33 protein-coding genes and 2 pseudogenes are annotated in these 44,867 nt (G+C 58.5%); 24 read left to right on the top strand and 11 right to left on the bottom strand.

Annotation, left to right across the window (positions count from 1 at the left end; genetic code table 11):
* Window positions 1-292 precede the first annotated feature (292 nt).
* The 3 genes from IVA87_RS16025 (at window position 293) to IVA87_RS16015 (ending at window position 2,011) form a co-directional block, all read left to right on the top strand.
* The gene (locus IVA87_RS16025; protein WP_247334179.1) at window positions 293-760 is read left to right on the top strand and encodes a hypothetical protein; all 468 of its coding nucleotides are present in this window, start codon (window positions 293-295) and stop codon (window positions 758-760) included.
* 86 nt (window positions 761-846) lie between these two features.
* Complete coding sequence (locus IVA87_RS16020) at window positions 847-1,257, top strand: hypothetical protein (RefSeq protein ID WP_247334178.1); 411 nt, start codon at window positions 847-849, stop codon at window positions 1,255-1,257.
* A 280-nt stretch (window positions 1,258-1,537) separates the two neighbouring features.
* The gene (locus IVA87_RS16015) at window positions 1,538-2,011 is read left to right on the top strand and encodes a hypothetical protein (protein WP_247334177.1); all 474 of its coding nucleotides are present in this window, start codon (window positions 1,538-1,540) and stop codon (window positions 2,009-2,011) included.
* Window positions 2,012-2,067: 56 nt separating this feature from the next.
* Here the strand turns inward: IVA87_RS16015 and IVA87_RS16010 are convergent, their stop codons facing one another.
* Together IVA87_RS16010 and IVA87_RS16005 are read right to left on the bottom strand one after the other, a co-directional pair.
* The gene (locus tag IVA87_RS16010; protein ID WP_247334176.1) at window positions 2,068-2,835 is read right to left on the bottom strand and encodes a serine protease; all 768 of its coding nucleotides are present in this window, start codon (window positions 2,833-2,835) and stop codon (window positions 2,068-2,070) included.
* 388 nt (window positions 2,836-3,223) lie between these two features.
* Window positions 3,224-4,006: an enoyl-CoA hydratase-related protein gene (locus IVA87_RS16005; RefSeq protein ID WP_247334175.1), complete on the bottom strand. Its 783-nt coding sequence runs from the start codon at window positions 4,004-4,006 to the stop codon at window positions 3,224-3,226.
* 676 nt (window positions 4,007-4,682) lie between these two features.
* Here IVA87_RS16005 and IVA87_RS16000 point away from each other — a divergent pair.
* Together IVA87_RS16000 and IVA87_RS15995 are read left to right on the top strand one after the other, a co-directional pair.
* Window positions 4,683-6,008 (top strand): MFS transporter, encoded by a 1,326-nt coding sequence (locus tag IVA87_RS16000; RefSeq protein ID WP_247301031.1) that lies wholly within the window; start codon window positions 4,683-4,685, stop codon window positions 6,006-6,008.
* A 200-nt stretch (window positions 6,009-6,208) separates the two neighbouring features.
* On the top strand, window positions 6,209-8,845 hold the full coding sequence (locus IVA87_RS15995; protein ID WP_247334174.1) for a CehA/McbA family metallohydrolase: 2,637 nt from the start codon (window positions 6,209-6,211) through the stop codon (window positions 8,843-8,845).
* 204 nt (window positions 8,846-9,049) lie between these two features.
* On the opposite strand, the gene IVA87_RS15990 is transcribed toward IVA87_RS15995, so the two are convergent.
* Window positions 9,050-10,165, bottom strand: coding sequence for a LacI family DNA-binding transcriptional regulator (locus tag IVA87_RS15990; RefSeq protein ID WP_247334173.1), 1,116 nt, complete (start codon window positions 10,163-10,165; stop codon window positions 9,050-9,052).
* 220 nt (window positions 10,166-10,385) lie between these two features.
* On the opposite strand from IVA87_RS15990, the gene IVA87_RS15985 reads away from it, so the two are divergent.
* The 4 genes and pseudogenes from IVA87_RS15985 to IVA87_RS15970 all read left to right on the top strand — a co-directional run bounded on the left by IVA87_RS15985 (window position 10,386) and on the right by IVA87_RS15970 (window position 13,682).
* Window positions 10,386-11,594, top strand: a complete 1,209-nt coding sequence (locus IVA87_RS15985) for a CoA transferase (RefSeq protein WP_247334171.1) — start codon at window positions 10,386-10,388, stop codon at window positions 11,592-11,594.
* A gap of 251 nt (window positions 11,595-11,845) precedes the next feature.
* Entirely contained in the window at window positions 11,846-13,000 is a 1,155-nt protein-coding gene (locus tag IVA87_RS15980) for a glycoside hydrolase family 88 protein (protein WP_247334170.1), read from the top strand.
* Window positions 13,001-13,003: 3 nt separating this feature from the next.
* Window positions 13,004-13,186 (top strand): annotated as a pseudogene (locus tag IVA87_RS15975) (dihydrodipicolinate synthase family protein); the annotation flags it as partial.
* Window positions 13,187-13,274: 88 nt separating this feature from the next.
* The gene (locus IVA87_RS15970) at window positions 13,275-13,682 is read left to right on the top strand and encodes a hypothetical protein (RefSeq protein WP_247334169.1); all 408 of its coding nucleotides are present in this window, start codon (window positions 13,275-13,277) and stop codon (window positions 13,680-13,682) included.
* Window positions 13,683-14,154: 472 nt separating this feature from the next.
* On the opposite strand, the gene IVA87_RS15965 is transcribed toward IVA87_RS15970, so the two are convergent.
* Window positions 14,155-15,084, bottom strand: coding sequence for a DMT family transporter (locus tag IVA87_RS15965; protein WP_247334168.1), 930 nt, complete (start codon window positions 15,082-15,084; stop codon window positions 14,155-14,157).
* Window positions 15,085-16,236: 1,152 nt separating this feature from the next.
* On the opposite strand from IVA87_RS15965, the gene nodU reads away from it, so the two are divergent.
* Window positions 16,237-17,892: a nodulation protein NodU gene (nodU, locus tag IVA87_RS15960; RefSeq protein ID WP_247334167.1), complete on the top strand. Its 1,656-nt coding sequence runs from the start codon at window positions 16,237-16,239 to the stop codon at window positions 17,890-17,892.
* 1,315 nt (window positions 17,893-19,207) lie between these two features.
* Complete coding sequence (locus IVA87_RS15955; protein WP_247334166.1) at window positions 19,208-19,897, top strand: methyltransferase; 690 nt, start codon at window positions 19,208-19,210, stop codon at window positions 19,895-19,897.
* Between the two features lie 619 nt (window positions 19,898-20,516).
* Here the strand turns inward: IVA87_RS15955 and istB are convergent.
* The 3 genes from istB to IVA87_RS15940 all read right to left on the bottom strand — a co-directional run bounded on the left by istB (window position 20,517) and on the right by IVA87_RS15940 (window position 23,443).
* Entirely contained in the window at window positions 20,517-21,377 is an 861-nt protein-coding gene (gene istB / locus IVA87_RS15950; RefSeq protein WP_276576812.1) for an IS21-like element helper ATPase IstB, read from the bottom strand.
* A complete protein-coding gene (istA, locus tag IVA87_RS15945; protein WP_247334165.1) occupies window positions 21,377-22,687 on the bottom strand; it encodes an IS21 family transposase in 1,311 nt (436 codons plus the stop codon). Before istA ends, istB begins: the two co-directional genes overlap by 1 nt.
* A 474-nt stretch (window positions 22,688-23,161) precedes the next feature.
* On the bottom strand, window positions 23,162-23,443 hold the full coding sequence (locus IVA87_RS15940; protein WP_247334164.1) for a helix-turn-helix transcriptional regulator: 282 nt from the start codon (window positions 23,441-23,443) through the stop codon (window positions 23,162-23,164).
* Window positions 23,444-23,543: 100 nt separating this feature from the next.
* On the opposite strand from IVA87_RS15940, the gene IVA87_RS15935 reads away from it, so the two are divergent.
* The 10 genes from IVA87_RS15935 (at window position 23,544) to IVA87_RS15895 (ending at window position 37,638) form a co-directional block, all read left to right on the top strand.
* A complete protein-coding gene (locus IVA87_RS15935) occupies window positions 23,544-23,834 on the top strand; it encodes a hypothetical protein (RefSeq protein WP_247334163.1) in 291 nt (96 codons plus the stop codon).
* A 1,013-nt stretch (window positions 23,835-24,847) separates the two neighbouring features.
* Window positions 24,848-26,191 carry an NtaA/DmoA family FMN-dependent monooxygenase gene (locus tag IVA87_RS15930; RefSeq protein ID WP_247334162.1) on the top strand — a complete coding sequence of 448 codons (1,344 nt, stop codon included), beginning with the start codon at window positions 24,848-24,850 and terminating at the stop codon, window positions 26,189-26,191.
* Between the two features lie 34 nt (window positions 26,192-26,225).
* Window positions 26,226-27,923: an ABC transporter substrate-binding protein gene (locus IVA87_RS15925; protein ID WP_247334161.1), complete on the top strand. Its 1,698-nt coding sequence runs from the start codon at window positions 26,226-26,228 to the stop codon at window positions 27,921-27,923.
* Window positions 27,924-27,976: 53 nt separating this feature from the next.
* Complete coding sequence (locus IVA87_RS15920; protein ID WP_247334158.1) at window positions 27,977-28,885, top strand: ABC transporter permease; 909 nt, start codon at window positions 27,977-27,979, stop codon at window positions 28,883-28,885.
* Entirely contained in the window at window positions 28,882-29,745 is an 864-nt protein-coding gene (locus tag IVA87_RS15915; protein ID WP_247301043.1) for an ABC transporter permease, read from the top strand. The genes IVA87_RS15920 and IVA87_RS15915 overlap by 4 nt, the downstream gene beginning before the upstream one ends.
* A gap of 105 nt (window positions 29,746-29,850) precedes the next feature.
* Window positions 29,851-31,458: an ABC transporter ATP-binding protein gene (locus IVA87_RS15910; protein ID WP_247334156.1), complete on the top strand. Its 1,608-nt coding sequence runs from the start codon at window positions 29,851-29,853 to the stop codon at window positions 31,456-31,458.
* A 593-nt stretch (window positions 31,459-32,051) separates the two neighbouring features.
* Window positions 32,052-32,177, top strand: a complete 126-nt coding sequence (locus IVA87_RS35150; RefSeq protein WP_256466481.1) for a hypothetical protein — start codon at window positions 32,052-32,054, stop codon at window positions 32,175-32,177.
* Window positions 32,178-32,506: 329 nt separating this feature from the next.
* The gene (locus tag IVA87_RS15905; protein WP_247334154.1) at window positions 32,507-33,886 is read left to right on the top strand and encodes an MATE family efflux transporter; all 1,380 of its coding nucleotides are present in this window, start codon (window positions 32,507-32,509) and stop codon (window positions 33,884-33,886) included.
* Between the two features lie 1,153 nt (window positions 33,887-35,039).
* Window positions 35,040-36,536 (top strand): pentapeptide repeat-containing protein, encoded by a 1,497-nt coding sequence (locus IVA87_RS15900; protein ID WP_247334152.1) that lies wholly within the window; start codon window positions 35,040-35,042, stop codon window positions 36,534-36,536.
* Between the two features lie 190 nt (window positions 36,537-36,726).
* On the top strand, window positions 36,727-37,638 hold the full coding sequence (locus tag IVA87_RS15895; RefSeq protein ID WP_247334150.1) for a pantoate--beta-alanine ligase: 912 nt from the start codon (window positions 36,727-36,729) through the stop codon (window positions 37,636-37,638).
* Window positions 37,639-38,094: 456 nt separating this feature from the next.
* Here the strand turns inward: IVA87_RS15895 and IVA87_RS15890 are convergent.
* Window positions 38,095-38,706, bottom strand: a pseudogene (locus IVA87_RS15890) (integrase core domain-containing protein); the annotation flags it as partial.
* Window positions 38,707-38,933: 227 nt separating this feature from the next.
* Here IVA87_RS15890 and IVA87_RS15885 point away from each other — a divergent pair.
* A complete protein-coding gene (locus IVA87_RS15885) occupies window positions 38,934-39,362 on the top strand; it encodes a hypothetical protein (RefSeq protein ID WP_247334149.1) in 429 nt (142 codons plus the stop codon).
* 1,231 nt (window positions 39,363-40,593) lie between these two features.
* Window positions 40,594-41,481 (top strand): TauD/TfdA family dioxygenase, encoded by an 888-nt coding sequence (locus tag IVA87_RS15880; RefSeq protein WP_247334148.1) that lies wholly within the window; start codon window positions 40,594-40,596, stop codon window positions 41,479-41,481.
* Between the two features lie 689 nt (window positions 41,482-42,170).
* Here the strand turns inward: IVA87_RS15880 and IVA87_RS15870 are convergent.
* The 3 genes from IVA87_RS15870 to IVA87_RS15860 form a co-directional block, all read right to left on the bottom strand.
* Window positions 42,171-42,644, bottom strand: coding sequence for a hypothetical protein (locus IVA87_RS15870; protein WP_247334147.1), 474 nt, complete (start codon window positions 42,642-42,644; stop codon window positions 42,171-42,173).
* Window positions 42,645-42,663: 19 nt separating this feature from the next.
* A complete protein-coding gene (locus IVA87_RS15865) occupies window positions 42,664-43,107 on the bottom strand; it encodes a hypothetical protein (protein WP_247334146.1) in 444 nt (147 codons plus the stop codon).
* A gap of 70 nt (window positions 43,108-43,177) precedes the next feature.
* Window positions 43,178-44,050 carry a hypothetical protein gene (locus tag IVA87_RS15860; RefSeq protein WP_346658366.1) on the bottom strand — a complete coding sequence of 291 codons (873 nt, stop codon included), beginning with the start codon at window positions 44,048-44,050 and terminating at the stop codon, window positions 43,178-43,180.
* Between the two features lie 321 nt (window positions 44,051-44,371).
* Between IVA87_RS15860 and IVA87_RS15855 the strand changes: the two genes are divergently transcribed.
* The coding region (locus IVA87_RS15855; RefSeq protein ID WP_247334144.1) for a transposase at window positions 44,372-44,867 on the top strand (496 nt) is incomplete at its 3' end.

Genomic DNA, 44,867 nt, shown 5'->3' with positions numbered 1-44,867 from the left:
GACCAGCTCCGACGACCCGAGCGCTCCCAGCAGAGCACGCCGATCAAAGGGGTCCCTTTTGGATGCCGATAGGGGGTCCCAGTCGAACGCCGATTGACAGCCTGAATTGGCTGGTTGCATAGCAAACATTGAAGCGAAGGTGAACAAAAACCTCGAGCGCATGGGGTTCAAGTGCTGAACCTTCAACCAAATAAGCCGTCTATTGCCGACGCCAGCCAGCAAACAGCGATCGGAGTCTTTCCCGATGACTGGCAAGTACTGACGTTGCCCCAACTTTGCGAGCGAATTACCGTTGGAATCGCTACGTCAGCAAGCCGTCGAGGACAAAGTGGTCCTTGATCTTGTCTATGAAGCCCGCGATATCGACCAGCGTCTCGGCTCAGAGGACAAGATCGATCAATGGTTCGACGCCAAGACCAAGGCGCTCAACGATTGGCAGAAAGACGAGTTGAAGAAGAAGTGGGGCACTATGCAGAACGTGCTCAGCTCACGGTCGCGCATGGATCGGGTCGTCGCCGACATTGTATTCGATTTTAGCGTCAAGCCGCGCCTATCGAGCGAACGTGGTAATGCGATCGTTGTTGCTTCAAGCATTCTCGACGCGTGCAGATACTTTGCCCTACTCCAGAAAACACCCTTCAAGGGCAAGTGTGCCGTAGTGACCTCTTACAATCCTCAAGCACAGGATGTGACGAAGGAGGAGACTGGAGCCAACACAGAAACAAGCAGTTCATCTACAATACTTACAACGAACTACTAAAGGACGTTGAGGCCAAGCCTGGAATGTCCAGGACAGAAACATATTAGGAGCAAGCTAAGGCGCTGTTCGTTAAAGAACCCGCTAACATGAAGCTGCTCGTTGTCGTTAATAAACTGCTGACGGGTTTTGATGCGCCACCCTGTAGCTACCTCTATATCGACAAGTCGATGGAGGACCATGGTCTGTTCCAGGCAATCTGCCGGACAAACCGCCTGGATGGAGAAGACAAGGACTTCGGCTATATCGTCGACTACAAGGATCTCTTCAAGAAGGTCGAAAACGCAATTGCGGTCTATACGTCGGAGCTCGATCACAGCGCCGGCGGAGCTGAACCGGAGGTCTTGCTCAAAGATAGGCTCACAAAGGGCAAGGAGCGGCTCGACAGCGCTCTCGAAGTCGTTGCTCTGATTTGTGAGCCGGTGGAACCACCGCAAGGCGAACTAGAGTTTATCCATCCATTACTTCTGCGGCAACACCGAAATCGCGACCGATCTTGAAGAGCGAGAGCCGCAACGGGCGGCTCTCTACAAAGCCACGGCCGGGCTCTTGCGGGCTTATGCAGGTATCGCTGACGAGTTGGAACAGGCTGGTTACACCGTCACCGATACGCTAAGGAGCAGCCCGCGCGTGTAGCCGTTGGTCATATTGTGATGGGAGCCCAATACATCGCCGCAGAAGTCACCCGGCAGCTGTCGGACAGGAACTTTAGGCAGAACGGCGGCCAACCGTGGGCGCGAAAATATCCTGCTTGAAGTGCCATAGACAGACAGACCTGACGTGAAGAAAGAGCGGACACCCGAAGAAATTGCGGACGAAGAGCGCCGCACGACAGCAATGGGCCTCTACAACACCGCGTGCTCGTACCATCTCGCAGCACGAGAACTGGAGAAGCTCAATCTCCGTGGAACACACCCATCTATGCCGGTCCAACTTCTCTACTTCCATACGATTGAGCTGTTCCTGAAGTCGTTTCTTCGGCTCACGCATTCAGTCGCGCAGCTAAGCTCCCGTGACTTCGGCCACCGCCTGCCCGCGCTGGCCACGGCGGCAAAGGAGAACAAGCTTTTCATCACAAAGAAGGACATGGCCGTGATCGGAATGTGCGATCTCGATCTAGTGTTCGGTGCCCGATACATCAAAACCGGCTGCTACACTCGGCCTCATGCTGACGACTTGCTCGGGGTATGTAATCGGCTCCGCAAGCGCATCAAGGTAAAGCTACGAAAGAGCAAAGTCATGGTGCGAGACTAGTTTCCGTTTGGCGCTGTTGCAGTACCGCCGGCCCCTCCTGCAAGACAGTCTTAGGATTAGGTATCGTCGTGCTTGCGACCAGAAACGATCTCCGGGACCAAAGACGCCGGCCAAGCAATGCCTAGCTGAGCATCGAGCGGGTCGCTGGAGGACATTCTTCCGGAGTAGACCCCGACAAACCGAGTGGCGATGGGTGCGCCCATCTCGATTGCATTTTGTTCCAAAAGATGCGTCGACCAGCTTCTTCGAATGACTGGAGAGCCGGACATCCCCGGGCGCGAGGCCGTGTCTATAAACATGTGGAGCTGAATGGCAGGCGAGATTCCTGGTTCCGTCGCGAAGCTTCCGCGCTTCCAAACGGGCAATCCAGCTCCACCAAGGCCGTACGGATACCCCAGCACGTAAACATCCATGCCAACGCTTAATTGAAGGTTGGAGCTTTCCATCTCGTTGATTGGGTACATTTCCACGTCAGCGAAAGCCGTTAGCGCAAGTGCAACTACGTCAACATTCCTTGCGTGCTCGGGGTGCACAAACCAAGTCGGCTCCCCCGTGTCTGCACGCAGCGGTATGAACTTTGCGGTCTTGTTCCCCATCTCGCCTTTAGTGTTGAACCAAATCCTCAACCTGTTGGGCTCTGCAGCAGTAGGCGATAGGTGTTTGCCTGTGTTCGGGTTTCGTCCAGACACGTTGTGCCAGTTCGTGATCAAGAAAAAGCTGTCGCCGTCGATCCAAACGAAGCCGGTCCCTTGGCTAAGTAAGGTATCGTTGAAGTACATCTCTATCGGCAACGCGCCGAGTGAATATTGGTCGATTACGATCATGCTCTGCTCCGCGTCCCTATATGGGCTTCAAACCAGAATGTTTCTCCTAATAGTACAAGCCGCAACATTCACTCTGCGAGTTTCTCGCCGCGCTTGAACGGCTCCAAATCGTTTCGGAGAACCTAGCCTAGTCAATCCACACCTTTAGTCCACTTCGACCGAGAGGGGCTTTGACCTTTGCGCAGGAAGGTCCGGGCGCACCGGCCGAGATGGTCCCTGACAGGCTGCAAGTTCAATATACATTGGTGCTCGAAGGGGTGGGCACGACAGAATTCTAGATCGCAGCGTTGGCCTGGTCGATCCGAAGGAGTGCTTAATCGGGTGCATCGTGGGCCGGTACCGGCACATGTGGAGCGCCGGCAGCAGCGAAGGCCGGGGATTGCGACGGCTAATTTCCACGATAGTTTGGCGATCGCTTCTCGAAGAACGCGTTCATTCCTTCCTGCTGGTCAGCAGTGTCGAATGCGCCTCGAATTGCCTGGCGCTCGAATTCGAGCCCGGCGTCCAGGGTGGTCTGAAAGGCGGCGAGAACGGCCACCTTGGCGAGCTCAGTCGAACGCGGCGGCTTTTGGGCGATCAGTTCGGCGATCTCGAGCGCTCGCGCCTGTGCCTGGCCGCTTTCGACGACTTCAGCGACAAGGCCGGCCTGCATCGCCGCACGGGCAGAAATCGATTGGCCAGTCAGTATCATCAGCATGGCCAGAGATTTGCCTGCCACGCGCGTCAGACGCTGGGTTGCGCCGTCGCCTGGCAAAATCCCGATGTTGATTTCAGGCTGTGCAAACCGCGCTCCTTCGCCTGCTATGGCGATGTCGGCGAGCAAGGCCAATTCGTGACCACCACCGAAGCAAATTCCCTCAACCGCGGCGATAAGAGGCTTTGGAAAATTGGCGATGTCCCGCCACGCAGAACGTCTCGCGGGATTGTCGATTGCCTCAAACCCGCGCTGCTGCATCTCCTTAATATCGGCTCCGGCAGAGAAGAAGGCTTCGTGCCCGCAAAGGACGACGCAACGAACATCCTCATTGAGCGCAGCCTGCCGCAAGCTCGCGCCAAGCTGTGCGATCAGGTCGTTGCTTAAGGCGTTTCGTTTCGACGTCCTGTTCAGCGTCACAACGCGCACATGGGCCCTGGGAGAGGTCGAGAGGATGAGATCGGGCTTGCCGGTCATTGAGGGTGTCTCCTGAAAGAAGTCAGAAAGGCAGCCTATAGACTGAAATCGTTTTCCACGCAAAACATGCTTCTTTATAGTCAATCCGACTGACCAGGCTTCGAGCAGTTTCTGGCTGCTCAAGAAAAAAATGCTGGTCAGACTGAGAGAAGGTTTAGCGGCAGCATTTTCCGCGCTTGACTCCGGAATCTAGAGCGCCTACGTTTATGAAATCGATTTCAGAACTGCGATGTTTTCTTAGCCAGATGACGGCGTAGTAGCGCGGCGCCGTCCAACAAGAACAACAGCTTCTTCACGAGTGCGCTTTGGCAACAGGAGGGATGGAAACCATGGGAATGGGACACGGGCTCGCGCGCGTTTTGTACGCAGCGCGTTCGGTGGCGTCTGCTCTTGGGCGGCTGCACAGATCGGAATCGCCGCTCGCGATCTCTTTGACTAAGGTCATGCAAGAGCCGGTCGTGCGGCCGCACGACTTGCGAAATCGCGAACCAAGACGGCCTTATCGGCGGCATGCCGCGTACCCGTTGGCGCCTGCGCCTTCACCGCTACGAGCCGGCCCGCTCAAGTCGCGTTTATCTTAGATAGCGCCGCACTCCGCGCAGTAGAGCCAGCGAGCGGCTGCTCGTCCTTGCTTGACCGCGGCATCATTAACGCCATTGACTGAGCTCGAGGACACATGAACATTATTGCTCAACCCAGTGCCGTATCTGTTCAGCTTGATAATCAGATTGCGAACAGACGGATGACCGTCGGCCTCGGAGGGGGCGTAGCGCTGGAGTGGTACGACTGGAACGTCTACGGCGTGATGGCGGCGTTTCTCTCGCCGCACTTCTTTCCTTCCGATGATCCCACGACCTCGCTGCTTGCGGGGCTAGCCGTGTACGGGGCGGGCTTCTGCGCGCGGCCACTGGGAGCGGCTTTGCTTGGCCCAGTCGCAGATCGCATTAGCCACAAGCGAGTAATGATGATCTCGGTGACGGCGATGGCGGTTTGCTCGCTGCTGATCTCTCTATTGCCGACGTACCGGGACATCGGCGTCACGGCGGCTGTGGCGCTGCTTATCATGCGCCTTGTTCAGGGGCTTGCTACCGGAGCCGAGGCGGGTGTCGCCAATGCAATCGCAATTGAACTGGCGCCGCCCGGAAAGGAGGGGCGTTATCTGGGGCTGATCGGTGGCACTTTCATCCAGCTAGGCAACCTTGGATCCAGCCTTGTTGCGTTTCTGGTGAGCGCATCGGTTGCCCCCGAAGCGATGCGCGAGTGGGCCTGGCGCGTACCTTTTGCGGTCGGCGGGGTGCTGGGCCTACTGGTCATTTATCTGCGCACGTCGGTACCGGAGACCTTGATCCATCGGGTTATGCATCGCCAAGATGAGTCGTCGCGAATTCAGGAAACCACCGGCGGTGTGTGGAAGACGCTCTGGAGCGTGCGGCTATCCCTGCTTGCGGTCATCCTGGTGATCGGATCGGTGCAGATCGCCAACTATGCCTGGAACACCGGTCTGCCCAATATGGCGAACACGGTGTTCAAGGAGAATAGCACCTCTGTATACGGAATTATGACGCTGATGGTCTTGATCTGGATGTTGGCCGCCCCCCTTGTTGGCGCCTTCGCTGACAAGGTGCGGCCCTCGCGTGCGTTCACGCTGCTGCGCCTACTGCTCATCCCATGCTTTTTCCTGACGCTGCTTTATTCGGAGAAGGGCATCTCCACGTTCTTCCTTGTCACGGTATTCGGCGGAGCCATCGTGGGGTTCAACATGGCGCTCTATAACTTCATCGCTACCACGCTGATGCCGCGTGCCGTGCGCACCACGGGCGTAGCGCTCGGTTACGCGCTCGGCGTCTCATTGTTTGGCGGGACCTCACCGTATCTTCTTGTGTGGTTGCAACGCGAGCACATGGCCTGGATGTTTCCTGTCTACGGATCGTTGATAGCGCTCTTAAGCGTGGTGGTCTACCACTTCGCCAAAAGGCGTGGCCGCGTCTACATCGGTGACTGAACGCCTTCTGCCTGCCGCTTGCGCCTCCCAGCAGAGGCAAAGCCTTCCTTATCAGACGCAAAGCATGTCGACTGGCGAGTATCTCTTGATGCTGGGCAAGAGCATGGGATTGGGACGAGCGCCTTCGGGACACGTGAGCAGTCCTCATCGCATCCAGGGCCGCTTATGGGCGACGACGTCCATGAACTGGAGTCCATCGAATGAAAACGCCATCGTCACCGCACTTCGCGCCCGTCGACTTGCAGCGATATTTCAACGCCGGTCGCCTGGAACTCGATGAGGGGTTCGGCAGCCGCCCAGGCGACACCGGCTGGATCGATTCGCTTCGAGGGCCTCAGACGTATCGAGGCATCCCGTTTCTATTCGGCGCCAACGCCGAAGCGGATGTGCTGGCCTTGCGTCCCGGGGGGCTTCCTGTGGTGATCGCGCTGCCGCCCACATTGGCCAGCTACGTGCTCTTTGTGCAAGTGGTCGCGGACCGCCCACCCGTAAGCCCTCAAGGCTTCGGGGAGATCGGGCCGGCAACGCTGCCTGTGGAAGGCAATTCGCTCGGCGATCGGGTGTCGACATACGTGCTCCGATACGTCGACAGCACCGAGGCCGACGTGCCGGTGCTACGTCGGTTCGCGGTCCAGCAGAACCATATCTCCTGGAGCGCCAGCCCGTTCGCGGCGCTGCCATTACGGGGGCCCATCGTGCACGCAAGCACCGGCGAAAACTGCGCACTCGGCAGAACGGCGGGCGCGAGCTTCTTCCATGGCGAGACCCGCACCGAATCGGGGCGCATGGATCGACAAGGGGAGAACTTGTGGCTTTATGCGCTCCAAAATCCATATCCGGAGAAGGAGCTCACCGCGCTAAGCCTGCGAGCGGAGCAAGAAGTTTCTCTTGTCTTTGCGGTGACCACGACAAGGCTCACCCAGCATCCCCTGCGCCTCCAGGCTCGTCGCAAGCTGAAGATGCGGCTACTGCCCGGAGTGCATCTGAATAAACTTGGCGAGCTCGACGTCGATCATCGGGGCGAACAGATCGGCATGGATCTCGGCACGGTGATCTCCGCCCGCGCGGCGCTTGACTACGCGAGATCGGACTGGCTCGGTGACAAGCACGACGTGCAGCCGGTGCGTTCCGAGGACGAGGTCATCGTCGAGTACTCCGCCCATCCCGACGCAAGGCTGTACCTACGCTCCGACGACGGCCGCTTGCACCTTGCCGATCTTCGGTCGCTGGAAGCTGCCGGGAACGCACGAGACACCTCGCTGGAGGTGGTGCCCATCGCGCCGGCAACAAGGCCCGTCAAAATCCGCATCGTAGAGAAGGGCAACGGCGTGCGTGTCGCCGCGCGCCTGCATGTGCATGGCGCGGATGGGGAGTATCTGCCGCCCAAGGGGCACCACCGAAAGGTCAATACCGGAAGATTCGAAGACTTCGCCGGGGAGTTTACGAACGGGCTGAACCAGTACGCCTATGTGGATGGCAGCTGCGAGGCGGACTTGCCGATCGGGCCCGTGTTCGTGGAGATCAGCAGGGGCTTCGAGGTGCGGCCTCTGCGCCGTATCGTCCAAGTCACCGCGACCACGGAGGAACTCACCTTCGAGCTGGACAGGGTGCTGCGCTGGCGCGAACAGGGCTGGGTCAGCTCCGATACTCACGTCCATTTCCTGAGCCCGCACACAGCCCTGCTGGAGGGCAAGGCGGAGGGGGTCAACGTCGTCAACCTGCTCGCGGCACAATGGGGCGAGCTATTCACCAACGTGGCCGATTTCGACGGGCGCACGACGCTCGGGGCAAAGCACTTCGGCGGGGACGGAGAGTTCCTTGTTCGCGTCGGCACAGAGAACCGTATGCAAGTCCTAGGACACATATCGCTTCTCGGCTACGAAGGCGAGATTATCAACCCCCTGTCTTGCGGCGGACCCAACGAGGCTGCGATCGGCGATCCTCTGGAAGCGACCATGGCCGATTGGGCGGAGCGCTGCCGCCAGCAAGGGGGCCTTGTCGTGATGCCGCATGCTCCCAATCCGCAAGCCGAGCGGGCGGCGGACATCGTGCTCGGCCTGGTCGATGCCATTGAAATGATGTCGTTCAACCCGCGGACTGCGCAGATCAGCGCATTTGGTCTGGCTGACTGGTACCGTTACCTCAACATCGGTTACCATCTGCCACTGGTCGCCGGCTCCGACAAGATGGACGCTGCCGCGCTCCTCGGAGGCTCGCGGACTTATGTGCAGCTAGGTGCGCGCGATTTCACGTATCGCAACTGGATGGACGCCGTGCGCAGCGGAGACACGTTCATCACAGTCGGGCCGCTCGTTGAGGTGACAGTGGAAGGACGTCGCCCCGGGAGCGCGATCGCGCTTCCTCCTTCGGGTGGCACCATCACAATCGACTGGCGGATCGAATCGGTCAGCGTCGCGCCAACACGGGTGGAGGTGATCCGCAATGGCATCGTCATCGATGAAGTTCGATGTAGCGAGTTGTCGTGCAACGGCCGGCTCGCGTTGCGCATCACCGAGTCCTGTTGGATCGCAATACGCGTTCGAGGCAGTGTGGCGGGGCGCGAGGCCGACATCGCGGCCCACACCAGTGCGGTGTATGTCAAAGTCGGCGACAAACCGGTCTTTGCCACTGCGGACGCGGTGTCGATTCTTGCACAAATCGAGGGATCGATCGCCTATATGGATACGCTCGCTCCCAGGACTGACGAAGCGCGGCACTCGCGGCTGCGAGCTGCCTTGCAGCTTGCACATCATCGTCTGCATCATAAGCTGCACGAACTTGGCGCCATTCACCACCATGCGCCTGTCCACTCCGTTCACACCGAGCGCGAGCACTGAGAAGGGGAAAACGTCGTGTGAGCTGCTCTCCTTTCTCTCGCTCCAGCGCTTCGCGGGCAGCACGGCCGCGGCATGTTTCAGCCACGTCCACTTTGTGCCGCCACCAGTCATATGTTCGCGCAGCGTGGCAGCCGCCAGAGCCTTGGAAGAATGCAGAAGGCTGGAGAAATCGATTTCAGTGACAGCGCGTCGGCCGCGACAGCTTCAGCCCGGGCTGCGCCTGCGACGCGGTGGGCGTTCGCTAGATCTCGGCGGCCCGGTCGATGACCGCATGACCAGTCGATAGGGCAACAGGACACTCCTGGGAAGTGGGCTTCCAGCGATCGCATTGATCAGATAATCGGCGGCTCCTCGGCCAATTTCAGCTGCCGGAACACTGACTGTTGTGAGCGGCGGGTCCATCTGCGCCGCCAGCTCCACATCGTCAAATCCTGTGATGGAAAGCGTAGCCGGCACGGCGACCCCAATTTTGCGGGCCTCTGCCATTGCACCGATGGCAAGGGTGTCGGTGGTGCAGATCACCGCCGTCGTGTCGGGGTGGTCGGTGAGGAGCTGACGAAGAGCGCTGCGACCCTGGGCAAGCGAATAGTCGGCCTTAATGATCTGGGTGGGCCTGAGCGGGAGGCCGGCGTCCGAAAGAGCGCGCTGAATGCCCTCGAGCCTCGCGCGGGACCGGTCGTTGGACGCAGCAACAACATTGGCGATCGCGCCGAAACGGACGTGTCCAAGCCGCAACAGATACTCGGTCATCTCGCGCGTGGCGCTTTCGTTATCGATTCCGATCGCGGGAATACCGCCAACTGCCTTCGAAACATAGGTCGTGATCACAGGCACACCGGCTTGTTCAATCAGAGCCCTCAGTTCACGTCCATGGGAGCCTCCGACCAGTACAATTCCATCGATGCCGCGCTCGATGAGGCTCTGCAGTTCCTGAAGTTCGCGGCGCTGATCATATTGGGAATTCGCGATGAAGAGCGTATAGCCGCTTTCGCTGAGGCGGTTCTGCAGCGCCTCAACTCCTTCGGCAAAGATCCCGAGCGCCAGCGTCGGAACGATGACTCCGATGGTGCGCATGCGTCCCGACTTCAAGGCTCTCGCCGCGCTGTCTCGCGTGTAGGACAGGTCTGTGATGTGCCGCATCACCTTGTCCCGGAGCTCCGGTCTCACGATTTCGGGATGATTGAGGACGCGCGACACGGTCGCAGGGGACACATTGGCCTTTCGCGCGACATCTTCGATCTTCACGCGCGGTTGCTGGCGTCCTTTGGGCTCGATTGTTGGTTTTTTATCCATCCGGTCTGGTCGCTCAGTCAATGGCATGAGTCCGATCCACGTTAGAACATTGGACAGCCAGCGTTCTCAAGCTCTGTATACGCCCGATCCGTCTTATCCAGTGGAACTCTGGTACATGGGCAGGCGCTGAATTGGCAGGCCGGCCATTTTGCTTGACTCTGCAGATCATGATGCTTATTTCTGAAATCGATTTCAGAGGCCGGGCCAAATAGAACACCTCTGATCCAAGAAAACTGAAAGCGAGACCATGGTCGATCTTTTGAAGGGCGTTCGCGTCCTGAGCTTCAATCACTTCCTGATGGGCCCCGTGGCTGCGCAGTTTCTCGCCGATCTCGGGGCGGACGTCATTGCCGTCGAGCCACCAGATGGCGCCTTTCAGAGGAAATGGGGCGGAGCAGACAAGCGGGTCGATGGGCAATCCATGCTGCTGCTCACCGGGAACCGCAATAAGCGAAGTCTCACGCTCGACCTGAAGAAACCTGAAGCCATTGAGATTGCCAGGAAGTTGATCGCGACCTCGGATGTCATGACTGAGAACTTCCGCCCCGGCGTTCTCGACAAGCTTGGCCTCGGCTACGAGGACGCCAAGAAGATCAATCCGCAAATTATCTATGCTGCGGCCTCAGGCTACGGTCCCGATGGGCCCTACGTCTACCGTCCCGGTCAGGATCTACTGGTGCAGGCAATATCGGGGCTGGCCACGATTACTGGAAGCCGCGAGCAGGGTCCAAGGGCCGTAGGTGTTTCAGCGGTCGACCACCATGGTGCTGCGTTGTTTGCGGCTGGCATTCTGGCCGCGCTTGTGAGGAAAACGCGCACCGGACAGGGGTGCCGGGTTGATGTCAGCCTGTTGTCTGCCGCACTCGATCTGCAGATGGAATCCTTTACTTGTTACCTCAACGGCGAGCGGCCTGACGATGTCCGTCAGCCGGGACCGATCTCCGGTTGGTACTACGGTGCGCCTTACGGCATTTATCCGACGCGTGACGGTCATATGGCGATTTCTCTTGGGTCTCTCAGCACAGTGTCGGAGGCGCTCGACGTTCCGGCCGATCAGCGCGTTCCAGACAAGGAGGCGTATCGCCGACGCGACGAGGCATCCGCTGCGATCGCCGCAAATGTCGCAAAGCGCACGACGGCCGAATGCATCGCATTGTTCGAGGCCCACGGAATTTGGCACGCCGCGGTCAATGACTATGCAGATGTCGTGATTGATCCGCAGGTCGTGCACAACAAGAACTTCCAGGTCGTCCGCGGGGCGACGGGCGCGCCGATCACGCTCGTCAGCCATCCCGTGCGCTATGATGGCAAGCTGCCGGAAGTCCGACTGCCGCCTCAGAAACTTGGGGCTCAGACCGAGGAAATCCTCAAAGAGCTCGGCTACGACGACCACCAACTTGAAGACCTTTCCAGGAAGGGGGCGGTCGGCGCCTTTACGTCCTCGCGCGCCGCTTGATGACGCTCCCAACGCGCATCACGGCAGGCATGCTCGCATGTACACACTGGTCATGCGCGTGACGATCGGGCTGAGGCGGATAGCCGTTGGGCGTTTGCTCGTGATCAGGAGCGATAGCTCGAGAACGCGGCTGCGTGCTCCTGACCCGCTTAAGCCATCGGCTCGGCCGAAGCGAAATCGGTCGGACATTGGACGGTTAGCACCGGGAACGATGCCCTGGGATTTCGGCAAGTGGCAAAGGAGTATCGGATATGAGCAAGTCGCGCTGGGCACACGCAATAAACCTGATGCAAGCACGAGTCGATCAGACGCTTGCCGCGATGAAAATAGAGTTTCCGCATTGGGCAGACAGCTCGACCGGCAAATGGACGACCACGCCGGACGGCGATTGGACCGGTGGCGCATGGCCGGGTATGTTGTGGCTGCTCGCGCGGCGATCTGGCGAGGCGAAATACCTCGATGCAGCTCGGTTCTGGAGCAGCCGCTTGAAGCCGCGCGCGCAGCTGCAAACGGCGTTCAAGGGCTTTGGGTTCTACTATGGGGTCGCTCTTGGCGACGTCCTGTGTCAAGACAAGGACGCAGCTCTCCTGGCACTGGATGCCGCCACCTCTCTCAAGACGCAATTCGATTGCCGGCTTGGCCTCATTCCGCTAGGCCGCGATGCGGAGGAAGCAGAAGATGTTGGCAATTCGTTCAGCAGCATCGACTCTCTGCAAGCAGTCCCGCTTCTGTATTGGGCCGCCGCAAGGACAGGCGATTCCTCATACGCTGGCATTGCGGCGCGCCATACCACGCGCGTGCTCGACATTCATATGCGCTCCGATGGCTCAATCGTTCAATCGAGTGAGCTAAATCCGTCCACCGGCAAGATAGTCCGCCATTTCACCCACAAGGGATTCAGCGACACGAGTGTCTGGGGCAGGGCGCAAGCTTGGGGGCTCGTCTATGCGGCGATCGCGCTTGCTCACCATCCTCATGAGACGCGCTGGATGGAGCAGTTGATGGCGGGAGCGGACTGGTGGCTTTCGCACGTGCCAGCGAGCATGGTCGCGTTCTGGGACTTTGATGATCCTGACATTCCCAACACGGAGACGGACACGGCGGCAACTGCAATCACGTGCTCGGCGCTGCTAAAGCTGGCGCGGCTCGCGCCGACGGCGGCACTGCGCGTCAGATATCGTGAGGCAGGCGAACGGACGGCAAAGGCCCTGATCGAGACCTATCTGACGCCAACAAATCCGGACGATCCCCGCCCGCCGGGAATGTTGGTCGGCGCCTGTTTCAATAAACGTCGCGATGCACGCGCCCAGGACTCGGCCAACAATGCAGAGACGATCTTCGGATCCTACTATCTGTTCGAATCATTGAACGTTCTTGATGGACTCATCGAGGCTGAGAAGATTTGATTAGAAGCAGCCCCTATTGCGATCATGGTCCAGGACGCACCGCTCAGCGGCGTGACGCTGACGGTGCCGATTCTTGTTCGTCTTGCACGAGAGGTGCCGCTCGTCAGTTATTTCAAAATCGAGGTACCGCTGCGCGCGAAGCTGCGTGCGTTGATCGAGGAGGGTGGTGAGGCCCTCGCAGGCCCGCACTCCGGCAACACGGGGCGGTTGGGCCTGACAGGTCAAGGCACCGCGAGAGCGCAGACGTAGATGTGGCGCGACGATCAAGGACGCGATGACGGCGCTATGGGAGGCGTTGGACCGGGTATGCGGCAAGCGGCTCAACGTGATGATTCCGATCTTGCTGCCGGGCCTTGAGCAACATGGGCGATTAAAGCCTGGCCCGGCAGATCGTGATCGTGTTTTCGCGATCACCCCTGCAACCATCGACCGCTTGCTCGTCGACGTAGGGGCCGCGGCGAGCGGCGGTAGGCGGCGGCGCCGTGCCGGATTCTATTCGACCATCCGACGGAAAGTTCCGATCCGGACGATCAATGGCTGCCCACAGCCGAATTATGCGAAGCGAAGGTCCGGCGAGAGCGGTTTAGCGATGGGGCTGGCCTTCATCACCAGCCCTCAGAGTGAATCACGATTTCCCGCAAGCGAATCACTTCCGATTCCGTCAGGTAGGAAAATGCTCTAAAGTAATCAAGCGCTATCATGCTCCGTTGACGCCCTATCAGCGCGCGCTGGCGCATGCCAAGTTGACGCGGCTGTAAAGCGGCGCCTACGTGGATCAGTATCGCTCGCTCCATCCGGTCGGGCTCAAGGCCGGGTCTCGCACAAACCACGAGGAACTTGGCAGTTGCGTCGGTCGTCGTGCCGGACAGGTGCGCGGCCTGCAACCCGCTTGCACGAGCTCCGCGCCGGCAACCGCAGCGACGTTCGCCAAGAAACCGTCCGCAGCACGGTGACGGCCGGCGAGGCGCGTGCCACGCACCGAGGCTGCCGTCGGCCTTATAAGACCAGGGTTCGCATGGCCGTCCAAGCTCGACCCGCACATTACTAGGATTTGGGGCTGGCTCTCGAGGAGCCGCAATTGACTGCGCTCGCAATAACTCACGTTCGACCGCCCGTTCCGGAGTTGACAGCGCGCGCGTTGCCCAGCTCCTTCTTCAAGGCTTTCTCCCGACAGGAGAGTGGGGTGATCTTTCCGAGCCATGGGGTTGGGAGCGCAAGGCCAGGGGCATTCCCAGGGCCGAGACAAGAACCGCAACGGCCCCCAGCCACTGTGTTGCGGTCAGAGTTTCCCGAAGGAAGATAGATGCGAAAATGGATGTAAGCACGGGAACGAGCGGTAGCAACAGAGCGGCGGCTGTCGCGCTCATTCGCTGCAGCGCGATCCCGTAGAGGAGGAAGGGGATCGAAAAGAGCAGCAATCCGGATCCGGCCACCGGAACAATATCGCCGATGACCACAGAGAGCGTCGGCAATGGGCGAACGCAAATCCACGCAAATACGACCACTGCAAACGCGACGATCTGGCTCGTTGTCGTAAGGCGCAACGCATCCACACTTTGCGACATCACACGGACCGCTATGTTGTAGAGTGAGGCGAATAGCACGCCGGCGAGTACGAGAGCGACCCCCAGTCCCGGCGTTGCGGAAGGAGCAGATTCAGAGGTCCATTGCAAAAAGGCGACCCCGGCAAAAGCCAACAAACAGAGAAAGACGATAGCACGGTTAGGGATCTCGCCAAGGATCAACCACGCAAGAAGTATGACCATCGGCAGTTCAACTGCGAACAGCATCGCCTCTACCGACGCCGGCAGCATCGATAGTCCGAAGATCGACAGACCAGACGCAAGCGCCGGCTGCAGGATGCCGGCAAGGCCAGCACGCCAATCGCTCAAGCGAGGCGGCGCACCTGAGAAGATCGATAGTACGGTCAGGCTTGCGGCACTCACAGCCAACTGCGCTGTCAGAAGCGAGAGCGGTTCGATGCAGCAGAGCGCGGCCTTGGACAGAACGTTGCCGATGCTCCAGCTGACCGTTGCGAGTGTTCCGCAAAGAAGTGGTAGGAAAAGAGGTGGGCTCTCACTCAAGCTTATGACTCCCTTCGTCGCGGCGATCGGAGTGGGTTCACGGCAATGCACGTTTGAATTCTCGGTTCATGATCTGCCGCCGCCGGATCGCATATCGAATCCTGGGCTCTAGTTGTCCTACCCAAGGGCGAAGCCACGAGTATCGCATGCGTTATTTCTATTAGCCTCGAAGCTTCGTTGTACCGCACCACTGGCGAATGGCATGGTCGGAGGTAATTGGCGACGCCCTTACGATGATCGTACATGCGTTGTCGATCGCATGAAAACAAGTGAAAGAGCGATAAATCCATACCACGATTTACGTCATCTCCACCCCGGGGCAGGCTGCTGCGACCTATGGGGTTGAAGACGGATTGGATCGAGCTGCCGTTCCGCCTTCGAAGGACCTGGATCCGGAGGTGCGTAAGGCGCTCCGGGAGTTTCTAGTCGCATCGCTCGACCGGTACGGCGATTCCCCTCACGTGGTTGATTTCGCAATCCGAGGACGCGCGCCAATGATGATTGGGGAGGACATTATGCCACAACGCAGGGGCCGGCGCTGAGGGCAGGCCTTGCCAAGGCCGTTCAAGGCCTCGGGGCCGCACGCTTCCGCATTTTTCGGAAGCTCGAAAACTGAATCGGTAATCGTGCTTCTGTCCGAAACCACACGTGCCGAATGTAAGTAAATTGCCAGGGTGTCTGCACACGAGACATTCGGCCGAGAAGTTGCGACCAGATTCCTCTGGTTTGCACTGGCCCAAATCATGCTGTGGCTACGGGCGAGAACGCGGTGGGAGGCGCCTTAGTTGCGACCAGCCATTCAGATGACGTCGCGCCACTGAGAATGAGGGCAAAATATAAGTCGTGATCCGAAATCCGATCTCGATCGGGACGGGACGACCTGATGGTCTTGGAAGTCCCGTCTTAGGTCATGACCTGGCTGAAATGCGCATCCGCAACCTAGATGCGCACGCTCACGCCAGGCGGGCATCTGGTACTCGGATCTGCGTGTGATACCGCTCGAACGCTTGGCGTCATGCCGCTGATGCAGAGATGGTCCGGGAAGCGCTGACGAAGCGTTGATCCTTCGAGTGCGTCTGCTTGCTCGCTGCTTTCGGCAGCGAAGACGGTCTTCAAATTAATCGAATTGTCTGGGGCTAACATGGAGGCACTATGCGCATCTGCGGTATCAAGCTGACGCATGACGGATCAATCGCTCTTATCGAGGACGGACGACTTGCTTTTTGTGTCGAGCAGGAGAAGCGGGACAACAATCCGCGATATCAAAGCATTGACAATCTCGATGCAGTTGTCGTCGCCTTAGCGGAGCAGGGGCTGGATGCGTCGGATGTTGATCAGTTCGTCCTCGACGGCTGGTGGGGAGAGGGGGAGTCGGAATTCCATGTCCTCAGTGGGGCTACGCCAATTACTCTCAAAGGTGCGCCGTATATTGAAAGTCATGCCGATGGCCTGCTAACGTCGCGCGACGGCACTGGCCTGCTACTGGGCGGCAAATCCTTTCCTTACAGGAGCTATCCACACGTCACGGGCCATGTGGCCGCCGCATACTGCACGAGTCCCTTTGCGAAAGCAGGACAACCCGCGTTCTGTCTGGTGTGGGACGGCGGCACCTTTCCACGTCTTTATTATGTAGAACTCCGCGGCGCCCAGTTCATCGAATGCCTGTTCCCAATGATTGGGCACGCCTATGCGGCCGCAGGTTATCACTTCGGACCGTATAAGCAGGCGACGCGCACCAATTGGGACCTCGGTGTTGCCGGCAAGTTGATGGCCTATATCGCACTAGGCTCTGTTGATGAAAACATCGTCAAGGTCTTTCAGGAGCTTTACGAGGAGCACTTTGGGACCAATGCAGAGCTCGCCCGTCCTGACAGTCCGGAGTCTGCGCTTGAAGCTGTGCATGATTACGTCGATGCCAGCGCGCAGCGGTTGAAGTCCAAGGCTCCCGAAGATGTGCTTGCATCGTTTCATTGTTTCCAGGAGCGTCTGCTCGTTCGCGAAATGGCGCGTGCTTTGCAGCGCCACTCACGTTTTCCGTCGCGCAACTTGTGTATAACAGGCGGCTGCGCTCTCAACATAAAATGGAACAGTGCACTACGCGCCAGCGGCCTGTTCGATGCTGTCTGGGTGCCGCCCTTTCCGAATGACAGCGGATCGGCAATCGGTGCCGCTTGCTCGGCAGTGGCGGCCGACAAAGGCTTCGTGCCGCTACAATGGTCAGTCTATAGCGGTCCAGCCCTGCAGCCGAGCGATGTGCCGACCGAATGGGACGCCGCGCCGTGTAGCATGAGTGAACTCGCGACCATTCTCGCCAGCAACAAGCCGGTGATTTTCTTTGCCGACCGCGCCGAGCTTGGGCCTCGGGCACTGGGTAGTAGAAGCATTCTTGCAGCCGCGACGACGCCGCGAATGAAGGATCATCTCAACGATATCAAACTTCGCGAACACTTCCGGCCGGTCGCTCCGATATGCTTGGAGGATCGTGCCCCGGAGATTTTCAGCCCTGGAACGCCGGACCCTTACATGCTCTTTGATCATCAGACACGAGCAGAATGGCGGGACAAAGTCCCCGCCGTTGTACATCTGGACGGAACTGCGCGATTGCAAACCATTCCCAGATCGTCCCAGCACAAAGTCGCCAAGCTTCTCGTCGAATATGAGAAACTTACGGGTATTCCACTGCTTTGCAACACGAGTGCGAACAACCATGGACGCGGTTTCTTCCCGAATGTCGCAACGGCCTGCCAGTGGGGAGGCGTTGAGCATGTATGGTGCCATGGCATGCTGTGGACGAAAACACAGAAGTGAGCGATCCCCGGTCCAACGGCATCTTTCCCGCTAAGAATGAGCGAGATATGACAGCGGGTCGCTGTCTGCCGGATGTCGCCTACGTTGCGCCGGGAGGGTGCTTCGGGCTGCGAATGGTGCGGCAGGAGGACGATTTTATGTATGGTCCTCGGCACGGCTACCGCCTGATACAGGCATATCACGGTGCTCGGCGAGCCAGGGCCGGCATGCCGCAGAGCCTAACGATAGGCTTGCGGCGCTTAGTGTTCCTGACACGGCCGTTGCTATTGCGAGGCAGCAACACCGACTGAGGTTGTGCATTCAGACGTCAGACAGACGCTCTCTAACGCCGTGTGTCCATTTCCGAGAGAATAGGCGCGGGAGCAGCCGCGGTATCGTTGGGACTTGCCAGTGGGCTCATCAGGATCGCCGGTTGCGATCGGCCAGCCATGATAAGGGCGGTAAGAAGGGCCGAAGGTCCGGGAAAAGCATCTTTCCGCTCAAGAGCGGTCTGGGATCGCCAGAGCGGCAGCAGCGGCCTGGGAAAAGGGCTGATCCCTCAATTTCAAACTGAGACACGGCATTATCGCTCAACACCGTCCAGCGTCCCTGGTGATGGGCGCCGCGAAATGGCGCTGGCGCGACACGGGCTAGTCATCGCACAAGGATGCCGCGATTGGCGGCGACTACCGCATCAGCACCGGACATTTTGCCACAACGTAGCAGTCGGCGCTGAGGACAGGCATAAAGCGAGAATCGGGTCAATGCCCAGAGCCGCAGGCGCTGGGCAGCTTTCGGTAACCCGAAAACTGATCAGGTGAGCGCAGTTCGTGCTTCTGTCGGAAACCAAACGTGACAAATGTCAGTAGATCGCCAGCGTGTCTGCAAACGCGGACGTTCGGCCGAAAAGTCGCGAGCGATTCCTCTAGCTCGCACTGGCGCATGGTGCGGCAAGAGGACGATTTCATGTATGGTCCTCAGGCAGATCACGGTGCTTGGCGAGCGAATGCCAGCATGCCGCAGAGCCTAATCATAGGCGCTTGCTGCGCTTAGCGTTCCTGGCACGGCCGTTGCTATTGAGGGGCAGCAACACCGAGTGAAGCTGTGCATTCAGACGTGTAGAGAGATGTTCTCTAAAGCCGTGTGCCCATTTCCGAGAGAGCAGGCGCGGGAACAGCCGCGCTATCGTTGGCAGTCGGTTGATGGAGAGCGATATGAGGCCGGCTATCCGGCTTCCCAGCTCACCGCTTGCCGGACGCTGAAGCAGTTCGTCCAGACCGGCCTGCTGGCCGCCGGCGTCTCGCGATGTTGTTTTCACCACAAGATGGAGAGTTAGATGAATGCCCCGCTAGGCGCATCTGTAAGGCGCCAAACGACTGACGTAGATGCAATGCTAGCCGAACTGCGATTATGCGAGCGCCCACATGACGTGGAAGTAAGCGGCCTGCCCCTGCACGTCCTGCCTGGTGTTTTGTCACCACGCCTAAGTCACGGTCCCGACGCATTGATGTCGAAGTGGCACATCGAACCTGGCGCGACAGTACTCGATCTGGGATGCGGATCAGGCGTACTAGGGCTTGCAGCGCTCCGTGCCGGCGCAGGCTGTCTAGTGGCACTCGACATAAATCCGCAAGCCGTCCTCACGACGAAGATAAACATCGAGAGGTTAGGTTACTCGGACAAAGCCGAGGCGCGCTATAGCGATACCTATTCTGGGCTGCATTCCGGAGAAAAATTTGACATCATTCTCTTTGCCGCCCCCTATTGGAATCGTAAAGCGAAAGACGACCTGGAGCGCTCTTGCTTCGATGAACATCACAATGTCATGGCCTCGGCTCTCAAAGGTGCGCGGCGCCGCCTAAATGACAAGGGCGTGATGTATGTGCTCTTCTCTGATCAGGGAGATGTCGGGCGCGTCTTGAATTTGATTAATAGGAGTAAGCTGCGCGTCAGGAATATGCATATTTTCCGCCCCTCGATTCCAGAGGGCCACGTCCGGATTATTTGGGAACTCACGGTGCGATGAAAGCTCTTGGCTCTCGAGCGGCGTTCTGGCCGAGCATGGGCCCCTAAAGAAGGCCGAGGCACTGCACCGCCCGCTTTTCAAAAATTATAATGCTCGCGGCAGTTTCCCGGCCGACGAGGCGCGCTCAACGTTTCTCTCGCCGTGACCCACCGCGATGATCACCGAACCTGTGAAAAGTCCGTTCTGGCGCACCTTCACGTAGGAGGCTATCGATCCACGGTTATCACCGGCGCAGCATCGCGGAGCTCGCACTCGCCCGCACCGACGTTTCGATAAAGACGCGCCAAGTAATCCGGGAAGGCTGGGCTCGTCCGTTGCCGCGTACTCAGCATTCAGGAGGACTGGGTCTCTGGTCCTTACGGATCGCAGCCTACGTAATGATACGGAGGTCAGCCGTCGCACTTCCTTGATCTTGGCAATGCATCCTCATCTACATGACACCATGCAGACCAATCTACGATCCACAACTCTGGCGAGCTCGTGCGCAAGCAAGCGCGAATCAAAGCGGATTCGCTCGGCTCCGGCCAACCCAGGGACAGGCTCCTGAAAGTCGCCGATTGTCAAACGCCATCCGGAACTGCCCCCTTTGCGTCATGAAGAACTGCCCCCACCATCGCGATTATGATCTCGGTTGAAGGTTGTTTCCGCCGGTGGCGGGCCGGAGGGAGGCGGAGCCGACCGGAGGGCCGTCACCGGCGGTGGGCGTCTTGATGAGGCCGCTCTTGCGCTTGGCGCGGAGCCGATAGCTGTCGCCTCGGATCGTCAGCACGTGGCTGTGGTGCAGGAGCCGGTCGAGGATCGCGGTGGCGACCACGGGATCGGCGAACACTGTGCCCCATTCGGCAACGCTGCGGTTCGACGTGATCAGCATGGCGCCGGTTTCGTAGCGCCGGCTGACCAGTTGGAAGAACAGATGCGCCGCGTCAGGTTCAAGCGGCAAGTAGCCGAGTTCGTCGACGATGAGCAGCTTTGGCTTCGACAGCGCGAGCAGTTTCTCGTCCAGGCGTCGCTCGCCGTGCGCCTTGGCAAGGCCTGCGACCAGCGTCGTCGCAGTGGTGAACTGCACGGTGTATCCGGCCAGGATCGCCTCTCGCCCGAGAGCGATCGACAAGTGTGTCTTACCTACGCCTGGCGGGCCGAGCAGCAGCACGTTCTCTCCGTTGGCTATCCAACGTGATGCGGCCAGGTCGCGGATTTGCTTTGGGTCGATCGATGGCTGCGCTTCGAAGTCGAAGCCCGCAAGCTCCTTCACGGCCGGGAAGTGTGCGAGCTTCAGCGCCATCTCGATGCGGCGATGATCCTTGCGCGCGATCTCGCGCTCGCACAGCAGGATCAGCGTCTCACGCGCCGACAGGTTCGCGCGCGCCGCCTCGTCGAGCAGGCTGTCGAGCTGGTCGCGAATGCCGGAGAGCTGCAATCGCGCCAGCATGGCGTCTAGCGGATCGGTTGTTGCTTCAATTACCTTCGTTGCCCGTGCCATCAGAAGCTTCCTCCGATCACGGCTTCGTATTCGGCAAGAGGACGCAACAACGAGGGCGGTGGAGACGATCCCGGTACCGTCGCCGCAGCAATCTCCGGCCGGCGGACCGCGCCGTTGCGACCAGCAACACCATCGAGATGGGCAAAGTCGATGATCCGCAGCCGGCGACCCTCCGATAGCTTGTGCACTGCTACCTGGTGCAATCCATGGCGGATCCGCACTTCGCCGGCCGCGATCGTTACCGCCACGCGCTCGCCAATCAGGCGCCACGGTACCGAGTAGCTGTTCGTGTCGATCTCGACGGCGCAATCATTGCCGACGACGCGGGTCAGTTCACGCAAGGATCCGAACGAAGGCTGCCCGCCGAGCGGCTTCAACCGATGTATCTCGTCGCGCGCGAAGCGGATGATCGGCGCCTCTCCGGTCGTGCCGTGGATACGAACATTTGCAACCTCACGCTCCCACCTGTCGAGGTGCGCCTCGAATGCTTCCCAGCTTGGGAAGCAATGACCGGCGATTGCGTTCTTCTTCACGTAGCCGACGCCGTTCTCGGTCTTGCCTTTCGTGCGCGCCCGATACGGCGCGCAGGCGCGAGGACGGAAGCCCCAATGTTTTGCGAAGGCGATCAGCTTGTCATTGAACTGAACCGATCGGCTCACCGCGTCGTGGCGCACCACAAGCGCCCGTGGATTGTCCATCAGCACTTCCTCGGGCACACCGCCGAGGGTCGTGAATGTGCTCTCGAGCCCGGCAAACCAATGCTCCTGTCTCTCGGCCCGGAACGCACGCACATGAAGCCGTCGCGAGTGGCCGAGCGTTGCCACGAACACGAATGCCTTGACTTTCGCTCCTCCGATCTCGACCAGGCGCTCCCCAAAGTCGATCTGCAGCTGTCGGCCCGGCGGCGTCTCAAACCGCGTCGTAGCCAGAGCCTCCGCCTTCAGCGCCTGGCGATAGGGCTGCACGGCGCGTTGCAGCGTCCGCCGGCTGACTGTTACGCCTTTCTCGGCCAACAGGTCCTGGCGCACCACGTCGGCATTGCCGCGATGCCGAACGAGCCTCTCGCGCAGCCAACCCTCAAGGCCGTCGAGACGCTTCGGCCGCTCAGGCGACTTGAACGCCTTCACCCCGCCCGCCACCACGTAGCCCTTCACCGTGTGATGGCTGCAGCCCAGCTGTCGCGCAATCCGCTTCAGACCCCACCCGCACGCCCTCAGGCGCAACATCTCCGCCACGTCATCCGGCGTCTTCATCACCTGCCCCCGTGGATCAATCCACGGCGAGCCTTCAGTGATTCGTTCCTGCTTCATTCACTCTCTCCCCAGCTATCCGAGGAGGGGGCAATTCCTCGTGACGCTGAGGGGGCAGTTTTCCATGGCGCGCGACACCGATGAATACGACAAGCTAGCCAACACTGGTGGCGCGCCCAGAATCGAAAGAGCCAGGTTCGTGTCACGATTTCTGATCGTTATCCGTTTTCTTGACTAAATGCTCGAGCGGCTCGCTCCGAGCCACCGGCGCCAATTCCACGGAACGCATACACTTTCGCCGATAACTAATTTCAAAAGGTCGGCCAACATCAGAAGAGGCAATCAATATTGATTCAAGCGGAAGAAAGGCGCGAACAGATTCACACAGTGGGATTGCGTCGCACTCCAACCCGCTGAAGTATTGTTGCCGAAGGCGTATGCGAATATCTCCTGCGTGAAGCCTTGCGCTTCCGCAGCTTTCGAAATTCCTGTCCAGCAAATTAAATGTTTTAGCGAACTCACGCGAGCAGAGCGCTATTTCTTCTTGTGAAGTGGACGAGCCGGCTTGCGACCTTTGCGCAATGTCTTATGGGACGTTGCTCCTTTAGGCGGTTGGATAAAGAACTCAGATAAATGGACGCCAAGCGATTTAGCGATCCGATCGAGCAGATCGATTGTTGGATTCGCTTCTTGCCTCTCAATAGCGCCCATGTATGAGCGGTCAATGTCCGCATCGAAAGCCAATTGCTCCTGCGGAATACCGAGATCAACGCGGATCCGCCGCACATTCCAGGCCAAAAGCGCACGAGCTTTCATGCGCTAAAGCAGCCATTCGGTGGGCCATCAAACCACTGGCGATAACCGGTCTATTGTTTCAGGTTTCGCAAAAGATAGCGAACTCGCCGCGTGAGCTTACATGAAAGAGCCGGCGTTAGACCCAGATGCCGGGCACGCCGCGCCGAATGGGTTGGTGCTGACTTTCTATCACGACCAGCATCTGGACGTATTTGGCGACTCCTCGATGCGCAGGTCGATGGCACCAACTGAGAAGAAGTTGCGCGGAGGATATTGCTTCTCGCCGGCCTTGCAGCCCCGGTTCACCTTCCGCGGCAGCAACGTCGTGGCGATCCGGAACCGCCTGGAAAGAAGTGGGATTCTTCCCGACGATCCGCGTCCGGGGCAGCGAGGTCGTGTCGCGCGATTTTGACTTGACCTATGGGCCTAACAGCGCGGCGTCACGCTGGGTTTTCATGGGTGATCAGCGCACTGGGCTGTGGGCGTCACGCGCTCTCTGGCCTGCGCGGAGCATGTCGCCACCTCTGGCGGGCAAAAACGTGGCCACGTCAGACACCGCGGTGCGCAGGACCGAATAAAGATACGGAACGCATTGCGAGCCACGAGGATAGTGCTGCCAGTTCTCACGCAATACATCGCAAAAAGAAGCGCATTCAATCGCATTATTTGATGTTGCCGTCGGATCCATACTGCCCACGCTTGCAACTATTCGCCAGCGTCAACGTTCTGCTCCACACTGTCGACTCAAATGCACGTCTCACCATCACATGTTTGTGCATCGATCCTGCCGTTACGCTTCGAAGCAAGGTCCGAAAAAACGAAGGTCACAGCATCAGCGGATTTCGCGCAACTTGACCATGTGGCCAATGCATTCAAATGAATCGAACAAGACCTCGTCTTAAGAAAAGGATACCAAGTGGCGGCAGTAGATTGAAATACTCAACTATTGCGTTCATATGCTCGGCACAGCTACACGTGTCCTATAACGAGCTACGCTTTCGTTGGCTGCGGCATCCAAGGACACTGTTTGATGCAATTTGCGATGCAATTGGGAAGCACGGCCTTCACGCAATTGGTCATCATCTCTCGCGCATGTGCGTCCCGCAGACTGTTGCTGCGAGCCCTTGAGTGGAAACCCGAACGAAGCGCGCCGCTGCGGAGTCAGATCAACACCACAATCAGGATCATTCTGGCTTCACCTGATGCCGTCCGCCGTGCCGAGCGGCCGAGTATTGGCCAGCGCAATGCCCAAGTCTTGCCTATGAGGTTGCTGTCTCGAAGCGTGGTCGCTCGCGGCCCTTTCGGGCGCACTCTGGCCAAGCCTCCGCCAGGGGGCGAGGTCAGTAGCCGAACAGCGTGACCAACATCAATTTGTCATTGAAGGCGTTGCCGGCAGCTTCGAGGTCGCCGCATTTGGGAGTGCCTATGTCTTCCGTCATCCGCACGCTTCATCTTGGCCTCAATCTTCACGGCGCGGGCGGTCACTCCGCAGCGTGGCGTTGGCCGGGCACCAACCCAAGCGCCTTCTTCGACATCGAGCATTACGTTCGTGCTGCGAAGATTGCCGAGCGTGGCCTGTTGGATGCGGTGTTTCTAGCGGATACCCCCGCGGTGCCCTTCGACATCACTCGGCAGCCGCCACTCAATGGGCTTGAGCCGACGCTTGTGCTTTCCGTAATCGCGCGCGAGACAACGCGCATCGGGCTGATCGCAACGGCGTCGACGACCTACAATGAACCATACAATCTGGCGCGCCGTTTCCAGTCGCTCGATGTCATTAGTGGCGGCCGAGCGGCCTGGAATGCGGTTACGACATCCAGCCCAGCGACGGTAGCAAACTTTGGTGGTCGCCAGATCGGACGCGAAGAGCGCTACAAGCGCGCCGAGGAGTTCGTTGAAACCGTTCGTGCTCTTTGGCTGAGCTGGGGGGATGAGACCATTGTCGCTGATCAGGCATCTGGAGTTTACGCCAATACCGATCATTTCCGGCTGCTCGATCCCAGCAAGAATGCGTTCGCAATCCGAGGCCCGCTCACCCATCCCGGCTCGCGCCAGCGCTATCCCATCATCGTCCAGGCTGGAGGCTCGGATCCTGGCGTGCGCCTTGCGGCGCGCAGCGCCGATGTCGTTTTTACCGCAGCCGGGGACTTGAAAACGGCAATCGGGGAGTCCGAGCGCCTGCGCGCGCTCTCGCGTCAATTTGGCCGCCGTGCAACTCCACTCATCCTCCCCGGCCTCGTCACCTTCATCGGCGGCACGGAAGAGGAGGCACAACGCCGAAAGAAGGAAATCGACGCGCTGCTTGATCTGACGCGCGCGATGGACGCCCTCGCACGGAGCATGGACGTGCCGGTCGAAAAACTCAGCCTCGACCGGCCCATTCCCGAGGAGCTCTTGCCCGATCCTCACAATGTCGCGTTCTCGGTCGGTCATCACCGCACGTTCGAAGCATTGGCGAGGGAAGGCCGCACGGTTCGCGAGATCATTGGCAGCGTTCAAGCGTTCGGTCATCGCTTGCTCGTCGGTGCACCCGAGCAGATCGCCGATTCGATCGAATCATGGTTTCGCACAGGCGCGGTCGACGGCTTCAACATCATTCCAGACGTGCTGGAAGACGGCGCGACGGCGTTTGTCGATCATGTCGTGCCGATCCTACAGAGCCGCGGTCTGTTTCGCACGGAATACCAGGGGGAGACACTGCGCGAGCACCTGGGAATCCCTCACCACGACGTTGCTGCCAAGACGTTGGCGAGGCCGTCGTCTCTGTGACGCAATGTTTGTCCACATTCACCGGAGTTTGGAGATGTCTGTTATCGAACGCACGAGCCTTTGGCGTCTCGGCATCCAGCCGAGCACTCGAAGAAAGCAAAAGGCGACGGCTGTCCTGTTGGCGGTCTCAACGCTCCTGCAGATCTCGATCATGGCGTGCTGCTCTGCCCAAGAGGCGTCAGCCGGCGGACCGAAACGAGGAGGCATCATTCGCTACGGGCATTTTCAAGAGCCGCCCTGCCTGTTCGGGGGATGGGTGCAGCAGTGGTATCTTCAGCGGCAGTATAGCGACAATCTGGTTGCTCGGAGGGAAGATGGAAAGATTGTGCCTTGGCTCGCAACGTCTTGGACAATCTCCGACGACAGGAAGGTATACATCTTTGAGATCAAGCCAAACGTCAAGTTTACCGACGGGACGCCTCTCGATGCACAAGCTGTTGCCGAGAACATCAACGGATGGCTCGGCAATGATCCGGATCGTCGCAATCCGACTGCCGCTCCTTACCTCGAAGACAGCTTCGAATCGGCGACAGCAATTGCCCCTCTCACGCTGCAGATAACGCTGAAGACGCCATTTCAGCCGTTGCTCAACGTTTTCGCGCAGTCCTCCCAAGGCGTTTTGTCACCAACTGCGCTCAAGCGCGGACTTGCCGTGAACTGCAACAGCCCGGTCGGGTCAGGCCCGTTCATCGTGGAGAAATGGAATCACGGGCAGAACGTCGTGTTTCGCCGCAACCCGGATTACAATTCGGCACCAAGTCACGCCAAGCACCAGGGGCCGGCTTACGTTGATGGCATCAACTGGAGGTTCCTTGCGGATCAAACCGTCCGCTATGGCTCACTGCTGACGGGCGAATCTGATGTCGTCTATGATATTCCGGCAGTTGCCTGGAAGGACGCCAATTCCCGCTTCGCCGTCTTGCGGCATATAACAGGCGGCACCCCTTTACGCCTGGCGTTGTATACGGCAAGGCCCCCCTTTGACGATGTGCGCGTCCGCCAGGCTTTTGCATACGCTGCTGACCGAAGAGCCGCCGTCGAATTGTCCTTCCTCGGCGCTTTGCCATTCGAGGCTAATGGAGCGCTCAGCCAGAGTTCGCCGGAATATATCAGCGGGCTCGGGCGGTCCTATGGGTATGACGTTGGAAAGGCCAATCAGCTCCTCGATCAAGCGGGTTGGACTGAACACAACAAGGACGGCATTCGCCTCAAGAATGGCAAGCCCCTCGTCGTTCGAATCTCCTATTCGAGCGCTTTTCTAAAGCCAGACGGCGAGCAGGCATTGCAGGTCATCCAGCAGCAGGCGAAAGCTGCCGGGTTCGAGGTGCGCCTTCAGCCGACCAACCAGGCGGATTTCTTTGCCGGGAAGAATCTCGGTCCGGACGACTACGAGGTCGTGCTCCTCTATTGGGTTGCACCCGGCGCAGAGATCTTCCGCATTTCATGGAAGCCTGATCGGAACGGCGAGCGGAACCGCTTTAATCCGTCGCGCTACCAGGATGAGGCACTGTGGAATGTCATTCAGACAGCGGAACAGGAGTTCAACGATGGCGGGCGGACTGCGCTTTATCAGCAGGCTGAACGCAATATCGTGGAGAAAGCGGCCGTCCTAGGCCTCACGGTGCTCGATGTCACATTGGCAACCAGCCCAAAGCTGAAGGATGTCTGGCTGGACCGCGGGTCGGTCGGTGAACCCGTCTTTTATGACGCTCATTTCATCGACGTGAAGTGATGCGTGTGAATAGCGCAGCTCATGTTCGGATAGGCTGGCTTGCGGGCAGGTTCGTGTCCGCTGCGACTGTGGTGTGGCTAGCTGCGACCTTCACGTTCCTTGTTCAATGCCTGATGCCCGGCGACCGTGCCCAGATCATCATCAACATGGCGAGTGGCAACGTTGGAGAGGCCTCTCCAGCAGAGCTCGCGGCGGTCAACGCAAAGTACGGCTTTGATCAGCCACTCGTTCTGCAATACGGCAAATACATATGGGGCATCCTGCATGGGGACCTTGGCTTGTCATACCAGCAGCATCGGCCGGTCCTTGACATCATCGCAGAACAGATTGGGCCAACCATCATTCTGGCGGTTGCGGCGCTCATTGCGGCATGGGTCATCGCGGCTCTGACGACCGTCCTCGTCGCCGGCCAAGACAACATGTGGTCAACCTTGCTCAGCGGAATACAGGTGTTCCTGGCGACAGTGCCGCCCTACTGGCTGGCTACAATCCTCCTCGTTGTGTTTGCGGTGCAGCTTCGCATTGTACCGGTCATCGGGGGCAATTCCCCGATCGGGCTCGTTCTTCCAACGATTGCGTTGGCTTTAGAGTTGTCAGGATTCCTCGGGCAAATCGTTCGCAGCGAATTCACGCGTGTCCTCGAGCAGCCATTTGTCATCTCGGCGCGGGCACGAGGTATGGGTGAGCTCGGCGTCAGGTTTCGCCATGTCCTGCGTCATGCAGCGTTGCCCGGCATCACTTTATCAGGCTGGGCGATCGGAAAGCTTCTTTCCGGTGCGATTCTGATTGAGGCGGTATTTGCGCGTCAAGGCCTTGGTGGAGTCCTTGTCGCTGCGACGTCCTCTCGAGACGTTCCAGTCGTCTCGGGGGCTATTCTGATCTCCGCCGGCCTGTTCGCCGTCACCAATATGCTCGTCGATCTCACCTACCGAATCGTCGATCCCAGGATCAAGATGACATGAGCAGGGTAGGTGACTGGAGCGCGTGTTCGCAGCTGATAGAGGCGTCGGCGATCCTCCGTCGTATTCCTCTTCGGGTTCACGTAGCTCTGATCGTTATTGGTTTCTTTATTGTCGCGGCAATCGCGCCGAGTCTGCTGCAGACGCACGATCCGCTCGCGATCGATTTGACGGCACCATTGCAAGCTCCCTCATTCGCGCACTGGTTCGGAACGGACCAATCAGGCCGGGATATTTACTCCCGAATTGTCGAAGGAGCAGGCCAGTCACTCACCATCGGGCTTGGCGCAACTGCGCTGAGCATCGGCATTGGGCTGGTTTTTGGCATCATTGCCGGCCTTGTGGGTGGCGCGCTCGACAATGTTCTCAGCCGGCTTTTGGACGTGCTGTTCGCACTTCCCACGCTGTTCCTCGCGCTTCTGTTCGTGAGCTTGTTCGGTCCATCGGTGCTGACCCTCGTTATAGCGGTCGGAGTTGGCACAGCTCCGGGCTATGCTCGGATGATCAGAGGACAGGTTCTGTCTGTAAAAGGGGCGCCTTATGTGGAGGCTGCCAAGGCCCTCGGCCATCCTTATCCACGTATCCTATGGCGGCATATCATTCCGAACGCGATGAGCCCGCTCACGGCGATGATGACGCTTGGCGTTGGGCAAGCGATCGTCTGGGCGGCGGGTGTTGCGTTTCTCGGTCTCGGCGTCGCTCCCCCGGCGCCTGAATGGGGCGCGCTGCTAAATGCTGGGCGAAACTATGTGATCTTCGCATGGTGGCTTGAGATCATGCCGGGCATTGCCGTGGTGTCGTTTGCTCTCGGCCTGACTGTTGTCGGACGCTATTTGCAGGATCTCCTGGAAGGAAAGATCTAAGTAATGCTCCACGTTCCTAATCGACAAGTGCCCCCGCAGGCGAACCTTCTGACAGTCGATTCACTCTGTGTCTCATTCGGGCGGGATCTTCCTGAGGGAACAGCCGTGCGCGGCGTCTCATTCTCTCTTCAGGCTGGGCGCTGCCTGGCCATTGTCGGAGGGTCCGGCTCCGGCAAGAGCGTGACTTCGCGCGCCATTGTCGGTCTTGCCGGCCGCCGCGCTCATGTCCATGCGCGTCAACTGACCTTCGCCGGCACCGATCTCACAGCTCTCGATGATCGCAGCTGGCGGCGCGTCCGCGGCAAGGAGATCGGCTTCGTTCTGCAGGATGCACTCGTCGCGCTCGACCCGCTACGCCCGGTGGGCAAGGAGATTGGCGAAGCATTGCGTCTCCACCGTGCGGTTGCATCAAGCGAGGAGCTCGAACGGCGCGTCGTCGCGCTCCTTGAGCTCGTCGGGGTGCCTGAAGCAGCGGTCAAAGCCCGGCAGCTGCCGCATCAACTATCCGGTGGCCAGCGCCAACGCGCGCTCATCGCTGCCGCTCTGGCCCTCGATCCACGCATCCTGATCGCCGACGAGCCGACCACGGCTCTCGACGTCACCGTGCAGGCGCAGGTGCTGGGATTGCTGGAAGAGACCAAGTTGCGGGGCAAGGCGCTTCTCCTGATCAGCCATGATCTGGCGGTTGTCTCCCGGATAGCTGACGAGGTCTTGGTCATGCATGAAGGCAAGGTGGTCGAGCGCGGATCGGCAGACCAGGTCTTCCAAGACCCTCAGCACCCCTATACCCGCCAGCTTTTGGATGCGGTGCCCTCTGCGCGCCTGCGCGGCTCTCGCCCCTCGCGATTGCCCGCTGCTCGGGCGTGGAAGCCGCCGTTCCGGTCTCAGGAGCAATCACCATCGACATTCCCTTCGGTCGTGCTCAGCGCGGCAAATCTTGTGAAGCGATTCAAAGGACCAGATGGCGTGCTGCGCACGGCCGTCGATGGTATCTCCTTTGAGCTGCGATCCGGCGAGACTCTGGGCGTCGTCGGGGAGTCCGGATCTGGCAAGTCAACGATGGCACGATTGGCGCTGGCGCTTGACCCGCCCGATGAAGGCGCCGTTCTGTTTCAAGGTCGGGCCTGGACCACGCTGACCGAACGCGACCGCAGGGCGCGGCGCCGGGCCATCTCGGTCATTTACCAGGATCCTCTCAGCTCCTTTGATCCGCGCTGGTCTGTGGGACACATCATTTCCGATAGCCTCGCAAGTGACGTGGAGAGCAGAGACGAGCGCTATGAGCGCGTTGTCGAGCTTCTTGATCTGGTCGGACTATCCCCAGCCCTGCTGGATCGCCGGCCGCTCGAACTCTCGGGCGGTCAGCGCCAGCGCGTTGCGATCGCCCGTGCGATCGCTCCAAGGCCCGCTGTGATCGTCTGTGATGAACCGGTCTCGGCTCTCGATGTCTTGATTCAGGCGCAAGTGCTGGACCTGCTGACCGATCTCAAGGCGCATCTCAATATGAGCTACGTCTTCATTTCGCATGATCTCGGTGTAATCCGCCAGCTCAGCGACCGCGTCATGGTCATGCGCCAAGGGCGCGTCGTCGAGACCGGCACCAGGGACGAGATATTCCTCAATCCGCGCACCGACTATACGCAACGCTTGCTCGCAGCAGTCCCAAGCCTTGCGCGCGGCGGGGTGGCCAATCGTTCATTCAGCCGCGTCTAAGAAGACGCCGGCATAGATGGGAGCGTTTCAATGCTCTGTGATGAACGCCTTTTCGACGAAAGGGCCAAGGCCTTTGGCGATTGAACGATCGAAGGCGCGTCCTTTAGGCGGCACGGGCGATGCCGGCAAGCTTGTTGGCGAGTGCGATCGCCAGCGCCGCCAAAGGTCACGAGCGCCGGGCGCGGAAGTACCTCATCCCCTTCTTCGGCAATAAGGGCCTCTCAGAAATTACTGGCGTGAACGAGTACCGCATGCATCGGATTGCAGATGTCAAAGAGAGGTGGGGAAAAGCGCGACTTCCTAGCTCGTCCTCAATGTCTTCCCATATGCTGTTGTAGTCAGTCTATTCGTGCGTTGGTGAGCGAGAGGTTGTCACATCCGCATCCGCCTGTTGGGATTCCTGCGGTGCAAGTTGCCGAGCATCTAAGCGCTTTGGGCTCGTCCATGATGCGACTGTGGGATTTGCGACTATGCTGTCGGGCCCAGGACACGTGCGCTTGAGCGAATAGCCTTTACAAGTCAAGCTCTCGTAGTTGGCACGAGCCTTGAAAAGGAGCTGTCATTCAGCATCGCATGCTCGAGGAATTGCAGTGATGGCTCACAAGATGAAGGCCTGTCAGTTCACCTATGCCGCGCACGGTTCCGTCACCGTGATCGACCAAACCAATATCGAGGTTCGCGCCGGCACCGATCGCCCGATGCCGATGACCGACCGTTAGGCGTGCCAGCCACCTGCTGCGTCTTCTTTGCAGTTAACACGCGCCAAAAAGTCGATGCGATTGCGGAGGCACTGATCAAGTTGCTCACAGCGGGCGAGCAGCCGTCAGACCCTAAGCCCAACGGCAGGTCTAAGCCGACGCGCGCCTCCTCTGTGAGGCGCAGCTGCCCAGGCGGGCCGCCTGTTTCCGCATCGGCAGGCCATCACGAATTCAGGGCGGGAAAGAGCATCCCTCTCGGCGGAACAACTCGTTTGCGGACGAGGCAGATCGAGCAGCAATCCATGAACAAAATAGTCGAAAGAAAACCAGGATCAGCTTTGCGATACGCAATGACGAGACGAGCGGCTGGCCAACACCTCACTGTCGAGCTCAGCGAAATCGTGAAGCTCGCGTGGCCGATGGTGTTGACCCAGCTTGCGCAGGTCGCGATGATGACGACAGATCTTGCCTTTATCGGGCACATCGGGCCTGAGGCACTCGCCGCGGCCGCCCTGGCCGTGACGCTCTATCTCGTCAGCTTCACCTTTGGCGCGGGCCTGCTCGCGCCGATCGCACCTTTGGCGGCGCAGGCCTATGGCGCCGGGAATCATGCTATGGTACAGCGCGCACTGCGCACGGGGCTGTGGGCGGCGCTGATGCTATCGTTTCCGATCATCGCGTTTGCGTTTGGCGGAGAGCAAATATTGCTCGCGTTCGGTCAGGCGCCAGATGCGGCGCGGCTCGCCCAGCAATATCTGTTCGGACTGGCCTTGGGCGTGGTGCCGGCGCTATGGCTTCAGGTCATCCGTAATTTCATGAGTGCGGTCGATCGGCCGGAGCCGATCTTGTGGATCACACTGGCGGCTATCCCCCTCAACGCCCTGCTCGTGTATCTGCTGGTCTATGGGAAGCTCGGGCTGCCGCGGCTTGAGCTGTTCGGGGCCGCGCTTGCGAGCACGTTGGTGAACTGTGCGATGTTCCTGGCCGGTTTCTGGTTTGCCACGATGCGTCGTCCTTTCCGTGACTACCACGTGCTTGCAGATCTCTGGCAACTCGATTGGCCCTTCTTGCGGCAGCTGATCGTGATCGGAACTCCGATTTCAATCGGCTCCCTGATGCAGTACGGAGTTTTGTCGGCTGCCGCGCTCCTGGCCGGCCTAATCAGCACCAGTGCACTCGCTGCTCATCAGATCGCGCTTCAGATCACCGTGATTACATCCATGATCGCTTTCGGCATCAGCATGGCGGTGGCCGTGCGCGTTGGACATGCGGTCGGCCGCAGCGACGGTTCCGGCATCCAGCGGGCAGGCCTGGCCGCGATACTGCTCGGTACCCTCATCGCTGCCCTGCTGACGGTTGCGGTGATCGTCGCGCGTTTTGAGATCGCCGAGCTGTTTGTGGACAAATCGGCCGGAGATGCCGACGCAACGATCGGACTGACTGCAGAGCTCCTTATCGTCGCAGCGAGCCTTTTTGTCACTGATGCAGCGCAGAGCATTGCGGCGGGCGGTCTGCGCGGACTGAAGGACACCCGGGTGCCGCTTCTGTTCGTCGGCATTGCCTATTGGCTGATCGGCTTCTCACTTGGCTACGTGCTTGGTTTGAAGATCGGGCTCGGTGCAATCGGTATCTGGATTGGCTTGTCAATCGGGACAACCATCTACGCGGGGCTCCTCGTCCTGCGGTTCCATCTGCTGGCGAGCAGGCGTGCTCTCAGAGCCGTCACTTGATAGCGTGAATCACGGTTATTGGCGTGATAATCTTAGGAATGCGAGGCGACTTACTTAGTGTGCGCTCCGCCTTCATACCGAGGCAAGCCGTTTGGTTCGGAAGAAGATGCTGAACCGCGTAGTCACCAGGAGTTGCGGGCCATTCTAAGGCACATCGAAACGAATGTGCCGGCCAACTTGGCCCCATCTGGGCAGCACTCCACTGAAGCATCCAAGGTCAGGACTGGCTCGCCCGATGTCCGCGCTGGCACGTTCACTTCACACCACCCATGCCTCCTGCCTCGATCAGGTCGAAGGCTTCTTCACGCTCATCAACTAACGCGCCCATCCGGCACGGCCGACGTCGTAAAAAAAGCGGCAGCTTTCTCCGCGCTTGCGATTTCACGCCCCATCATGTGGACCGCTAGTCCCAACTCCACCCTCCAGTACCTCGCGCTACTTTGTCGGCGAACTTCCGGGACGGAGCTGCGTCGCCGGGATGAAAACTGAGGAACGGAAGGCGGGCGGCGATTTGTGGGCTCAATGGTCCGACATCTGGAGAATGCGCGTACGTGCATCGAAGGCAACTATTACTCGATCGTCATAGAGAGCGACATTGGCTTTGCGGTCGAAGGCATAGAGAAAAAGCGGGACTTGCCGTCTCTCGGGCGTTGCGAACCATTGTCCGGTTTGTGACAGAGACGCGAGTGCTGTCAGTTACGAAATTCTGACGGCGTCCGCCGCGCCGTTTCTGGACACGCATTCAACGTCAATTCAGGGTAGGTGAGGGCTGGCACAGACATTGCTATTGAAGTGCGTCGTAAAGGCCGAATGCAAGAATAACGACCGCATGAAATCGTGGAGGTACCCCAAGTTGCGGCTTCTTCGGTCTGCTGTCGACGCACTGATAAGTATCTGAATGGGGAAGTCGTGGGGAGATCAACTCCGTCTGCCACAACTTGCTTAGGCTTATGTGCGACTCGGCTCGTGATGGCACAATTCCAAAGGGCCGGCCAGGAAAATTACACCCTGATGAGTGATGATGCCTGTGTCGCAGAAAGAAATTCAACGAGCGCTATGGGGCGCATATCGAGGCTACCTGAAACACGCAGGCGATGCAAAATAACGCCCGCACAGGAGACTGAGAAAGTGCGCTCGTCATCGAGAATGGAAGATGTCGACAGTGACGCAAGCCACCGATACCAATAGCCAGTTCAGCGTGCACGAGGAGCTGGGAATCCGTCCAACGACGATAAACCAATCCTCGGCAGATGGTGACTTTGTCCGCTACTGGAGCCGAAACAGTGATCGCGCGTCCGCGTTGGCTGCGGTGGGAAACCGAACCGAGGAAGCTATCAAGAAGACCGGCATCGGCCTGCAGCTATCCTGCGAGAACTTTAACGGTCACGATCTATCCGGATTTCCATTGCGGCGATGCATTCTCAATCGTGCGCAACTTCACGGAGCGAAGCTGGATGGAGCCGATCTGTCCGAGGCCAACCTTATCTGCCCAGGATTAGAGCGAGCAAGTTTCCGCGGAGCCAAGCTCGATTTTGCGTATATGCATGCAATCGCCGCTCAGGTCTGCAGTTTCGACGATGCAAGTTTGCGCAATCTCATCGATGCAACAGGTAGCCTGTTCCACGGATGCAGCATGAGGAGAACGCGTTTCGACAATGCAGTCCTAAGTGGCGTCCTCTTTTATCAGTGTGACGCAAGCCAGGCTGTCTTTGATGGCGCCGAACTGCAAGGATCGACCATCAATGAATGCTACCTGCCTCGCTCGTCCTTCCATTTTGCCAATTTGAGCCAGGTTACAATGACCAAGGCGCATCTCACCGGCAGCTCCCTTCTGCAGTCAAGGGGAGAGTGTCTATCGATCCTGCGCCCCACTTCGGTGGATGGTCTTGTTCTAGAGAACGCTCATCTTCCCTATTTCAGGCTTTCAAAGGCGAGCGGTCGCATCCTGGCCAAAGCGCTGGCCGCTCCCTTTTCGGATTTCAGCCTCTCAAATCTTGCAAAGGCAGAGCTTGAGGAGGCAGACCTATCTGAGGCGCGACTTCTGTCTGTGAATCTAGCCAGCGCCAACCTTGTCGGCGCGGTGCTTAACGGAGTATCTGTTCGCTCTTGCCAGCTCGATGGGGCTGATCTATCTCGCGCATCAGGAGAAACCATTTCGATCACCGAGAGCACGATGCGCTACGCCCGATTGGGCGGCTTTCGTGCGCGCTGTGCGTTTATACGCGACTGCGATCTCGATGATACAGATTTTTCACAGGCGTATCTCTATCGATCAATGATTACAGGTGATCCTCCGCAATCTATGGCCTTGAATCGCGCCAATTTCGAAGGAGCAAACCTTGTTCAGTCATATATTGCAGCAGGAATGACCGGCAGCAACCTGGAGGCCGCCCGTACCGCATATGTTCGAATGAATCAATCGTCCCTCCGCAAGGCCAACTTGAGTGGAGTTACGCCGTTCCAAGCAAGCTTTGTAAAGACTGATTTTTCGGATGCAGAGATAACGACTTTTGAACCGCCGTTCTTTGCCGACAGGTGTCCTGGGCTCCAGGCCGCTTTGGAGGGGGTGGAAGATCAGAAATACAAACCTTCAGAGTATCTGGCTGACTTCTCATCGCTAATGAGACGCGGTCGAGAGGGATCGAGCTGATTTAAGCCGAAATGCGCATGGCGATCTAGACCAGTCATCCTAGAAGGAAGATGGAAGAGCACGATGCGCCCCGCTGTGGCGGCGTTCCCAGGCGCTCTTGCGCGGCCAGTGTGAGGGGCGCTCTCACCACGCCTCCTGCCTGATCGAGCAGCCCAGCTGCTGTGTAATCAACAAGAGCGGAGCAGGAAATATGCATCTAGCGTCTCTTTCAGCTGGCAAGGCCTTCATTGCGGACATGGCAAGGCGAGGTCGAACGATCGGCACAGTACATACTCTGGGTGCATTGCATCAGGGGCACGCGGAATTGATCAGGAGGGCCGCAGTCGAGAACGATGTCGCCATTGTCACGGTCTATCCGAACAAAATCCAGCTCAGCCCGGGTCCTGAATACGAGTTCAATTTGGATGATGACATTGCGCTTGCGCTAGGAGCGGGCGCTTCTGCTGTGATTTCGACGACGGACGCGGAGATGTTCCCGCCAGGATATCGAACGTTTGTGTCTCAAGGGGATTATCCGCTGCGTGCGAACGGGCCTCATGGGCTCCTCATGGAAGGTATCACCGGATGCATCCGATGGATCTGTTTCGCTCGACCATCTCGCAGTTATTTCGGCTTGAAGGATATTGGACAGGCTCTTCTCGTAAAGCGAGCGGTGGCAGATCTGCTTCTTGATTGCGAGATACGATTTGTGCCGACAGTACGATACAAGAATGGAGTGCCTATTTCGTCACGTTTGCGACACTTCAATTGTTCCGAGCTGGACGAGCTTTCGTCCCTCTTCCTGGCGCTGGACCACTTGAGAAAAGAGGCCGCGCTGGGAGTATCTTGCGCCCAAGACCTGATAGACGCGGCAAGACCGCTGATCACATTCCGACGGTTTGAATTGGAATCTCTTCGCATTGTTGGCGCGGACAGCTTTGAAGATCAGAAGCAGATCGAGCTTCCCTTCATAATCAGTGGAGTCGCCCTTGGTCGCGGCCTCAGAGTGCCTGACAATATCTTTGTACCGGATCAAGATTCACTTTTGCATGGTCCTGCTGATATATGGATCGACTTGCCCGAAAGGTGGGAGTCTGGCCATCATGCTCAGGCGCGGGCTTGAAGAGATCAGCGGCGGTTCGCGCATTGGTCGCCCAATCGGCTAGGCGGCTTCGAAATGTCATTCCAACCTGCTGCCTGTCTCTGGCGAGTTGCTCTCGCTCCAGCCGACCTCTTCGGCTTTGCGCGACACCTGGAAATCCTTAATTGCCAATTGCTCCTCGAGAGGCTGACGGGTCTCCGGGAGGAGAGAACCGCAAGGGACTCTGTGAGGCGAACGATGGTCCTGCCGTGCATTGATTCGGTTGACCGCAGACCTGGTTGGGGGATCACGTGACGTTGATCGTGCTATTCGCGCACTTCCTCTTTCGCGGCGACTTTCATGACCGAGCAGGTTGCTGACCTATACAGATCGGGGAATTGCAGCATGGGCAGAGTGTCCCCGTTGAAATGTCCCTCCAGTGAAATAGAGCTGGTCCGGGTTGTTTCCGCGTCGATAGATGGGACCGCTGCCGGGGCGTTAGGCTGCCATACGGCATGGCAGCGGGTAAAGTAGGCTTGGTCCGGCGTGCTGCCGCCATGACTGGAATGGGGACGCCTACTGTTATGGAAGTTGAGATATAGGCCGATCGGGCTGCGCGCCCGGCTGACGCTGTCATAGCGGGCACATCTCCTCGTGTTTGACGTTGCTCCAGAGCCGTTCGACAAACACGTTGTCTCGCCATGCGCCGTTCCGTCCATGCTGATCGCAAGACCGTTGTCGGCGAGCACGCCGGTAAAGGCCTGTCCAGTGAACTGAGAGCCTGAGCCGTGTTGAAGATGTCCGGCTTGCCGGGACGAGCCAAGGAATACGCCAGCGTTCGACGCAGAAGTTCATGGTGATCGACAGTCACCACGACAGACCGCGACGTGCTGCGCAGTCCAACACCGCAGCGAGATCGGCGAAGCCAATCGCCGTCAGAATGTAGGTGATTTCCATCGCCGGACTTGGTTCGGTCGCGTAATCTCCATGACGCGCAGCAGATATGGATGGATCTTGTGGCCGGGCTCGGGTCTGGTGGCGCGCGGATGGCGATAGAGCGTCTATCCCAATCCGCCGCATCGCCGTCTTCACATGCTGGCGGCCGATCTTGCTCTCTGAGCCGTCGTTGATCCCTATGGTCGAATTGATCGAGGTACTCTCCAGCAGCATTGAGCTTCATTCCACCGAGTAGTCGCTTTCCTACCGGGTCGCCTCGAATCGGAAACATGCCGATGTCACTGTGAGGCGCACCCATCCGAACAACAATCGAGGAGCTTGAATCGGCCGTAGGGCCAGGTTGTACAACACGACGGCGGGATATCCGCGGAGCATAGGCAATGAAGCAGCTCTCTCTCTGTATGATACTTTATGTTGTTTGCGGACTGCTTGGGTTGAATGAGATTGCGCTCGCGGACTCAACGCGGCGCTACGGTTGCATCATAGACGGCACCGATCGAGAGCCGACAGGCGATCGGAATGGGCGCACCATTGTCAGCCTTCAATACACCTGCCGCGTCGCCGATGGTCTGTGGAAGGACGCGGGAATTACGGGACTGTCGGTCAGCCAGTGGGACAGTGAGAAAGGAAGGTACTTGGCTTCTATCGACATTTACCGTGCGCTCCACGGAATTGCGGTTGGTCAGGTGTTGGAGGGGACCGGTTCCTCTGTCACGGAGGACAACAGGGCTGTTGGCATCGCAGCTCCGGCAAGGTGGTGTTTAAGTTCGCATCCGGATCGTTGGCGGCTCTCTCAGGAAGAACCGTAAAATTCACGACCAAACCCGTCAGTCCTCGTCAATTCGAGATGGAATTCACAGATTGGCCTGAAGCCGCTCACCCGAAATGACTCGCGTCGCGATAACGGTCATCTCGTTTCTAAAGGTCGAGTCGAGCTGTGAAGTCGCGATGTTTCCATTCCTGGCTCCGCGACCAAATAGGGTGGTGAAGTGGAGCTGGCACGTCGTGGCGCGCATTGGCGAACGTAAAAGGCATTTTGTGAGATACAATCAATTCCGAAATAGAACGTCAATGGAAGCCGAGACGAATTAGCACGCCTTGGTGTGCGTTGCGTGCACGGGTCACTCCGCCGAGGTCGTCCGCGGCTGGCGGTGCGGGCCATCTCGGCTTTTCCGAGAAGAGGCTTGTCACGGCGCTCAACGTATCGGACATTTGTGCGAGCGATGCACGCCAAGTCGCGACGTAATTCAATCCTCTCGATTGGCAGCGATGTTGATATCCAAGCTATTGACACAAGTCCCAGTTCACGTTGAAGCATCCTCCTGAAACGGAATCCCGCAAAAGGAGTGATATAGCCCGTTGTTAAACCCCAGCGGGAATTGATATCGCGGATAAGATTGATCTCTCGCTTCGGGACTGCGCGCCTGCTCCGTATGTGACAGGCGGATGAAACCGTCGCGCAAATTTACTAAATTCAATACGACGAAACAAATGTATTTCTAACTTGCAAATTGCATATGGAAATATGATTAACTTGTAGTAGAATAGCGCTGCGTAGTCGCGCTGATTGATGAGACCGCGAGTTATCCGCTTCGTCCTCATGAGCTCGAATGTACCTGGTGCGGACGTGTGAAGAGTTGCCTTCCCAAAAATATCTTTAAGCTTAGCTCCCGGACAGAGCGAACATTTCTCATCGGCGAAAAGAATGCTGGTTTCGTTTCATGGACTGGACATCTGTTGACCGTATGATTGCGATGTAAGAGCGAGGTAATCGATCATGTTGCACGTCGATCCCGGCACCGCTGCCCGTCGACTCGTCCTCTCCAGAGGCTATGCAAGAGTCGGAGCTGTGCGCGACACAGCGGGTCACACGATGGTCGTGGTCTGTAGCCCAAGATGCATTGCAGCCTTTTGTGGCGAGTGCTGCAACACATTGCGACCGCGTAGGGTGCATCACCAGGCCGGCTTGGGTGGCTTCTGTTGTCGGTCCCTCGACCGAGTGGTCACGTAGCTTTGTTCGCGCATCACGATAGCGAGAGAATGAGCATGAGCAACATGACAGATAACATTATCCCGCGAGCGGATATCGTCAAATCCACGGCCCGGCTCGGTGCCGAGATCAAGAACGTCAGACTATCAGATGAATTATCAGACGAGATGGTCCGGGCTATTAGCCAGTTACTCCTTGAGCACAAGGTCATCTTCTTCCGTGATCAGGGACATCTCGATGATTTCGAACAGCATCGCTTTGCCCTCAGGCTTGGTTCGCTGGTAACGCCTATAGATATGAAGCCGGATCGTCGCAGCGGTCATGCGGGCCAGATGCACACGGACGTCAGTTTCGGTGACGAATGTCCGAAGATCTCGGTGCTGCGCGGCGTCGTGATCCCGCCTGATGACCGTGACACAGTTTGGTCAAGCACTGCGGCCGCGTATCTTGATCTTCCGGAGCCGCTGCGGATGCTGGCCGACAATCTCTGGGCAGTGCACTGCAGCACCTATGATTGCACCTTGACCAGGCACTCCGCCGAGATGGATGCAAGACAATTTGGTGATGTCTTCACCGGAACCATCTGCGAGGACTCGCGTCCGGTTGTTCGCGTCCATCCCGAAACGGGCGAGCGCTTGCTCGTGCTCGGAGAGTCCGTGAGGAACTTCGTCGGCCTGGAAAGATATGCGAGCCAGAAGCTGTTTGACCGCCTTCAATCTTACCTCGCCTCGCCCGAGAATAGCGTAAGATGGAGCTGGAAACCAGGCGACGTTGTAATCTGGGATAACCGCGCGACCCAGCGCTGCGCCATCGGAAAATCCAGTGACCGAGATGGAGTCGAGAGGCGTTCTATCGATGGCGATGTACCCCTCAGTATCGCTGGTCCTCGCAGCGTGGCGCGCTCCAAGCCAAAGCTGCAGACGGCCAAGGCTGCCTAGTGTGGCCACTGATCTGGTCTATCGCCATAGAAGGAAGTGATCTGAATTGAGCGTCATCAACGCTCTCCTGCGCGCAATGAGGCTGAGTAGCTGATGCGTACGCCTTCTGTTGTTTGCGACGTTCACGAGCTCGAATGGATTCGCATAAGGCACACGCATCCAAATTGTTGGTATTCCCTATGTTCGCCTCCGAAACGAGCCGCTCTCTTGCGTGCAGTGCTGAATGAAGTTGGCAGAGAACTCCCGGCTGATGAGACTGGCACCCGGACGCACGTAGCTTCGAGAATCCTCGAAGCTGCGTCACGAGGAGAGACGTCCATTGAGGTCCTCAAGCAAATGGCCAGACGCTCTCCGACGATGTGGCCTCAGAAGGGCTCCCACTGTGTTAATCCGGCAGCAGTGATTAGGGTGGCGAGCTCACAGGAAACCAACATGGATTGACGACATGTGCGCGAAAAGGCGAGCCACCGCGCGACTGATCCGCAGCGACGATTGGCTCGAGATCAGGCAATTGGCTGCCTGCAAGCCAGTAGGTTACCGCATCAGGTGCTGAATTGAACCTCTTCTTCGTCGTTTGTTAAGAAGCCGTCGGCGAATGATTGGTGGCCGCTATGGCTGCGGTCAAGGCGACGCATCCAAAACCCCCCAGCCAGGCGAAGATGCTATGAAAAGTTCATCCGCGTCACTGCTCAAGATTGACGGCGCAGGTTCGCACATCTGGTCTTGCCGAGCAGGCTCCATTTACAAATCATGTGATCTCCGCTGCGCGTGCTATGGTCTAGCCGTTCACGAGCAGTGCGCTGATGCCTTGTCACACCGCTCGTACCCGCATTGTATTTATCGCAAATCTCAAAGTCCGGCCCGACCGCAGACAAGTGCGGAGCCGCGGCGAGCCATTCCTCGATGATGGGTTGTAGGGGTCGAGCATCGATGGCACATAGCTGCCCGACGAATGCCCAGCTGCTTACCCACTTTCCAGCCATCGCCGAGCTCTCGGGCAAGGGCGCCACGACGCTTTGCGCACCGGCGCGATAGTCATCGCTGGCTTTCGAAGCCCGCTGATCAACGCGCTTGCCCAGCTCATTTTGAGCGTCCCGCATCTGTGCCAGCAATGCCACCGGATCAAACGGGCGGTAAATCTCTTCGCTGGCGGTAGCCTTCACTTTAAAACTCAAAGCGCTCTCAGCCGATTTTTTCCAAATCGGCCAGGCACTTTTCCAGGTTGCCCTTGGCTTCGGTCAAGAGCCTTTGCGTTTCACCAAGTCGCTTGAAGTCAGGTTTCACTGGGCCGGCAGCCACGGCGCTGAAGTGTTGGCAAACAGTCGTGAGATCGTTCGATATGTCCTCGAGAACGAAGGCTATATTTTCGAGGGGCACGAGCTCCGAGAAGAAACTCTTCGAAACAGGGTCGTCCTGGCCGGTGGGGCCCTCGAACTTCACCTCGACGAATGGAACGAGGACATCGCGATTATCACGCGCTCTGCCTACACTCATGACCAGCGAACTGAAGGTTGATGATATGTAGGTGAGCCGGTCGACGAGGGCGCTTCCGTATAGCATGACGGCATCGGGGGCGCTTTGCGGCTCATCTGGGCTCAAATCACCAAGATCATCTTCAGTCGACATGTTCGCTCTCCTCGCCGTATGGATGCAGTATCCCCACGGGGAATGAGGCAGGTTTCGGATTGCTCACCGCCTAGAAGCCATGAGCCTCGGCCTTTTTTGCCTGCGCAACCCTGACTGAAAACCCTCGATGTGAATTTTTTGTCGGAGCCTTCAAATATCCGGGAGCTGAAGGTGTTGGTCCGTGAAGATGGAGCAAATAATCTTCAATCGCGCGACGAATGCCTACAGCACTCGCGTTCCGTAGCCCCGCGGAATCATGAGTGTGCACCGAGCCGTGTATCGCCAAATTGAAGAAATCCCGAAGAACATCCGCCTCTGCAACAACGTGCTGAGGATGAGCGGCTCCAACTCGCGCGAATGTCTCTCTCACCTGCGCGGGTAACCCGTCGCGGTTCTTCGTTTCGCGCTTTTCGCGCCTTTCGAGCTCGAGCAGGCCGCCACGAGTCAGGGCGAAAAGGGCAAATTTGCCCTGGGTTGTTCGTTCGACGAACCGCGCATTAGTCATCAAACGAAGAATCCTGCTGAGATTGGCATCTCGCAGATGTAGTCTCTTGGCGATCGCCGCCTTCTCCATCTGTCGGGACGGCGTGTCGCGGAGCAATCGAAGTATTGGCACTACGTGCTGACGATGCAGGACCTTGCTTGGACGTGCGAGCTTGGACGAGTTTATCGACATATGTAGAAGGTCGTAGAATGCTCTGAAGCGCTCCGCATAGGGAGTATTCCGCGCGCCAAGCGTTGCGCTTATCCGTCGCAGGATATCGAACCATTCTCGTAGCTCTTGGTCACGCCGCCGGCTCTCCAGGGTGTTCCAAACCCACGCTCCCAGAGTGGCGTAGAGGCGCTCCAGGCTTTTCTCAGATCCCTCTTTGAGGAGCTCGGAAATGACGTGCCTGGCTTCGCTCGCCGTCGCTTCGCCCGCCTCTACCTTTTCCAATGTCACGGGCAGATGAAGCCGGAGCAGCAGGAGATCGAGCGGTTGCGCCGTGAGGTCGCCAGGTTGAAGGCCGAGCGGGATATCCTAAAAAACTGTCCAGCGTTGTGGCGCGCCTGCGCGGGGTAGAAACAGCCTTGTGCTATCTTCTTGGCTAGGAGGGTAGCGGCCGTCAGCTTATTGGAGGCAGAATCCCCGTTAAAAAACGTGGTCCATGGGTGCATGCGGACTTGGGAGTGGTGACGCTGCTCCGGCGGCGATCCCGATTAGGAAGATGACGATTGGCATAACCCAGACCCTCCTGCCCATCATTAAATGGAGGACCCGCTTATGCCCAAGAGGACGACTGGTGACCGCCCGGAGCTGAAGCCGGTCAATGTCGGCGCGGCCGCCATCGACATCGGATCAAAGATGCACATGGCTGCGGTGAACCCAGCCTGCACTGATATGCCAGTGCGCACGTTCGGCACATTCACAGAAGACCTGCATCATCTGGCAGACTGGTTTAAGGCCTACGGCGTGACGAGTGTCGCGATGGAATCCACCGGGGTCTATTGGATCCCGGTTTACGAGATCCTGGAGCAGCGCGGGTTTGAGGTCATTCTGGTCAATGCTCGCTACGCAAAGAACGTGCCCGGGCGCAAAAGCGATGTCAGCGATGCCGCATGGTTGCGCCAGCTTCATTCCTATGGCCTGTTACGCGGCAGCTTCCGACCTGATGCCGAGATTGCAACCCTGCGCGCCTATTTGCGCCAGCGGGAGCGGTTGGTGGAATATGCCGCTGCCCATATCCAGCATATGCAGAAGGCCCTGATGGAGATGAACC

Source organism: Bradyrhizobium sp. 147 (assembly GCF_023073935.1).
Taxonomy (GTDB): Bacteria; Pseudomonadota; Alphaproteobacteria; order Rhizobiales; family Xanthobacteraceae; genus Bradyrhizobium.
The sequence above is the reverse complement of the archived record's forward strand: the minus strand, read 5'-3'. Positions and strand labels throughout refer to the sequence as shown.

What these genes read in the sequence shown, in the direction of transcription:
- IVA87_RS16020 (WP_247334178.1), top strand. Translation starts at nt 847, where the DNA reads ATGAAGCTGCTCGTTGTCGTTAATAAACTGCTGACGGGTTTTGATGCG.
- IVA87_RS16010 (WP_247334176.1), bottom strand. Translation starts at nt 2,835, where the DNA reads ATGATCGTAATCGACCAATATTCACTCGGCGCGTTGCCGATAGAGATG.
- IVA87_RS16005 (WP_247334175.1), bottom strand. Translation starts at nt 4,006, where the DNA reads ATGACCGGCAAGCCCGATCTCATCCTCTCGACCTCTCCCAGGGCCCAT.
- IVA87_RS16000 (WP_247301031.1), top strand. Translation starts at nt 4,683, where the DNA reads ATGAACATTATTGCTCAACCCAGTGCCGTATCTGTTCAGCTTGATAAT.
- IVA87_RS15995 (WP_247334174.1), top strand. Translation starts at nt 6,209, where the DNA reads ATGAAAACGCCATCGTCACCGCACTTCGCGCCCGTCGACTTGCAGCGA.
- IVA87_RS15990 (WP_247334173.1), bottom strand. Translation starts at nt 10,165, where the DNA reads ATGCCATTGACTGAGCGACCAGACCGGATGGATAAAAAACCAACAATC.
- IVA87_RS15985 (WP_247334171.1), top strand. Translation starts at nt 10,386, where the DNA reads ATGGTCGATCTTTTGAAGGGCGTTCGCGTCCTGAGCTTCAATCACTTC.
- IVA87_RS15980 (WP_247334170.1), top strand. Translation starts at nt 11,846, where the DNA reads ATGAGCAAGTCGCGCTGGGCACACGCAATAAACCTGATGCAAGCACGA.
- IVA87_RS15970 (WP_247334169.1), top strand. Translation starts at nt 13,275, where the DNA reads ATGACGGCGCTATGGGAGGCGTTGGACCGGGTATGCGGCAAGCGGCTC.
- nodU (WP_247334167.1), top strand. Translation starts at nt 16,237, where the DNA reads ATGCGCATCTGCGGTATCAAGCTGACGCATGACGGATCAATCGCTCTT.
- IVA87_RS15955 (WP_247334166.1), top strand. Translation starts at nt 19,208, where the DNA reads ATGAATGCCCCGCTAGGCGCATCTGTAAGGCGCCAAACGACTGACGTA.
- istB (WP_276576812.1), bottom strand. Translation starts at nt 21,377, where the DNA reads ATGGCACGGGCAACGAAGGTAATTGAAGCAACAACCGATCCGCTAGAC.
- istA (WP_247334165.1), bottom strand. Translation starts at nt 22,687, where the DNA reads ATGAAGCAGGAACGAATCACTGAAGGCTCGCCGTGGATTGATCCACGG.
- IVA87_RS15940 (WP_247334164.1), bottom strand. Translation starts at nt 23,443, where the DNA reads ATGAAAGCTCGTGCGCTTTTGGCCTGGAATGTGCGGCGGATCCGCGTT.
- IVA87_RS15935 (WP_247334163.1), top strand. Translation starts at nt 23,544, where the DNA reads ATGAAAGAGCCGGCGTTAGACCCAGATGCCGGGCACGCCGCGCCGAAT.
- IVA87_RS15930 (WP_247334162.1), top strand. Translation starts at nt 24,848, where the DNA reads ATGTCTTCCGTCATCCGCACGCTTCATCTTGGCCTCAATCTTCACGGC.
- IVA87_RS15925 (WP_247334161.1), top strand. Translation starts at nt 26,226, where the DNA reads ATGTCTGTTATCGAACGCACGAGCCTTTGGCGTCTCGGCATCCAGCCG.
- IVA87_RS15915 (WP_247301043.1), top strand. Translation starts at nt 28,882, where the DNA reads ATGAGCAGGGTAGGTGACTGGAGCGCGTGTTCGCAGCTGATAGAGGCG.
- IVA87_RS35150 (WP_256466481.1), top strand. Translation starts at nt 32,052, where the DNA reads ATGGCTCACAAGATGAAGGCCTGTCAGTTCACCTATGCCGCGCACGGT.
- IVA87_RS15905 (WP_247334154.1), top strand. Translation starts at nt 32,507, where the DNA reads ATGACGAGACGAGCGGCTGGCCAACACCTCACTGTCGAGCTCAGCGAA.
- IVA87_RS15900 (WP_247334152.1), top strand. Translation starts at nt 35,040, where the DNA reads ATGTCGACAGTGACGCAAGCCACCGATACCAATAGCCAGTTCAGCGTG.
- IVA87_RS15895 (WP_247334150.1), top strand. Translation starts at nt 36,727, where the DNA reads ATGCATCTAGCGTCTCTTTCAGCTGGCAAGGCCTTCATTGCGGACATG.
- IVA87_RS15885 (WP_247334149.1), top strand. Translation starts at nt 38,934, where the DNA reads ATGAAGCAGCTCTCTCTCTGTATGATACTTTATGTTGTTTGCGGACTG.
- IVA87_RS15880 (WP_247334148.1), top strand. Translation starts at nt 40,594, where the DNA reads ATGAGCATGAGCAACATGACAGATAACATTATCCCGCGAGCGGATATC.
- IVA87_RS15865 (WP_247334146.1), bottom strand. Translation starts at nt 43,107, where the DNA reads ATGTCGACTGAAGATGATCTTGGTGATTTGAGCCCAGATGAGCCGCAA.